The 57671-nt window shown below is 63.2% G+C and carries 48 protein-coding genes, 5 tRNA genes and 1 pseudogene (1 of these 54 only partly in view); 19 read left to right on the forward strand and 35 right to left on the reverse strand.

Features of this window, described 5'->3' with window-relative positions; all coding sequences use genetic code 11:
* A protein-coding gene (locus ASG25_RS00305) for a methyl-accepting chemotaxis protein (RefSeq protein WP_062471762.1) crosses the window boundary here: on the forward strand, positions 1-1174 show its 3' portion. It extends 647 nt beyond the left edge of the window; only the last 1174 of its 1821 coding nucleotides appear in the window; its start codon lies beyond the left edge, outside the window; its stop codon occupies positions 1172-1174.
* Positions 1175-1203: 29 nt separating this feature from the next.
* On the opposite strand, the gene ASG25_RS00310 is transcribed toward ASG25_RS00305, so the two are convergent.
* Positions 1204-2067, reverse strand: a complete 864-nt coding sequence (locus ASG25_RS00310) for a DMT family transporter (protein ID WP_062468015.1) — start codon at positions 2065-2067, stop codon at positions 1204-1206.
* A gap of 115 nt (positions 2068-2182) precedes the next feature.
* On the opposite strand from ASG25_RS00310, the pseudogene ASG25_RS00315 reads away from it, so the two are divergent.
* Positions 2183-3594 (forward strand): annotated as a pseudogene (locus ASG25_RS00315) (PLP-dependent aminotransferase family protein).
* Between the two features lie 27 nt (positions 3595-3621).
* On the opposite strand, the gene ASG25_RS00320 reads toward ASG25_RS00315, so the two are convergent.
* Entirely contained in the window at positions 3622-4716 is a 1095-nt protein-coding gene (locus ASG25_RS00320) for a hypothetical protein (RefSeq protein WP_062468017.1), read from the reverse strand.
* Between the two features lie 710 nt (positions 4717-5426).
* Between ASG25_RS00320 and ASG25_RS00325 the strand changes: the two genes are divergently transcribed.
* Positions 5427-5807 carry a hypothetical protein gene (locus ASG25_RS00325; protein WP_062468019.1) on the forward strand — a complete coding sequence of 127 codons (381 nt, stop codon included), beginning with the start codon at positions 5427-5429 and terminating at the stop codon, positions 5805-5807.
* 479 nt (positions 5808-6286) lie between these two features.
* Here ASG25_RS00325 and ASG25_RS00330 read toward each other — a convergent pair.
* Positions 6287-6363, reverse strand: a tRNA-Pro gene (locus tag ASG25_RS00330).
* A 198-nt stretch (positions 6364-6561) separates the two neighbouring features.
* Between ASG25_RS00330 and ASG25_RS00335 the strand changes: the two genes are divergently transcribed.
* On the forward strand, positions 6562-6867 hold the full coding sequence (locus tag ASG25_RS00335; RefSeq protein ID WP_062468020.1) for an ETC complex I subunit: 306 nt from the start codon (positions 6562-6564) through the stop codon (positions 6865-6867).
* Between the two features lie 48 nt (positions 6868-6915).
* A tRNA-Arg gene (locus ASG25_RS00340) sits at positions 6916-6992 on the forward strand.
* A gap of 88 nt (positions 6993-7080) precedes the next feature.
* On the opposite strand, the gene ASG25_RS00345 is transcribed toward ASG25_RS00340, so the two are convergent.
* Together ASG25_RS00345 and ASG25_RS00350 are read right to left on the reverse strand one after the other, a co-directional pair.
* Entirely contained in the window at positions 7081-7569 is a 489-nt protein-coding gene (locus ASG25_RS00345; protein ID WP_062468023.1) for a DUF192 domain-containing protein, read from the reverse strand.
* Between the two features lie 10 nt (positions 7570-7579).
* Positions 7580-8158 (reverse strand): cold-shock protein, encoded by a 579-nt coding sequence (locus tag ASG25_RS00350; protein WP_062468024.1) that lies wholly within the window; start codon positions 8156-8158, stop codon positions 7580-7582.
* Between the two features lie 196 nt (positions 8159-8354).
* Here ASG25_RS00350 and ASG25_RS00355 point away from each other — a divergent pair, with 196 nt between their 5' ends.
* From ASG25_RS00355 to ASG25_RS00370, 4 genes are all read left to right on the forward strand, one after another.
* A complete protein-coding gene (locus tag ASG25_RS00355; RefSeq protein ID WP_062468026.1) occupies positions 8355-8795 on the forward strand; it encodes a VOC family protein in 441 nt (146 codons plus the stop codon).
* Positions 8796-8985: 190 nt separating this feature from the next.
* Positions 8986-10182 (forward strand): D-Ala-D-Ala carboxypeptidase family metallohydrolase, encoded by a 1197-nt coding sequence (locus ASG25_RS00360; RefSeq protein ID WP_244479286.1) that lies wholly within the window; start codon positions 8986-8988, stop codon positions 10180-10182.
* A gap of 134 nt (positions 10183-10316) precedes the next feature.
* A tRNA-Glu gene (locus tag ASG25_RS00365) sits at positions 10317-10391 on the forward strand.
* Between the two features lie 177 nt (positions 10392-10568).
* Positions 10569-10643 (forward strand) — tRNA-Glu (locus ASG25_RS00370).
* Positions 10644-10770: 127 nt separating this feature from the next.
* Here ASG25_RS00370 and recJ read toward each other — a convergent pair.
* From recJ to ASG25_RS00390, 4 genes are all read right to left on the reverse strand, one after another.
* The gene (gene recJ, locus ASG25_RS00375; protein WP_062468030.1) at positions 10771-12573 is read right to left on the reverse strand and encodes a single-stranded-DNA-specific exonuclease RecJ; all 1803 of its coding nucleotides are present in this window, start codon (positions 12571-12573) and stop codon (positions 10771-10773) included.
* A 63-nt stretch (positions 12574-12636) separates the two neighbouring features.
* Positions 12637-13962 (reverse strand): homoserine dehydrogenase, encoded by a 1326-nt coding sequence (locus ASG25_RS00380; RefSeq protein ID WP_062468032.1) that lies wholly within the window; start codon positions 13960-13962, stop codon positions 12637-12639.
* An 85-nt stretch (positions 13963-14047) separates the two neighbouring features.
* Positions 14048-15265 carry an LL-diaminopimelate aminotransferase gene (locus tag ASG25_RS00385; protein ID WP_062471765.1) on the reverse strand — a complete coding sequence of 406 codons (1218 nt, stop codon included), beginning with the start codon at positions 15263-15265 and terminating at the stop codon, positions 14048-14050.
* 309 nt (positions 15266-15574) lie between these two features.
* Positions 15575-15925: an SHOCT domain-containing protein gene (locus ASG25_RS00390; protein WP_062468034.1), complete on the reverse strand. Its 351-nt coding sequence runs from the start codon at positions 15923-15925 to the stop codon at positions 15575-15577.
* Between the two features lie 144 nt (positions 15926-16069).
* Between ASG25_RS00390 and phaC the strand changes: the two genes are divergently transcribed.
* The 4 genes from phaC (at position 16070) to sthA (ending at position 21461) form a co-directional block, all read left to right on the forward strand.
* A complete protein-coding gene (phaC, locus tag ASG25_RS00395; RefSeq protein WP_244479287.1) occupies positions 16070-17920 on the forward strand; it encodes a class I poly(R)-hydroxyalkanoic acid synthase in 1851 nt (616 codons plus the stop codon).
* A gap of 215 nt (positions 17921-18135) precedes the next feature.
* Positions 18136-18966, forward strand: coding sequence for a type I methionyl aminopeptidase (gene map, locus ASG25_RS00400; protein ID WP_062468036.1), 831 nt, complete (start codon positions 18136-18138; stop codon positions 18964-18966).
* Positions 18966-19784: a DNA repair protein RadC gene (radC, locus tag ASG25_RS00405; RefSeq protein WP_062468038.1), complete on the forward strand. Its 819-nt coding sequence runs from the start codon at positions 18966-18968 to the stop codon at positions 19782-19784. Before map ends, radC begins: the two co-directional genes overlap by 1 nt.
* Before the next feature lie 267 nt (positions 19785-20051).
* Positions 20052-21461 carry a Si-specific NAD(P)(+) transhydrogenase gene (gene sthA / locus ASG25_RS00410; protein WP_062468040.1) on the forward strand — a complete coding sequence of 470 codons (1410 nt, stop codon included), beginning with the start codon at positions 20052-20054 and terminating at the stop codon, positions 21459-21461.
* Between the two features lie 117 nt (positions 21462-21578).
* Here sthA and tig read toward each other — a convergent pair whose 3' ends face one another.
* Both tig and ASG25_RS00420 read right to left on the reverse strand, forming a co-directional pair.
* Entirely contained in the window at positions 21579-23066 is a 1488-nt protein-coding gene (gene tig, locus ASG25_RS00415; RefSeq protein WP_062468042.1) for a trigger factor, read from the reverse strand.
* Between the two features lie 150 nt (positions 23067-23216).
* Positions 23217-23301 (reverse strand) — tRNA-Leu (locus ASG25_RS00420).
* Positions 23302-23625: 324 nt separating this feature from the next.
* Between ASG25_RS00420 and ASG25_RS21955 the strand changes: the two genes are divergently transcribed.
* The 3 genes from ASG25_RS21955 (at position 23626) to trmFO (ending at position 25770) form a co-directional block, all read left to right on the forward strand.
* The gene (locus ASG25_RS21955; protein ID WP_082475883.1) at positions 23626-23769 is read left to right on the forward strand and encodes a DUF1127 domain-containing protein; all 144 of its coding nucleotides are present in this window, start codon (positions 23626-23628) and stop codon (positions 23767-23769) included.
* Positions 23770-24054: 285 nt separating this feature from the next.
* Positions 24055-24198: a DUF1127 domain-containing protein gene (locus tag ASG25_RS21960; RefSeq protein WP_082475898.1), complete on the forward strand. Its 144-nt coding sequence runs from the start codon at positions 24055-24057 to the stop codon at positions 24196-24198.
* A gap of 135 nt (positions 24199-24333) precedes the next feature.
* Positions 24334-25770 (forward strand): methylenetetrahydrofolate--tRNA-(uracil(54)-C(5))-methyltransferase (FADH(2)-oxidizing) TrmFO, encoded by a 1437-nt coding sequence (trmFO, locus tag ASG25_RS00425; protein WP_062468043.1) that lies wholly within the window; start codon positions 24334-24336, stop codon positions 25768-25770.
* Between the two features lie 40 nt (positions 25771-25810).
* Here trmFO and ASG25_RS00430 read toward each other — a convergent pair whose 3' ends face one another.
* The 5 genes from ASG25_RS00430 to yajC all read right to left on the reverse strand — a co-directional run bounded on the left by ASG25_RS00430 (position 25811) and on the right by yajC (position 30640).
* Positions 25811-26224: a hypothetical protein gene (locus ASG25_RS00430; protein ID WP_062468045.1), complete on the reverse strand. Its 414-nt coding sequence runs from the start codon at positions 26222-26224 to the stop codon at positions 25811-25813.
* Between the two features lie 213 nt (positions 26225-26437).
* Positions 26438-27316, reverse strand: coding sequence for a phytoene/squalene synthase family protein (locus ASG25_RS00435; RefSeq protein ID WP_244479288.1), 879 nt, complete (start codon positions 27314-27316; stop codon positions 26438-26440).
* 13 nt (positions 27317-27329) lie between these two features.
* Entirely contained in the window at positions 27330-27716 is a 387-nt protein-coding gene (locus ASG25_RS00440; RefSeq protein ID WP_062468047.1) for an Mth938-like domain-containing protein, read from the reverse strand.
* Positions 27716-30244, reverse strand: a complete 2529-nt coding sequence (secD, locus tag ASG25_RS00445; RefSeq protein WP_062468049.1) for a protein translocase subunit SecD — start codon at positions 30242-30244, stop codon at positions 27716-27718. Before secD ends, ASG25_RS00440 begins: the two co-directional genes overlap by 1 nt.
* 60 nt (positions 30245-30304) lie before the next feature.
* Entirely contained in the window at positions 30305-30640 is a 336-nt protein-coding gene (gene yajC, locus ASG25_RS00450) for a preprotein translocase subunit YajC (RefSeq protein ID WP_062468050.1), read from the reverse strand.
* Between the two features lie 244 nt (positions 30641-30884).
* On the opposite strand from yajC, the gene ASG25_RS00455 reads away from it, so the two are divergent.
* Complete coding sequence (locus tag ASG25_RS00455) at positions 30885-31778, forward strand: ATP-binding protein (RefSeq protein ID WP_062468052.1); 894 nt, start codon at positions 30885-30887, stop codon at positions 31776-31778.
* Positions 31779-31874: 96 nt separating this feature from the next.
* On the opposite strand, the gene ASG25_RS00460 is transcribed toward ASG25_RS00455, so the two are convergent.
* The 13 genes from ASG25_RS00460 to ASG25_RS00520 all read right to left on the reverse strand — a co-directional run bounded on the left by ASG25_RS00460 (position 31875) and on the right by ASG25_RS00520 (position 47231).
* Positions 31875-33437 (reverse strand): peptidoglycan DD-metalloendopeptidase family protein, encoded by a 1563-nt coding sequence (locus tag ASG25_RS00460; protein ID WP_062468054.1) that lies wholly within the window; start codon positions 33435-33437, stop codon positions 31875-31877.
* Between the two features lie 139 nt (positions 33438-33576).
* Positions 33577-34227: a hypothetical protein gene (locus ASG25_RS00465; protein WP_062471775.1), complete on the reverse strand. Its 651-nt coding sequence runs from the start codon at positions 34225-34227 to the stop codon at positions 33577-33579.
* A 191-nt stretch (positions 34228-34418) separates the two neighbouring features.
* Positions 34419-35072, reverse strand: coding sequence for a protein-L-isoaspartate(D-aspartate) O-methyltransferase (locus tag ASG25_RS00470; RefSeq protein ID WP_062468056.1), 654 nt, complete (start codon positions 35070-35072; stop codon positions 34419-34421).
* An 86-nt stretch (positions 35073-35158) separates the two neighbouring features.
* A complete protein-coding gene (gene serS / locus ASG25_RS00475; RefSeq protein ID WP_062468058.1) occupies positions 35159-36442 on the reverse strand; it encodes a serine--tRNA ligase in 1284 nt (427 codons plus the stop codon).
* Between the two features lie 103 nt (positions 36443-36545).
* The gene (gene tatC, locus ASG25_RS00480) at positions 36546-37364 is read right to left on the reverse strand and encodes a twin-arginine translocase subunit TatC (protein WP_062468061.1); all 819 of its coding nucleotides are present in this window, start codon (positions 37362-37364) and stop codon (positions 36546-36548) included.
* The gene (gene tatB / locus ASG25_RS21965; RefSeq protein ID WP_082479785.1) at positions 37361-38236 is read right to left on the reverse strand and encodes a Sec-independent protein translocase protein TatB; all 876 of its coding nucleotides are present in this window, start codon (positions 38234-38236) and stop codon (positions 37361-37363) included. Before tatB ends, tatC begins: the two co-directional genes overlap by 4 nt.
* Positions 38237-38298: 62 nt before the next feature.
* Positions 38299-38556, reverse strand: coding sequence for a twin-arginine translocase TatA/TatE family subunit (locus ASG25_RS00490; protein WP_062468063.1), 258 nt, complete (start codon positions 38554-38556; stop codon positions 38299-38301).
* Between the two features lie 254 nt (positions 38557-38810).
* On the reverse strand, positions 38811-39515 hold the full coding sequence (scpB, locus tag ASG25_RS00495) for an SMC-Scp complex subunit ScpB (protein WP_062468065.1): 705 nt from the start codon (positions 39513-39515) through the stop codon (positions 38811-38813).
* Positions 39508-40365 carry a ScpA family protein gene (locus tag ASG25_RS00500; RefSeq protein WP_062468067.1) on the reverse strand — a complete coding sequence of 286 codons (858 nt, stop codon included), beginning with the start codon at positions 40363-40365 and terminating at the stop codon, positions 39508-39510. Before ASG25_RS00500 ends, scpB begins: the two co-directional genes overlap by 8 nt.
* Positions 40366-40404: 39 nt before the next feature.
* Positions 40405-41421, reverse strand: coding sequence for a beta-N-acetylhexosaminidase (nagZ, locus tag ASG25_RS00505; protein WP_062468069.1), 1017 nt, complete (start codon positions 41419-41421; stop codon positions 40405-40407).
* A 153-nt stretch (positions 41422-41574) separates the two neighbouring features.
* A complete protein-coding gene (locus tag ASG25_RS00510; RefSeq protein ID WP_062468070.1) occupies positions 41575-44088 on the reverse strand; it encodes an SPOR domain-containing protein in 2514 nt (837 codons plus the stop codon).
* A 61-nt stretch (positions 44089-44149) separates the two neighbouring features.
* Positions 44150-45910 (reverse strand): arginine--tRNA ligase, encoded by a 1761-nt coding sequence (gene argS / locus ASG25_RS00515; protein WP_062471777.1) that lies wholly within the window; start codon positions 45908-45910, stop codon positions 44150-44152.
* 103 nt (positions 45911-46013) lie between these two features.
* Positions 46014-47231 carry a deoxyguanosinetriphosphate triphosphohydrolase gene (locus ASG25_RS00520; RefSeq protein ID WP_062471780.1) on the reverse strand — a complete coding sequence of 406 codons (1218 nt, stop codon included), beginning with the start codon at positions 47229-47231 and terminating at the stop codon, positions 46014-46016.
* Positions 47232-47429: 198 nt separating this feature from the next.
* On the opposite strand from ASG25_RS00520, the gene erpA reads away from it, so the two are divergent.
* Positions 47430-47762 (forward strand): iron-sulfur cluster insertion protein ErpA, encoded by a 333-nt coding sequence (erpA, locus tag ASG25_RS00525; RefSeq protein ID WP_062468072.1) that lies wholly within the window; start codon positions 47430-47432, stop codon positions 47760-47762.
* Positions 47763-47851: 89 nt separating this feature from the next.
* Here erpA and ASG25_RS00530 read toward each other — a convergent pair whose 3' ends face one another.
* Positions 47852-49315 (reverse strand): phospholipase D-like domain-containing protein, encoded by a 1464-nt coding sequence (locus ASG25_RS00530; protein WP_062468074.1) that lies wholly within the window; start codon positions 49313-49315, stop codon positions 47852-47854.
* A 269-nt stretch (positions 49316-49584) separates the two neighbouring features.
* Here ASG25_RS00530 and xth point away from each other — a divergent pair, with 269 nt between their 5' ends.
* Complete coding sequence (xth, locus tag ASG25_RS00535) at positions 49585-50391, forward strand: exodeoxyribonuclease III (protein ID WP_062468076.1); 807 nt, start codon at positions 49585-49587, stop codon at positions 50389-50391.
* 94 nt (positions 50392-50485) lie between these two features.
* Here xth and exoR read toward each other — a convergent pair whose 3' ends face one another.
* The 5 genes from exoR to ASG25_RS00555 all read right to left on the reverse strand — a co-directional run bounded on the left by exoR (position 50486) and on the right by ASG25_RS00555 (position 57664).
* Entirely contained in the window at positions 50486-51283 is a 798-nt protein-coding gene (gene exoR, locus ASG25_RS00540) for an exopolysaccharide production regulator ExoR (protein WP_062468078.1), read from the reverse strand.
* Positions 51284-51890: 607 nt separating this feature from the next.
* Positions 51891-53147: an OmpP1/FadL family transporter gene (locus ASG25_RS00545; protein WP_062468080.1), complete on the reverse strand. Its 1257-nt coding sequence runs from the start codon at positions 53145-53147 to the stop codon at positions 51891-51893.
* The gene (locus ASG25_RS22465; protein WP_156379904.1) at positions 53144-53572 is read right to left on the reverse strand and encodes a hypothetical protein; all 429 of its coding nucleotides are present in this window, start codon (positions 53570-53572) and stop codon (positions 53144-53146) included. Before ASG25_RS22465 ends, ASG25_RS00545 begins: the two co-directional genes overlap by 4 nt.
* Positions 53573-53621: 49 nt before the next feature.
* Positions 53622-56465, reverse strand: coding sequence for a valine--tRNA ligase (locus ASG25_RS00550; RefSeq protein WP_062471783.1), 2844 nt, complete (start codon positions 56463-56465; stop codon positions 53622-53624).
* 242 nt (positions 56466-56707) lie between these two features.
* Positions 56708-57664 (reverse strand): DUF2497 domain-containing protein, encoded by a 957-nt coding sequence (locus tag ASG25_RS00555; protein WP_062468082.1) that lies wholly within the window; start codon positions 57662-57664, stop codon positions 56708-56710.
* Positions 57665-57671: the final 7 nt, after the last annotated feature.

Consider the following 57671-nt stretch of genomic DNA (forward strand, 5'->3'; position numbering starts at 1 on the left):
CAGCGCGATGAACGTGCTCTCCGGCGGCAATTATGCGGCTGAAATACCGTTCGCCACGCGCACCGACGAGATCGGTGCGATGTCCCGCGCGCTCGCAGTGTTCCAAGCCGGCGCGCGCGAGCGCCAACGCATGCGCGAGACGGCGGATCGCGACCGCTCGCAGTCGGACGCGGAGCGGCTGGATCAGCAGCGCAACCGCGAACGGGAGGCCGAAGAATTGCGTCACGTCGTGGAGACGCTCGGCGCCGGGCTCGGGCGACTGGCGGAGTGCAATATCCGCAACCACCTCGATCACCCGTTCGCAAACCGTTTCGAGCCGCTTCGCCTCGACTTCAATCAGTCTCTCGCCACCTTCCAGCTGACATTGGAGCAAGTTCTCGACAAGACGTCCGAACTTTCGGGCAATGCGCGCGAAATGCATCAGGCCGCGGACGAGCTTTCCAAGCGCACGGAGCAGCAAGCCGCTGCGCTCGAACAGACATCGGCGGCGCTGGACGAAGTGACCGCCACTGTCCGGTCGTCAGCCGACCGTGCCGCGGAAACGCGCAGCCTCGTCGGTGCCGCCAATCGCAGCGCGACATCATCCGGCCAGGTGGTCCGCGATGCGGTCGACGCCATGCGACGGATCGACACGTCCTCGCAGCAGATCGGCCAGATCATCCATGTGATCGACGAGATCGCCTTCCAAACCAATCTGCTGGCGCTCAATGCCGGGGTCGAGGCCGCACGCGCCGGAGAGGCCGGACGAGGCTTTGCCGTCGTGGCGCAGGAGGTCCGGGAACTCGCGCAACGCTCCTCCGCCGCCGCCAAGGACATCAATGCGCTGGTGCGCACATCCTCGAGCGATGTCTCGAACGGCGTCCAGCTCGTGGATCAGGCGGGGCGCGCGCTGGCAGAGATTGCGCGTTATGTGACCGAGATCGATGCCAAGGTCGACGCGATCACGACGGCATCGAAGGAGCAGTCCGTCGGCTTGCTCGAGATCAGTACGGCGGTCAACGCGATCGACCAGATGACCCAGAAGAACGCGGCCATGGTCGAGGAGACGACCGCCATCAGCGGCAGCCTCGCCTCCGATGCCAGCCTGCTGTCCGCCATCGTTGGCCGCTTCCAGCTCAATCCCGGTCGATCCGACGGCGCAGCGGCGCGACCGGTTCGGCATCGGGCCGCCTAGCATGGCAGCCGCGGGCCGGCTTGCTCTCTCTAGCGCCCGAACCGGCGGGCGCCGATGACGCAGAGAATGACGCAGACCGTCATGCCGAGCATGCCCGGCGTGACCGGCTCGTGCAGAAGTGTTGCCGCGAGCGCCAATGCGAGGAAGGGCTGCAGCAATTGCAGCTGTCCGACAGCGGCGATGCCACCCTGCGCAAGGCCGCGATACCAGAAGATGAAGCCGATGAGCATGCTGAAGACCGAGACGTAGGCGAGCCCGAGAAACGCGGGAAGCGCAATCCCGGCGAAGCTGGCCGGCATGGTGAAGAGGGCGATGCAAAGCATGGGCGGCAGCGAGAGAACCAGAGCCCACGAAATGACCTGCCAACCGCCAAGGGTCCGCGAGAGCTTCCCGCCTTCGGCGTATCCGAGACCACAGACGATGATTGCAAGGAGCATCAAGAGATCGCCGAAGGAGGATGCGCGGACGCCCTGCGCAAAGGCGTAGCTGACCACCGCCGTGCTTCCGAGCAGGGAGAAGATCCAGAAGACCGGTTTCGGACGATCGCCCTCGCGAAGGACTCCGAAGACGGCCGTCGCGAGCGGCAGCAGGCCGATGAAAACGATCGAATGCGCCGAGGTGACATGCTGGAGGGCGAGCGCGGTCAGGAGGGGAAAGCCGACGACAACGCCGAGCGCAACGATCGAGAGCGACGCGATCTCACGCGGCGTCGGCCATCTCTGGCGCGAGAGCACCAGGAGGACAAGCGCGAGGAGACCCGCGATCGCCGCCCGCGCGACCGTGAGGAACACCGGATCGAACTGCATGACGGCAACACGCGTCGCAGGAAGCGATCCGCTGAAGATCACCACGCCAACCATTCCGTTCAGCCATCCGGCCGTTGCCCGCTCCATCCTGCACCCCTTCTCGATATTCCCGTTTATTGACCCGCTCTCACGGAAGTGCCAGAAACGGTTGCCGACAGTTTGTCCAAACTGTTGTGGACATCAACCAATACGGATCGAGACGATGGGGCGCGTGCCGATGGCAACCACGATGGTGATGGAGACGGTCCGCCAGCGGATCGCGGGCCGTGCGCTCCTGCCGGGCGGAAAGCTGCCATCGATCCGCAAGCTCGCGGCAGTGCTCAAGGTTTCGACGTCGACGGTGGTGGAAGCCTACGACCGACTGGTCGGCGAAGGCCTTCTTTGCGCGCGCCCCGGCTCCGGCTTCTACGTCACGCAGCAGGCCGGTGCCGCCATGGCGTTTTCGGTCGCCGATGCCGGACCGAAACGCGACCGTGCGGTCGATCCCTTCTGGGTCTCGCGCCAGTCGCTGGAGGCGGCGCCTGGCGACGCGAAACCGGGATGCGGCTGGTTGCCACCCGACTGGCTGCCCGAGGACAGCGTGCGGAGGGCTCTGCGAACCCTGTCACGCGCACAAAACCCGATCCTCTCCGAATATGGTTCGCCACTCGGCCTCACGCCGCTTCGCAACCTGATCGGCCACCGCATGGCCGAGCGCGGCATTGCTGCGTCTCCGGACCAGATCCTGCTGATGGAGTCCGGAACCCAGGCGATCGACATGCTCTGTCGCCTGCTGCTGCAGCCCGGCGACACCGTGCTGGTGGACGATCCCTGCTACTTCAACTTTCATGCCCTGTTGCGCGCGCACCGCGCCCGCATCGTCGGTGTCCCCTACACCCCGTCCGGACCCGATACGGATGCCTTTGCGCGCGTGGTGGAAGAGCATCGACCGCGGCTCTACATCACCAATTCGGCGATCCACAATCCGACAGGCGCGATCCTGTCGCCGGTCGCGGCGCATCGTGTTCTCAAACTCGCCGAAGCGAACGACGTCATCATCATCGAGGACGACATCTTCGCCGATCTGGAGAACAGCCCTGCCCCGCGGCTGGCGGCTTTCGACGGGCTCGACCGGGTCATTCACATCGGCAGCTTCTCGAAAACCCTCTCCGCCTCCGGCCGATGCGGCTTCATCGCTGCAAAGCCGGAATGGATCGACAGCCTGACCGACTGAAGATCGCGACGACATTCGGCGGAGGCCGGCTGACGGCGGAACTCGTCTATGCCGTCCTTAGCGACGGATCCTATCGCAAGCACCTGGAAACGCTGCGCCAACGGCTGGCAAAAGCCATGCACAGCAGTGCCGTACGCCTGAAGAGCCTCGGCATCACGCCCTGGATCGATCCGCAGGCAGGCATGTTTCTCTGGTGCAGGCTTCCCGACGAGATGGACGCGACCGACGTGGCGCGGGCGGCGCTCGGCCGCGGTCTGGTGCTTGCGCCGGGCAACGCCTTCAGCCTCTCCCAAACGGCGAGAAGCTTCATGCGCTTCAATGTCGCGCAGATGCAGGCGCCTGCCGTGTTCGACATCCTGCGCGATGTCCTGGCCGCGCAACGCGGCCGGGACATCGCTTGATGGAACGAGAGCACAACGCGCGTCGGGTCACTTCCAGCTGGTGTAATCGCTGGCCGTACAGCCAAAGGGCGCCCGTTGGTCGCCGAAGCGCTTCTGCAACTGGTCGCATCCCCACCGGTTCACGGGACCCGGCATCATGTTGTTGATGTCCATGCCCGGCGACTGGAACTGCGTGCCGGACGCCAGCACATACCAGAACCAGAAGCCGATGACCCCGACGACGATCAGCAGCGGCACGCCAAGGGCGACCTGCAGCCGCCACCAGATCGACCGGGTCTTGCGTGGCGCGTCCACCAGCACCGTGCGGCCGCCGTGCGCCTCCTCCGTTTGCCGGAACGGCAGAAGCGCCTGTGCGCGCTCCGCATCCGTGAGCTCGATCCGCATCAGGCGGTCATCGAGCAAGACCGGCAGTGCCGTCTTCCCATGCCGGACAGCCAGGGCGACCGGCTTGTCTCCTCTGGTCCCCACGATCAAGGGCTCTTCGCCGTCGTGCATGCGGGTATAGGCGGAGCGCTTGGTCCGGTCGTCGGCAATCGTGTCGACGTAGGTGATGGAAAGGGTCTTGCGCTTGCGATCGAACGCCTGGATTTCGACCGGCACCGGTACCAGCATGGCGGGACGGCGGAGCGCGCGGCGGACGCGTAAGATCCGAAGAAGGAGGAAGATCATGCCGACACCGAGGCCACCCAGAATGAGGGTGAGGAGCGCAAGCGTGATGATCCGGTTCCAGAGCTTGTCGAGCCCCAGGGTCATGGTCGCAAGCTCTGGATGATCACCCGAAATGACAAGGCCGGTCTCGTAGTCGCCGACATGAAAATCGACGAACATGATCTCCACATCCGTCGCGTAGTCCCGGCCGTCATAGCGATAGACAAGACGGGCTTCGCAGTCGGTGAAGACCGCCTTGCGCGTCGTGCAGCGGCCGTTCTGGACGTCGCCGTCCTCGACGACGACAGGATTCTGGCTGATGGTGAAATCGCGCAGCACGCCCGGCCCTTCCCACACGAGAAGGAAAACGGCGAGCACCAGGATGATGGGTGTCGACCAGTAATAGGCGCGCGGCGCGGATACGGCATCGGGCGCCAGCTTCAGCGCGCGTTGGGGAAGCAGAAGTTCAGACAAGTCCAGGACCTTTCAGATCAACGCGTGCAGCCTGCCGTCTCCACGACAGAAAACCGGACGACGAGGGCGCCATAAGGCTCGGCATGGGCACAGCAAAGGGCGGGCACAGCGAAGGTCGGGCACGGCGAAGACCGAACCCGGTGTGTGCGCACCTGCTTATGGCGTGATTCGGCTGATGGGGTCTCGCATGATAGGCGAAAGATGCAACGAGGGGCTGCGTGCAGGGTGCGTTTCGAGGCGCCGCAGAGCCCTGCCAGATGCAAGGCAGCGTCGGACCGGTCTCTACCCCCACGACGCCACCTGCCGCGTCATGGCTCGTGGCTAAGCCCGGCAGGCTCTCACAAAACGCCCACAGGCTGAGATGCCACGCGCGAGCGCAACCCGGATCCGCAAGACTTTGAGTGGGAAAATTGGTCGGAGTGGAGAGATTCGCGTTCCAGTAGATAGCCGTTTTGATGTTCATCGGATGGAGCCGTAAGAACGAGATGAGCGTCGATGTCCCAGGTTTATGGTCGATATGCCGGAGGGTATCGTCAGAGTATCGACGCCATCACGACCTGCAAGCGGGAAATGGCAAGGGTTGGCCATAGATGTGCGTCACGTATCCAGTCATAAAACTGCGGTTGTTGTGGATAAACAGCCTAACCCCAGCTTGTAGAGGAAATACCTTTCGACTATCCGGAAGGCGCAGGAGAATTGGGGAAACAACAATGCGTAAACTCTACATTGCACTGGCTGCGGTCGCTCCGCTTGCTGGCTGCGCAACCACGCCAGCAACACCGATGGAAGCACGTCTGAACCGGTATGCCGGGGCGCAAGTCGTTGCAATGAACTGTGCTGCGGCCGGAGGTTATAGCTCGGTTGCTACGATGCGGGCCGATGCTGATAAGAACTTAGCTGAAGCACGCCGTCTTGGCGCTACTGACGCCGATGTTGCGAAAGCCACCCAACGCGTGAATGGCAACTTTGCAGGTGCCGTCTTCATGGTCGGTGACTATCAGGCATGCAACTCGTTTATGAGCACTCTTGCATGGGCGGGAACCTCGACGCCCGTCGTCAAGCCGAAGGTGCAGCCCAAGAAAAAGCCTTGAGTAACAGCGGCCCGCCGATCATGTCGGCGGGCGTTTAACAAACAACGCTGGGGCACAGCTCATCTATCGTCAGACTGCTGCAAGTTGTCCGCACTCTGTCGCCCACACGCCAAGCATCTCTTCCCCCCTACGATTCGAATGATGGTAGAGCGAAGATCTTGTTTGCCAACCGGTACGAGCTGGCGGGCCGACGGTTCGGACATCCTCTGCACCGCCTCAAAGAGCGACCGAGACGTAAAGGGCAGTCTGCCCATCGAGATTGATGTCGGAATAAGTAGGTCAAAAGCCGACGAAATCAGCGAAGTCAGGAAATAGCGGCTACGGAATCACGAGGCGGGCAAAACAGCGGCCATCGCGACTGAGAAAGCCTTGAAGCTCTCTACGCACCTATATCATCCGCGAAGGAACAAGCTTCGTGACAAATGGTCGGAGCGAAAGCCCTATTTTCCGAACAGTTCAGCATTCTCAGGGAAGACGATTGGTCGGAGTGGAGAGATTCGAACTCCCGACCCTCTGGTCCCAAACCAGATGCGCTACCAGGCTGCGCTACACTCCGTGCCAATAAGCGGGCAATACACGCTGGACGGCGGGGCCGCAAGGGCGAAAGCCGCGTGACGGCCTTTATTCTCCGGCGCCGCGGCCGATGGAAAATTCGGTCGCGCCTGCATCAAGGTCATTCCGTTTCCGGCGGTTCTGCGCTATGTCACGGGAAAGCCGGTCGAGCCGGTTCCTTTCCATGCTTGGAGTCTGAGGAATGTCCGCCAAGATTTATCGTCCCGCCAAGACCGCGATGCAGTCCGGAAAGGCCAAGACCAATCTTTGGGTGCTCGAATTCGACCAGGAAACGCCCCGGACGATCGATCCGATGATGGGCTATACGAGTTCGGCCGATACGCGCCAGCAGGTCAAGCTGACCTTCGAAAGCGCGGAAGCGGCCGTCGCCTATGCCGAGCGCAACGGAATCGAATATCGCGTGATCGCGCCGAAGGATCCGACCCGGAAGAATGTGTCCTACAGCGACAACTTCCGCTACAGCCGCATGCAGCCCTGGACGCACTGAGGCCGTTCATCGCCTGCCACGTTCGCGCTGCGTATCCGCAGCGCCGCCGGCCCCTTAGCTCAGCTGGATAGAGCACCTGCCTTCTAAGCAGGTTGTCGCAGGTTCGAGCCCTGCAGGGGTCGCCAAATTTTTCGACTTGATCCCGCACCGCGCCGTAACGGCTTTTTCACTTTCGACGGAGCGTGAGGGCGACGGGACGCGCCGGGTGGCGGGTCAGTCCGGTTTCGCGACGGGAAGGTTGGCGGGGATGTCCACGCGCGCACCCGGCGTGATCGCCAAGCGCTTTGCCGTGCCGGCGTTGAGTTCGATCACATAGGCGATGGGCACCCGGGAGTCGATGATCGCCTCGGATTGGGGAACGGCGTTCTCATGAACCGTTTCGACATTGCCGTCTTTCGACACGAACAGCATGTCGAGCGGCAGGAACGTGTTCTTCATCCACATCATCACCTGACGCGTCTGCGCGAAATCGAACAGCATGCCGTGATCGGCCGGCATCTCCCGGCGAAACATCAGGCCTTGGGCACGCTGGTCGCTGGTGAGCGCCAGCTCGACGGTAAAGCCGTGCGTCTTGCCATCGCGTGTCTTGATGGCCAGGGGTGCCTTGTCGAAGGCGACGTCAGCCGCTTGGACAGGGCCGCCAGCAGTGGCGATGGCAACAACCACGAGCGCGCCGCGCAGGGCTTGCCGCAGGCTCAGCATCCCTTGCCCATCAATGCGCCCGGCCCGTGGGTGCCGGCACGTCGGGGTGAATCTCTGCGGCCATCAGCCCCTTGTCGCCATCCCCAAACCGCACGAGCACCGTCTGCCCGGGGCGAAGCTCGGTCAGACCGAAGCGCCGAAGGGTTTCCATATGGATGAAGATATCCTCGGTCCCGTCACCGCGCGTCAGGAAGCCGAAGCCCTTGGTGCGGTTAAACCATTTGACGAGCACGCGCTCGAGACCGCTGGTCGGCGTGACCTGTACATGCGTCTTGACGGGGGGCAGCTGCGAGGGATGAATGGCGGTCGACTGGTCCATCGACAGGATTCGGAACGCCTGGTATCCGCGATCACGCTTCTGGATCAGCGCCACGATGCGGGCACCTTCCAGAACCGTCTGGTAGCCGTCGCGCCGCAGGCAGGTCACGTGGAGCAGGACGTCCTGCATGCCGTTGTCGGGAACGATGAAGCCGAAGCCCTTAGCGACATCGAACCACTTGATGACGCCGGTGATCTCGATCAGATCCAGAGCGTCTCCGCCAAAGTCCTCATCTGGTGCGACATCTTTCGCCGAAATCCTGTCCACCATAATCTGCCAGCCCCTCGAATACGCATCACGATTGCTGCGGTTAACTGATTCTTGAGCATCAAGATAACATTGACCCGCCGCTTTTGGGCAAGCCCTCGGGAGGAAATTTGCCGCTATCGGTAAGCTATGGCTCTAGCCTTGTGTCTGGCTGGCGCAGCGCTAGATAGGAGGTTCAACAACAGGCAAGAGGGTTATCATGCGCTATCTGCACACCATGGTTCGGGTCAAGGACCTCGATCAGGCACTGCATTTTTATGGGACACTGTTCGGGCTGCAGGAAGTGCGGCGGACGGAGAACGAAAAAGGGCGCTTTACGCTCGTTTTCCTGGCGGCGCCAGGCGACATCGATCATGCGCAGTCCCGCCTCTCGCCATGCCTCGAGCTGACCTACAACTGGGATACGGAAGACTATACGGGCGGGCGCAATTTCGGCCATCTCGCTTATGAAGTCGACGATATCTACGCGATCTGCCAGAAGCTGATGGATGCGGGCGTCACGATCAACCGCCCGCCCCGCGACGGCAACATGGCATTCGTGCGCTCGCCAGACGGCATTTCCATCGAAATCCTGCAGAAAGGCGCGGCGCTTGCCCCGCAGGAGCCCTGGTCGTCGATGGAGAATACCGGCGCCTGGTAAACCAGACCGTCCACAGGAAGGAACACGACCTCGCGGCGCGCTTTTGCCCGCGCCGCGGGGTTACGACGCAAGCTCCACGCAACGGGGCCAGCGCATAGATCTCCCCACAGATCGGCCGGGACAGAGCGGCGCCGGGAAGCGGCCATGAAGGCGCGGACCCCCGCCTCGCCGGCGATCGGGAGATGCAGCCTTGCGACACGGCCCCTCGTTCAAACCACATTTCGGCAATATGGCTCTTGCTGTTCTGGCGGCAGGGCTGCTGACGGGGTGCGTCACCGGCAAACCCGTGGCCGACCAGCTGGTCGAAGGCGTCGCCGCCCCAGAAATCGGGGAGACCGACGTGCCCGTTGTCGCCTCCGGACCCACCTCAGCAACGCCGGCGGTCGCCCAGGCGACAGCAGCGACCGCGGCAGCACCGCAAGCCCCCCAGCTTCCCGCCGAGCCCGGACCCATCGTGATGCAGGGAACGGGATTGCAGGCGACCTCCAGCAGCATCTTCTCGACCGGCAGCGCAGGTGCGCAGGGCACGTCGCCGATTTCGGGCGGCGGATCATCGCCGGCAAGCCTTTTCCGCACCGCGCCCCAGCGTCAGGACGCACAGTCGCCCTACGCTCGTCAGACGCTGCCTCTCCAATCCTCGGATGCGGGCTATCCAGCCGGAGCGGGCGGCGTGCCCTTGGCTGCAAATGGCATGCCGGCCGAAGCGGCGCTCGCGAACCTCGCGCCCTCATCGCCACCGCCAGCCGCGCGCACGCCGGAGACGGCGGCATCGCTGATCGGGCTCTTCGGCCCCGCCCGCGCAGCCGCTGCCGCGGCGCCCGGCGCAGGGACGCGCGGAAAGGCGGGCAACACGCCGCCTGTTGCCCATGGAGCCGGAATGGCCCCGCAGCAGGCGGCCGCGCTCAGCTATACCGCCCTTCCCGGCATCCGGGCGCGTTCGATGTTTGCGACGGTGGATGACACCGCCGAGAATCACGATGATGCAAGCCCGAAGGTACAGATGGCGTCACTGTCGGGCCTTGCCCGTCTGGCGCCGAGCGGCCTGCTTCTCCAGACGGATACGGTTGAAACCGGCTGCTTCAAGCCGCAGCTGCTGAACATCCTGAAATCGGTGGAACAGCATTTCGGCAAGAAAGTGCTCGTCACGTCGGGACGGCGCAGCCTGAGTCACAATATCCGGGTCGGTGGACGGCCGCAGTCGCGGCACCTGACCTGCGAAGCTGCCGATATCCAGGTGGCGGGCGTCAGCAAATGGGACGTTGCGACCTTCCTGCGCGGCACGCAAGGTCGTGGCGGCGTCGGCACCTATTGCCACACACAGTCCGTCCATATCGATATCGGACCGCAGCGGGACTGGAACTGGTCCTGCGGACCAAGGGATGCATAAACACCTGATTTGACGAAGCATTCCGGCACAGGCGCAACTGCCTTCCACAGGTTTGAACTTTTTACGACAAAATGGCATTTGCGGCTTGCGATCCTGAAAACCGCTGACTATAAGACGGCCACCGCAAAGCGACTGCGCCCTTCGTCTATCGGTTAGGACACCAGATTTTCATTCTGGGAAGAGGGGTTCGACTCCCCTAGGGCGTACCACTTTGCGGTCAAAACCCCTCCCTTCGTTATTTCGTGGCTGGCTTTAACGGCTTCGCGCATCGCGTTGATCCAGCTTCCAAAAAGCGGAACCGCGGCGACGTTTTTTTTTCACAGGTTCCGCCATTTTTGCGCTTGCCTCCGGTCAATCCGCAGCCTATAAGCCGGCCACCAGCGAATGCGCCCTTCGTCTATCGGTTAGGACACCAGATTTTCATTCTGGGAAGAGGGGTTCGACTCCCCTAGGGCGTACCACCTGGCTCCCCCACTATTGGCTACCCTCGCAAGACACGCACTTTCCGCCTGCCGCTTCGCGGCACGGTTCTTGTTCTTGACCTCGGCAGCCTTGCGGACGATTCCCCGCCTTCCGCGTGAGTGACCGTTACAAGGCGCGGGCGGCGTCGATGATGCGGAGCTGGACACGCCGCGTGCCCTGCCAATGGTCGGCCGAGAGGCTGCCGGCGAGATGGATGGTCAAGCCGCGCGCGGCGAGGAGAAAGTCGCCGAGAGGCGTCTGGAAGGCTCGGAAGGCAATTGCGTCCAGCCGCGCGCCGTCCTGACCTTCAACCGTCACCTTCACATGGTCCGTACCGATCTGGCGGACGTCGCGGACCCGATGGGCCGGAATGGCGAAAATCGGCTGCGGGTGGCCAGACCCATAGGGCCCCGCCTGCTCCAGACGGTCGATCAGCTCGATGGTCGCGCCGGAGGCGGCGAGGGCCCCGTCGATCTTGACGGTCTCGGCAGCCACGAGATCGTGCACGGCGCGGTCGGCGCGCTCCTCGAGAAAGTGGCGCAGGCGCCCGAGTTGGGCACGCTCGATCGTAAGCCCGGCCGCCATCGCATGACCGCCGCCCTTGACGAGTATCCCCTCCTCGACGGCCGCACGAACGACCTTGCCGATATCGAAGCCCGCGATGGAGCGGCCGGAGCCGGTGCCCCGACCATTGAGATCGAAGGAGATGGCAAAGGCCGGGCGGCGAAAGCTCTCTTTCAGACGGGCTGCCAACAGTCCCACGATCCCCGGGTGCCAGTTCTCGCGCGCCGTGACGATCACGGACGCGCCATCGCCATTGCCGTATTCGGCCAAGGCTTCGGCCTGCGCCTCCATCAGCATCACCTGCTCGATCGCCTGGCGCTCGCGGTTGAGCTCATCCAGCCGGGCGGCCACGACGTCGGCCTCGTGGGTATCCTCGAGCGTCAGCAGACGACTGCCGAGCGCGGCATCGCCGATGCGGCCACCCGCGTTGATGCGCGGTCCGACGAGAAATCCGAAGTGATAGGGCGTGACAGGTCCGCTGAGACCCGCCTTGCGGAAGAGTGCCGCGAGGCCCGGGTTCTTCATGTGGCGGGCCGCGATCAGGCCCTTGACCACAAAGGCGCGGTTAAGCCCCTTCAAGGGAACGACGTCGCAGACGGTGGCTAGGGCGACGATGTCGAGATGGGAGAGGAGATCGAAGCTGCCGGCCCGCAGATCGCCCCGCTCGCGCAGGACACGCAGCAGGTTGACGAGCACCAGCATGACGACCCCTGCAGCACAGAGATGACCCTGCCCCGACAGATCATCCTCGCGGTTGGGATTGACGAGGGCAACGGCCGGCGGCAGCGCGCCGGAGACCTGATGGTGATCGATGACGACCACATCCACGCCGCGCGCGCGGGCCCGCTCCAGCGACTCATGGCTGGTGGAGCCGCAATCGACCATGACGATCAGCCCAGCCCCGTTGTCGATCAGCTTGTCGATGGCAGAGGGGTTGGGGCCGTAGCCTTCGAAGATCCGGTCGGGAATGTAGATCTCGGCCGTCACACCGAAATGCGTGAGCAGGCGATAGAGGATGGCGGAGGACGCGGCGCCATCGACGTCATAGTCGCCGAAAATGGCGACTCGCTCCCGATGTGCGATCGCATCGGCGATCCGGATCGCGGCCGCTCGGCAGTCCGTCAGGCGATCCGGGTCCGGCATCAGGTTGCGGATGGTCGGATCGAGGAATGCGACGGCATCTTCCTGCTGGACCCCGCGGCCGGCAAGAACGCGCGCAATGAGATCGGGGAGGCCGTGGACCTGGCTGATCGCCAAAGCCCTGTTCTGGCCTGCCTGATCGAGCCGCGACACCCATCTCTGGCCGGTGACCGATGTTTCGACGCCGAGAAACGCGCGCGGAACCGGATCCGGAAGCTCGTTCATGACGGCCTACTTCCACAAGACGCTGGCCGGCTGGCCGACAGTGCGGGCGAAACGGCGCCGATGTCAGTAATCCTTCGGACGCTCGATGCGGATGACCTGCGGTTCGCCGACGAGATAGCCTTCGCCCTTGATGGTGGCGACCGCATCGCGCACCGCGTGTTCGGCTGTCGCATGCGTCACGAGAATGATCGTCTGCGGCTTGCCGGTTTCCTGGGTATGCTTGGAATGCTGCATGATCGACTCGAGCGAGATGCCGTTTTCCGCCATGCGGGTCGCAACGCTCGCAAAGACGCCGGCGCGGTCGATCACCTTCAACCGGATGAAGTAGCCACCCTCGTGGCTCTGGATCTGCGCGCGGGTGTAGGGGATCAGCGCGTCGACGGGCCGACCGAAAGCCGGCACATGTTGCGCACCGGGGCGGCTCTTGGCGATATCGGCGATATCGCCGAGAACGGCAGATGCCGTCGCATTGCCCCCGGCACCCGGACCGACCATCAGAAGCTCGCCCAGAATGTCGGACTCGATCGCCACCGCATTGGTAACGCCATCGACCTGGGCGATGACGGAATCGAACGGCACCATGGTCGGATGCACGCGCTGCTCGATGCCGCCGCTGGTGGTGCGCTGGGCAACGCCGAGAAGCTTGATGCGGTAACCGAGATCGGCCGCCGCCTGGATATCTTCGATCGAGATATTGGTGATGCCTTCGAGATAGATGTCATCAGCCGCGATGGCCGTACCGAACGCCAGGCTGGTCAGAATCGACAGCTTGTGGGCCGTGTCGTTGCCCTCGATGTCGAAGGCCGGGTCCGCCTCGGCATACCCGAGCCGCTGGGCCTCCTTCAGGCAGGCCTCGAAGCTCAGGCCTTCCTTCTCCATCTTCGTCAGGATGTAATTGCAGGTGCCGTTCATGATGCCGTAGACGCGGGCGATCGTGTTGCCCGTCATCGACTCGCGCAGCGCCTTGATCACCGGAATCCCGCCGGCAACGGCCGCCTCGTAGTTCAAGAGAGCGCCATGCTTTTCGGCAAGGCCGGCCAGTTCGATACCGTGCGCCGCGAGCAGTGCCTTGTTGGCGGTGACCACGTGGATGCCGCGCGACAACGCGGCCTTGACCGCGGCATATGCCGGATCACCCGCCCCGCCCATCAGCTCGACGAACACGTCCATATCCGCTTCGGCCGCCAGGCGTCTGGCATCCGCGAACCAGATGTCGTCCGCAAGTGCGATCCCGCGATCCTTGGCGCGGTCGCGCGCGGTGACGGCAACGACCTCGATCGGCCGGCCGCAGGTCGTCGCAAGCGATTCGCGCCGCTCGGTGAGGATGCGGACCAGAGAGGCGCCGACGGTGCCCAAGCCCGCAATGCCGATTCTCAGCGCGTCTGCCATACTCATTGTCCTCACTGTCTCAAAACTGTCCCGCCGACGCTGCGGCGGGAGAATGGTGTCTCAGGTGTCCCGTTCGACGTCGGGCCTAGCGGTGGGCGTTGAGCGAAATCACGTTGTGGAGCGTGTCGTCCGCAGTGGACAGGAACTTCTTCAGGTTCCGTGCCGCCTGACGGATGCGATGCTCGTTTTCAACAAGCGCGATGCGGACATAGTCGTCGCCCTGCTCGCCAAAGCCGATGCCGGGTGCGACCGCGATGTCTGCCTTCTCGACCAGCAGCTTGGAAAATTCGAGCGAGCCGAGGTGCCGAAACTTCTCGGGAATCTTGGCCCAGGCAAACATCGTCGCTTCCGGCGGAGGCACGTCGAAGCCTGCCTTGCCGAAGCTTTCGACCAGCACGTCGCGACGACGCTTGTAGACCGCGCGAACTTCGGCGATGTCCGAGCCGTCACCGTTGAGCGCATGCGTGGCCGCCACCTGGATCGGCGTGAAGGCACCATAATCGAGATAGGATTTCACGCGTGTCAGCGCGGAGATGAGACGCTCGTTGCCCACGGCAAATCCGATGCGCCAGCCGGGCATCGAGAAGGTCTTGGACATGGAGGTAAATTCGACGGTGCAGTCCATCGCGCCGGGAACTTCGAGCACCGACGGCGGCGGCGTGTCGCCGAAGTAGATCTCGGAATAGGCGAGATCCGACAGGATGACGATGTCGTGCCGTTTGGCGAAGGCGACGACCTCCTTGTAGAAATCGAGCGTCGCCACGTGCGCCGTCGGGTTCGACGGATAGTTGATGATGAGCGCGATGGGCTTGGGGATCGAGTGCTTGATCGCCCGCTCCAGTGGCGGGAAGAACGTGTCGTCCGGCTCCACCGAGATGGACCGAATGACGCCACCGGTCATCAGGAAGCCGAAGGCGTGGATCGGATAGGTGGGATTGGGGCAGAGCACGACATCCCCGGGCGCGGTGATGGCCTGCGCCATATTGGCAAAGCCCTCCTTGGAGCCGAGCGTGGCCACAACCTGCGTGTCGGGATTGAGCTTCACCCCGAAGCGGCGTGCATAATAGGCAGCCTGCGCCCTGCGAAGACCGGGAATGCCCTTCGACGAGGAGTAGCGATGGGTCCGCGGATCGCGTACGACCTCGCAGAGCTTGTCGACGATGGCCTGGGGTGTCGGAAGATCGGGATTGCCCATGCCGAGGTCGATAATGTCGGCGCCACCCGCTCGCGCGCTTGCCTTCAGGCGATTGACCTGTTCGAAGACGTAGGGTGGCAGACGCCGGACTTTATGAAACTCTTCCATCTCTCTGACCTTGTCCAGAACGCCTGCATCCGGCCGGATGCGCGTGAGGGCGTCCTTTTGATGTAATTCGAACGGCGCATCGGCAAAATGATGGCGCGTCCGTCTGCAACATGCCCGCCGCACCCTTTCCGAAGCTGGTCTGCGCGCGGGCAAACCGGAAATGGCGCGACATTGAGAGATCTGCTGGCATTCGGACGCGTTCTACGGCCTGCAACGCTGCAGCGCGACCGGAAAACCCTATGGTAAAGGCTTGATCCACCCCTCGGTCGACGGTCTGGCTTTGCGTCCAATCGTCACGAAAGGCAAGTCTTAATTGCGAATCTCATTGAGCGTGTCGGCGCCGTGATGTTCGGCAAGGGCATTGAGTTCGGCAAGCCGGCGACGATATTCGGCCTCCGAGATGGCGCCTGACGCACGGCGTGCCGAAAGGGCGCTCAGCTTCGACGACAGGCTTGCCGCCTCCTCGTTCGTCATCTGCGGCGCCGCGGCAGGCAGCTTGCCCTCGATGCGCGGATACACATCCGTCGGCACCGGGCGCGCCATCGTGGACGTATAGCTCGGCGTGTTGTCGGCCCGGGGCGTGGTGCAGCCGACGGCGGCGGCGCAAAGCGCGCCCATCGCTGCAAGGCGCAGCTTCGAATGTCCCGACAGCAAATTCATATCATCCCTCTAAGCCCAGATCGTCCGCCGGTTACCGATTTGCGTGGCGCATCCCCGCCCCGCATGGCAACATGCGTCGGCACTTGTAGTGACATTCCGGCGAAATGTAAAAAGCCAAAAGCAAGAGATATTGCGGAGGATCTGGTGGGAGACGACAAGACGACCGGCGACGGCGCGCGCCCCTTTCCTGGCTTCGACCCGAAATCCATCGAAGCGTATATCATCAAGGATCCCGAAGCTCTCACCGTCAACCTCGCCCGCTCGCTGGAGCAGGTCGGAAAGGCGGCGTCCGCCTGGCTCGCCCCGCGTGAAAGCGGCGAGAAGGTCGACAGGATCGCCGACCCCATGACGGATCTGGTGAAAACGCTTTCCAAGGTCACCGAATACTGGATGGCCGATCCGCGGCGGTCGTTCGAGGCGCAGACCCATCTGATGACCAGCATGATGGGAATGTGGTCGCGCAGTCTCGAGAAGGTGAGCGGTCTGGAGGCGTCCGCGGGTCCGCCACCCGCCGCCGAGCCGCCACGCGACAAGCGCTTCGCGGATCCCGACTGGGTGGCCAACCCGTTCTTCGACATGCTGCGCCAGGCCTACCTCGTCCTTTCCGACTGGGCTGAAAAGATGGTGACGCGAACGGACGGGCTGGATGAGCACACCCGCCACAAGGCCGCCTTCTACGTCCGTCAGATCACGGACGCTCTCTCGCCGTCCAACTTCATCGCCACCAACCCGCAACTCTACCGAGAGACGGTCGCGGCGAACGGCGCCAATCTGGTCAATGGCATGCGGATGCTGGCGGAGGACATCCTGTCCGGCAATGGTGAGCTCCGCCTTCGACAAAGCGATACGAGCAAGTTCGCGATCGGCGAAAACATCGCCCTGACGCCCGGCAAGGTTTTGGCGCAAAGTGATATCTGTCAGGTCATCCAGTACGATGCGACGACGGAGACCGTGCTGAAGCGCCCTCTCCTCATCTGCCCGCCCTGGATCAACAAGTTCTACGTTCTCGACCTCAATCCGCAAAAATCCTTCATCAAGTGGGCCGTGGATCAGGGGCATACGGTCTTCGTCATCTCCTGGGTCAATCCCGACGAACGCCACGCCGCCAAGGACTGGGAGTCCTATGCGCGCGAGGGTATCGGCTTTGCCCTCGACACGATCGGCCAGGCGACGGGCGAGACCGACGTCAATGCCGTCGGCTACTGCGTCGGCGGTACGCTGTTGGCGGCGACGCTGGCGCTGCACGCCCAGGAGGGCGACACGCGGATCCGGTCAGCAACACTCTTTACGACGCAGGTCGACTTTACGCATGCGGGCGATCTCAAGGTGTTCGTCGACGAAGACCAGATCGCGCAGATCGAAACGCGGATGCGGGAAAAAGGCTACCTCGAAGGGTCAAGCATGGCGCTTGCCTTCAACATGCTGCGCGCTTCCGACCTGATCTGGCCGTATTTTGTCAACAACTACCTCAAGGGCGTCGAGCCCTCGGCCTTCGATCTTCTCTACTGGAACGCGGATTCGACACGGATGCCGTCGGCCAACCACTCTTTCTACCTGCGCAACTGCTATCTCGAAAACAAGCTCAGCCGCGGTGAGATGCAACTGGCGGGGAAGACGCTGTCGCTGAAAGACGTGACGATCCCGATCTACAATCTGGCGACCCGGGAAGATCATATCGCACCGGCCAAGTCCGTCTTTCTTGGCAGCAGCGCCTTTGGCGGAGACGTGACCTTCGTGCTCTCAGGTTCCGGCCATATCGCGGGCGTCGTCAATCCACCGGACAAGCGGAAATACCAGTTCTGGACCGGCGGGCCGCCGACCGGCGCATTGGACGACTGGATTGCGGCAGCGCAGGAAACACCGGGTTCCTGGTGGTCGAATTGGCATGACTGGGTGGCGTCCCTCGATGGCGAGCGGGTCAAGGCACGGCGGACGGGCGGTGCGATGAACTCGATCGAAGAGGCTCCGGGCTCCTATGTCCGGGTTCGCGCCTGAGCGACCCGCCGAAACCGTGCCCATGCCCGGATCCGTCCGAATTCTTACGAGGCCACCTGATTTTTCCGCATCGGTTCATTGCCGACCTCCCGGCTTGCCACTAGCATGAGCGGCGCCGCCCCCGTGGACCGGCACATCGTCCCCGGGGCAACCGCCCCATCGGGATCTTCAGAACAGCAGACGACGCACGACAGGCAAGCAGGAAAGGTCCGGCCATGGTCAACTATATCGAAGCGGCGGCCGCGCCCCAACGGAACACGGGCGTCATCCGGCTGCACACCGCGCAGGATTTCGAAGCCATGCGTCGCGCCTGTCTCGTCACGGCCCGCTGCCTCGATGCGCTGGTCGATATCGTCAAGCCCGGCGTCACCACCGACGCGATCGACCGGTTCGTGTTCGACTTCGGCATGGAAAACGGCGTCCTGCCTGCGACGCTGAACTATCGCGGCTATACCAAGTCTTCCTGCACGTCGATCAATCATGTCGTTTGCCATGGCATTCCGAACGACAAGCCACTGCGCGAAGGCGACATCGTCAATATCGACGTGACCTATGTCGTGGACGGCTGGCACGGCGATTCGAGCCGGATGTATCCGGTGGGCGAGATCAAGCGGGCCGCGCAGCGACTGCTCGAGGTGACGCATGAGTGCCTCATGCGCGGAATCGCGGCGGTGAAGCCCGGCGCCCGGATCGGTGCGATCGGCGAGGCGATCCAGACCTTTGCCGAGGCCGAGCGTTGCTCCGTGGTGCGGGACTTCTGCGGACACGGCGTCGGCAGACTGTTCCACGATGCGCCCAATATCCTGCATTACGGTCGCGCGAGCGACGGGCCGGAGATGCGCGAGGGCATGATCTTCACCATCGAGCCAATGATCAATCTCGGGCGGCCGCATGTTAAAGTGCTGGCGGACGGCTGGACGGCCGTCACGCGCGACCGGTCGCTGTCCGCCCAGTATGAACATGCGGTCGGGGTGACGGCCGATGGCTGCGAGGTCTTCACCCTCTCGCCTGCCGGCCTTGACCGGCCCGGTCTACCGGCGGCGTGATGGGAGCAAAACCACCCTTCGATACCGACGGCGATCCGCTGGAACCTCCGGACGAACGCGGCTTCTTCGCGGATCAGCCGGCCCGTTCCGCACCGTCGTCGCGACAGGGTCGGTTCGCACCGAAGCCGGAGACAAGGGACGACGACGCAGCGCACTACCTCGGACATCGAGACCGGCTGCGGCGCCGCTACCGAGACAATGGCGATACGGCGCTTGCCGACTACGAACTGCTGGAACTTCTCCTGTTCCGTCTCATTCCGCGCCGGGACACCAAGCCGATTGCCAAGGCGCTTCTCGACCGATTCGGCACGCTCTCTGGCGTCCTCGGCGCGCCGCCCTCCCTGCTGCAGGAGATCAAGGGCATCGGCGACACCGTGGCACTCGACCTGAAACTCATTTCGACCATCGCGCACAGGATGCTGAAAAGCGAGTTGCGCAGCAAGACGCTGCTGTCGTCTTGGTCGCAGGTGATCGAGTACTGCCATGCCGCCATGGCCAACGAGATGCGCGAACAGTTCCGGATCCTTTTTCTCGACAAGCGCAATGCGCTGATCGCCGACGAGGTCCAGCAGACGGGAACGATCGACCATACGCCCGTCTATCCGCGCGAAGTGATCAAGCGGGCTCTGGAACTGTCGGCAACCGCGATCATTCTCGTCCACAATCACCCGTCCGGCGACCCGACGCCGTCGCGGGCCGATATCGACATGACCAAGACGATCATCGACACCGCCAAGCCGCTGGGGGTCACGGTTCACGACCACATCATCATCGGTCGCGATGGTCATGCGAGCCTTCGCGGGCTGCGCCTCATCTAAAGCGCGTTGCGTAAAAACAGATTCACGCAACGCGCTTCACGTTCCTGTTTTGATGCATGCCGTTTCCCGAAACCGCTGCACACGTTCGGGCGACATGGATTAGGGCAAAGCCTGCGATTTCCGGCCAAGCTCGCGCAGGGCTTGCCGCCCTGTCGGTTTCCCGCCATTTCGCCCCCTTCACACCGTCTCCATGATTGACCTTTACGCGTTTGAGGCGCGACATTCGCCGCAACGCACAATGATTCATCGTTCTATCGGAAACACTCCATGATGCAGTATGACCTCATCGTCGTCGGCAGCGGCCCTGCTGGCCGCCGTGCCGCCATCCAGGCTGCCAAGCTTGGCAAGAAGGTGGTGGTGATCGAACAGGGCAAGCGCGTCGGCGGCGTCTCCGTTCACACCGGCACGATCCCCTCCAAGACCATGCGCGAAACCGCCCTCAATCTCTCCGGCTGGCGCGAACGCGGATTTTACGGGCGCGCCTACCGCGTCAAGGAGCAGATCAGCGCCGACGACCTGCGCCGTCGCCTGCTGATCACGCTCGACCACGAGGTGGAGGTGCTGGAGCACCAGTTTGCGCGCAACCGCGTGCAGCACCTGCGGGGACGCGCGAGTTTCGTGGATGCCACGACAATGCAGATCGCCAAGGAAGACGGCGAGGTCATGCAGATCACGGGCACGAGCATCCTGCTTGCCGTCGGCACAAAACCGTTCCGGCCCGACTACATCCCCTTCGACGGCAAGACCGTTCTCGACAGCGACGAATTGCTTGATATAGCGGAACTGCCGCGCTCGATGGCCGTCATTGGCGCGGGCGTCATCGGCATCGAATATGCGACGATCTTCAGCGCCCTCGATACGGCCGTGACGATCATCGATCCGAAATCGACTATGCTCGACTTCATCGACAAGGAGATCGTCGAGGATTTCACCTACCAGCTGCGGGATCGCAACATGAAGCTGCATCTCGGCCAGAAGGCCGACAAGGTGGAGCGCATGCCGGACGGACGGTGCCAGATCACGCTGGACAGCGGCCGCGTCATCATCTGCGAAATGGTCCTGTTTGCCGCAGGTCGCATGGGGGCGACAGAAACGCTCAATCTTGCGGCTGCCGGACTACAGGCCGACACCCGGGGGCGGCTCAGCGTCAATCCCGAGACGTTCCAGACGTCCGTGCCCAACATCTATGCAGCCGGCGACGTGATCGGCTTTCCAAGTCTCGCTTCGACCTCGATGGAACAGGGGCGGATCGCCGCCCGGGTCGCGGTCGGCGCCATCGCCAAGGAGCCACCGAAGTTCTTTCCGTACGGCATCTACGCCGTCCCCGAGATCTCGACCTGCGGCCTGACCGAGGAAGAGGTCAAGACCCGCGGCATCCCGTACGAGTGCGGCATCGCACGTTTCCGGGAAACGTCGCGTGGCCACATCATGGGACTGGATTCGGGACTTCTGAAACTCATCTTCTCTCTGAAGACGCGCCGCCTGCTCGGCATTCACATCGTTGGCGAAGGCGCGACCGAACTGGTGCATATCGGCCAGGCCGTCCTCAACCTGAAGGGAACGGTCGAGTATTTCGTCGAGAACACGTTCAACTACCCGACCCTTGCCGAAGCCTACAAGATCGCCGGCCTCGATGCCTGGAACCGCATGGGCGACCTGCAGGGCAGCGGACACTGACCGCGGAAAACATATCCGGCCGTCGGCCGGAGCCGTCCCGACGGTCTTGAAGACATCGCAAAGAAAAACCCCGCCGGCACGACCGGCGGGGTTTTTGTTTATCAGACGTCGCTGCGCTTATTCGGCAGCGGTGTCGTCGGCAGCCTTCTTCTTGGAAGCCGACTTCTTCTTAGGTGCGGGGGCTTCGGCGGATTCTTCGCCTTCAGCCGCTTCGGCCTTCGCAGCCGTCTTCTTCTTGGCAGACTTCTTGGCGGGCTTCTCGGCGCCGTCCTCGTCTTCCGCCATCAGCTCTTCCTTGCTGACCGTCTTGTCGGTCACGCTGACTTCGGACAGCAGATGGTCGACGACCTTTTCTTCAAACAGCGGTGCGCGCAGGGAAGCGGCCGCACCAGGCGTCTTCTGGAAATAGTCGATGATCTGCTTTTCCTGGCCGGGGAACTGGCGAAGCTGATCGAACAGCGAGCGCTGCATTTCTTCGTCCGTCACGGTCACACCGGCCTTCTCGCCGATTTCCGAGAGAACGAGACCGAGGCGCACGCGGCGTTCGGCCAGCTTGCGATACTCGACGCGTGCGTCTTCTTCGGTCGTGTCTTCGTCGGCGAAGGTCTTGCCGGCCTGTTCGAGGTCGGTGTTGATCTGGCGCCAGATGTTGTCGAACTCGGCATCCACGAGGCGCTGGGGCGTGTCGAACTGATACATCTCGTCCAGCTGGTCGAGCATCTGACGCTTGATCTTCTGGCGGGTCATCGAGCCGTACTGGCTCTCGATCTGCCCGCGAACGATCTCCTTCAGCTTGTCGGCCGATTCGACGCCGAGCTTGGTGGCGAGTTCGTCGTTGATCTCAACGGCACCGGGCGCGGCGACCGACTTGACCTTGATGTCGAAGGTGGCTTCCTTGCCGGCAAGGTTTGCAGCCGGATACTCGGCCGGGAACGTCACCGTGATGGTCTTCTCGTCGCCCGCAGACGCGCCGACCAGCTGCTCTTCGAAGCCGGGGATGAAGCGGTTGGAACCGAGAACGAGCTCGGCATCTTCGTCCTTGCCACCGTCGAAGGCTTCGCCCTCGACCTTGCCGAGGTAGTCGATCGTGACGCGGTCGCCGTTTTCAGCAGCACCGGTCTTGTCTTCGAACGTCCGCGCGCTTTCAGCGATACGCATGATCTGTTCGGTGACTTCGTCGTCGGCGATATCGACCACTTCGCGCGTGATCTTGATGCCGCTGACATCCTTCAGCTCGATTGCCGGGATGACTTCATAGGCCAGCGTGAATTCGAAATCGGCTTCGGCGCTGAGGATCTTCTCGGCTTCCGCCTCGTCCTCGGTCATTGCCACTTCCGGCTGGGTCGCAGACTTTTCGCCACGCTCGGAGAGGATCTCGGTGGGCTTGTCGCGCACCAGCTCGTTGACGAGTTCGGCCATGATCGACTTGCCGTACATCTTCTTCAGATGCGCGACGGGGACCTTGCCCGGACGGAAGCCATTGATCTTGACCTTGTCCTTTGCATCGGCCAGGCGCTCGTTCATGCGTGCCTGCATGTCCTTTGCCGGGATGACGACCTTGAGTTCGCGCTTCAGCCCGTCCGCGAGCGTTTCGATAACCTGCATGTTCCAACCTTCATTTCACGTTGACAGGGCTCTGCCATTGAATGCTTCAGGCGAGCCGATCCGGGTGCCGGGAATGGCTTTACGCAAATCGAACGCTGCTTTGCAAGCAAAACAGCGTTGCCGCAGGGTCGAAACGACCCCTCGTCACTCTGGTGCGGGTAGAGAGACTTGAACTCCCACGCCTTGCGGCACCAGAACCTAAATCTGGCGTGTCTACCAATTTCACCATACCCGCGTTCAGAAGCGGCTGCCTGGTCGCAACGGTCGAGCGGAATCGCGAGATTCCTGCTGCAACCGGGTCCAGGCCTTCCCGAGCGCGGCGTCTCTATAACACCCGTTCCCCGGGGATCAAAGGGAAAATGCGGTTTTCCCGGCCCGCGCACGGGTGGAACGTCGGGGGCGCCGGTCATGCCGCCTGATCCTGCCCGCGCCGAGACTTGCATCCGCCGCATGGGTGCGATGCAACAGACCCCCTGCCTCTAATCGATTTGATTGGCTATATCAGCGTCATGACAACGCGCCGGTGAGACATGCCGGCACTTCCAAAAAGGAAACCGACATGAACCTGACCCGCTCTTTCTCCACGTGGCGCAAGTATCGCCAGACCGTCTCCGAGCTCGGCCGCATGAGCGATCGCGAACTGAATGATCTCGGCATCGGCCGTAGCGAAATCCTGAGCGTCGCCCGCAAGGCTGTTCGCTAAGTTAAAAGCTGCCGAAAGCTTTTGAATCTCAACACCCTCCGGCCCTGCCGGAGGGTGTTTTCGTTTGCGCGCTCACACGTCGTCACCTTGCCTGTCGAGGCGCAATGGCGAGCCGCCACAAAATTGGTCAGACCCCTGGAATGCGCGCGAAATGAGCATGCATCTGCACAAATGCATGGCAGCTGCATAGTCTTTGCACTCCACCTGGCTGAGGCTTGAGCGTATAAGCAGCGTCAACGAGATCGCTGATCAATGCGTCTCACCCAGATACCGAAGGATAAGTCCATGAACCCCATTCGCATCGCAAAGAGCTGGATCAATTACCGCCGTACCGTTTCGGAACTCGGCAACCTTTCGAACCATGCCCTGTCGGACATCGGCATCACCCGCTTCGACATCCGCAACATTGCATCGCGCTCCTACCGTTAATCGTCGGATCGCCTGAACTGTATGCCAACGGCGCTCTTCGGAGCGCCGTTTTCGTTTGTTTGCCAGGCCGGCGCACACCAAACTGCGAGAGCGCCTGCCCTTCCGGGCGGCGATGTTTTGCTTTATGAACGCGCCATGACGAAGAACAGCTCCCACTCCCCCATCCATGTCGTCGGCGGCGGCCTCGCCGGCAGCGAGGCTGCCTGGCAGATTGCGCAATCCGGCATCCCGGTCATCCTGCACGAGATGCGCGGCGTCCGGGAAACCGAGGCGCACAAGACCGATCATCTCGCGGAACTGGTCTGCTCCAATTCGTTTCGCTCCGACGACGCGACCAGCAATGCCGTCGGCGTCCTCCATGCCGAAATGCGCCTCGCGGGCTCGCTGATCATGGCCTGTGCCGACCGGAACCAGGTGCCGGCGGGTGGGGCACTTGCCGTCGACCGCGAAGGGTTCTCGGCCTCCGTGACAAAGGCGATCAGCGGGCATCCCCTGATCACGCTCACACGCGAAGAGGTGTCCGCGCTTCCGCCCGAGGATTGGGATCTCGCCATCATCGCGACCGGTCCGCTCACCGCGCCGGCGCTGGCCGAAGCCATTCAGGCGCAAACCGGCGCCGACGCGCTCGCCTTCTTCGATGCGATCGCGCCGATCATTCATACCGAAACGATCGAAATGGACGTCTGCTGGTTCCAGTCGCGCTATGACAAGGTCGGCCCCGGCGGAACGGGCAAGGACTACATCAACTGCCCGATGGACGAAGCCCAGTACAATGCCTTCGTGGACGCCCTGGTGGCGGGTGACCGGATCGGCTTCAAGGAATGGGAGGGGACGCCTTACTTCGATGGCTGCCTGCCGATCGAGGTCATGGCGGAGCGTGGTCGCGAGACGCTTCGTCACGGCCCGATGAAGCCGATGGGCCTGACGAATGCGCACAATCCGACCGTCAAGCCCTACGCCGTCGTACAGCTGCGCCAGGACAATGCGCTGGGAACGCTCTACAATATGGTGGGCTTCCAGACGAAGCTGAAATACGGCGCGCAGGCGGATATCATCCGCATGATCCCGGGCCTCGAGAAAGCGGAGTTCGCGCGTCTGGGCGGTCTGCATCGCAACACCTATCTCAATTCGCCGATTCTGCTCGACCACTCGCTGACCTTGAAATCCCGCCCCGGCCTTCGTTTTGCCGGCCAGATCACCGGATGCGAGGGCTATGTGGAAAGCGCCAGCATCGGGCTCCTGGCAGGACGATTCGCCGCGGCCGAGCGACTGGGGCACCCGTTGAGCATGCCGCCGGCAACGACGGCCTTCGGCGCGCTGCTCGGGCATATCACCGGCGGCCACATCGTTTCCGTCGAAGAGCCGGGAAAGCGGTCCTTCCAGCCCATGAATGTCAATTTCGGCCTGTTTCCGCCGCTGGATCCCGGTGCGATCGTCAAGCCCGAGGGTGTCAAGCGCTTCCGCGGCAAGGACAAGGCCATCGTCAAGAAGAACCTGGTCGCAAGCCGCGCGCTTGCCGACTGCGCGACATGGCTCGGACAGGATGGCGAGGCGCTTCTGCGGTCGGCCTGAGGGACCAACCGCCCCTGCCCTCGACGCGCGGCCTTCCGGTTCAGGCGCTGAAACTGCCGAGGATCCAGAGCGAGACCTCGGCCGCAGTCTCCCCGGTCGCGAATTCGTAGGTTCCGTCGAAGATCGCCGTATCGCTGAACGACAGGCCAAGCCCGCGGCCGCTCGCGGCGTGGGTGATCCGCACCTTCCCGGGCACGATGAGGTGGCAGAGATAATGCCGTCCCTGCCCGAGAACGATGCCGGCCTTGCCGTCGTGAAGCCGCACGAAGAAGGCGTTTCCATCGGCGGTCGGATGGATGGCGCGGATCGCTTCATCGGGAAACGCTCGTCCGAAATCGAGAATCGCCTGCCCTTCGTCCGGCGTCGACAGATCGTCTGCCTGCTGGCGCTTCATGCGCTGGTAAATGTAGGCCGCGGCCAACAACGATGCGGCAATGGCGAACCAGGAAATCATCGCATTATCCATTTCAGGCGGCACCTTGGCTCGCAACGCATCGGGCACACCAGTACGGGGTATCCTGCTTATCCGTCGCTGACAGCCTGGCGCTGCCCGCTCGAGCACAAAGCACGCAGCGCGCCACGATGTGCAGACTGTCTCTGTTCTCACGGCTCGAGCTTTCCAAGTAACCCGCGAGGCTTGCGCGAAGTGTCCCCTAGACGTGGCCCGTCACCAGCGGCCGCTTCTGGCCGCGCGCCACATCCACCACTGGCGCCGCCATTGCGGTGGAACGATCGACGCGTCAAACACATCCGCGCCCAGCGTTTCCGCCCGCTTGAAAACCGTGTCCGCGAGCGCGACGGTCGCAAAGGCGGCCCGGTTCGTTCGAGAAATGGCCTTGGAGGCGCCCCGCGCCTTTTCGAGATGCTCGCGGCCCAAGCCGGCCAGAGCGGCGACCGCGCGCGAGGTCGCTGCCCGATCCTCCCCGTTCAGGAACGATGTTCGGTCGAGCCCGGTCGCAGCAAGAAGATCCGCCGGAAAATAGACCTGGCCACGGCGCCGGTGAACAGGGGCAAGCATCAGCAGGCCGGCGATCGTCTGGGCCACGCCGGCATGACCGGCGGCTTCGGCCGAACGTGGTGCCGTATCCGGGTCGAGGATGAGGCAGGCAAGTTGAATAAGCGCCGAGGCCGTTTCACCCGCATAGCCTTCGAGGGCACTCCGGCTCTCCATGGGATCGTCGTAGAGATCAAAGACGCGCGCGTCGATCATGTCGAGGAGCACGCCGATCGGCAGGCGCGCCTCCCGCACCGTGCGCAGCAGCGCTTCGGCCAGAGGATTCCCGTCGGCCTTCGCGCCCGTGACATCCTCCAGCGCATCACGCCACCATTGCAGGCGGATCTCGCCGGGAAGCGGCTCCCGGACGACATCGCGCACACGGGCAATCTCGGCATGAAACGCGTAAAGCGCTGCGAGCGGACCCTGCTTGTCCGGCGGTGCCAGCAGACAGGCCAGATAGCGGTCGCGGTCGCTCTCGCGAAGCGCGGCAAGACTGGGCGAAAAGTCCGGCTGGCCGGACATCGTGGCAGACGTGGTGGTATCGGACATCGGAGCGGTCACGTCACACGGCAATGAGCGCGGCGGCGACGTTGCGCTCTTCCGCCAACATGATGTTGTAGGTGCGCACGGCCGCGCCGGTGCTCATCGGGTCGGAAGAGATCGCATTGTTGCGCAGAGCCGTCTTCACGTCCGCAGCGAGCGGCCGGATATTCGCCCCGGTCCCCACGAGAATGACTTCGATGTCACCAGCCTCCGCGAGGACGCGCTCGAAATCCGCGGCCGTCAACGCTTCGCCCTCCTCCTTCTCCCAGCCATAGATGCCGGAAGGAAGCAGAAGCAGCGATCCACGATGCGACATGCCGGCAAAGCGGAAACCGCCGTTGCCATACGCGTCGATGGGGGCGCGGCCGGGGAAATGGGCATTGCGGACTTCGATCGGACGACGCATCAGGCTGCTCCATGAAGGTCGCGTGCCCGGGCGCGGGCGCGCTTCAGCCGGAACAGGATGAGCACCGGCCCAGCGACATAGATGGAGGAGAACGTGGCCACGGCCACCCCGAACATCAAGACGACGGCAAATGGTCGTATGGTGTCGCTGCCGAAGATGCTCAGGGCCGCCAGAGCCAGAAGCGTCGTCGCACCGGTCAGCACGGTCCGCGACAGGGTCTGATTGATGGCAGTGTCGATCAGGATCGGCAGAGGCATGCGCGGAAACCGGTTGAGGTTCTCGCGGATGCGGTCATACACGATGACCGTGTCGTTCAGCGAATAGCCGACGATGGTCAGCAAAGCCGCCACGCTCGTCAGGTTGAACTCCATGCCCGTCACGACGAACAGCCCGATCGTCAGGATGACGTCGTGCAGCGTCGCGACGATCGCACCGGCCGCGAACTGCCACTCGTAACGCGCCCAGATGTAGAGAAGGATGCCCAGCAGCGAGATGGCAACGCCGATGGACGCCGAACGGGTCAGCGTCTCGGAGACCGTGGGACCGACCACTTCGACGCGTCGGAGATCATAGGCGCTGTCCAGTTCGTCGCGGATGAGAATGACCGCCGTCTGCTCGGCATTCTCACCCCCATCCCGCGACTGGACGCGAATGACCGCGTCGCGCGGCGAGCCATATCGCTCGACGGAAATGTCACCGAGGTTGAGCTGGTCGAGGCGCGCGCGAATATCGCCGATATTGGCGTTCCCCTCCCGCGCCTGCACCTCGATGACGGAACCTCCCGAGAAGTCAATGCCGAGATTGATGCCGAACAGACCAAAGAGCACGACGGTGAGGATCGACAGGACCGCCGTGATGGAAAACACGAAACGGCGTGCCGCCATGAACCGAAACGACAGGCGGTCGAACATCGCCGTCTTGATGCCGCGCGGCAGGCGCTTGCGCGGCCGCCGCCGCTGCCAGGCCTCCAGCATCACGCGGGTCAGCGTGAACGCCGTGAACAGCGTGGTGACAATGCCGATGGCCAGCGTGACCGCGAAGCCGCGAATGGCGCCGCTGCCGAGATAGAGAAGGATGATCGCGGCGATGAGCGTCGTGATGTTCGCATCCACGATTGCGCCGAAAGCGCGGGCAAAGCCAAGCTGGATCGCCTGGCGGAAATCCCGCCCCGCGGCAGCCTCTTCGCGAAAGCGCTCGAAGATGAGCACGTTGGAATCGACGGCTACCCCGATCGTCAGCACGATGCCGGCGAGTCCTGGAAGCGTCAGCGGCAAACCCGTGGCTGTGAGAACCGCAACGATCATGATGACATTGAGGACGACCGCAATGCTGGCGACGACGCCGAACCGCCCGTAGAAGCCGACCATGAAGGCGATGATGACGATCGTGCCGACGGCGCCGGCGACGAGCATGGACTCGATGCTGTCGGAACCGCGCCCAACGCCGATGGTGCGCTCTTCGGCAACCGTGATGGCGGCCGGCAGAGCGCCGGCACGCAGCACGAGCGCCAGATCCTGCGCACCTTCCGGCGTCATCTCCGGCGCAAGTCGTATGCGCCCGTCCGTAACGGCCTGACGGATCAGCGGGGTCGAGATCACCGAACCGTCGAGAACGACCGCCATGGTCGTGCCGGCCGCCGTCCTGCTCGCTTCGGCAAAGCGACGTGCGCCGTCTTCGGTAAAGACGAGATCGACGACCGGAGCGCCATCCGGCCCGTCGGTCGTGGCCGTGGCATCGGCGACATCGGCCGTCGTGACCACCGGCTGGCGCTTGACCAGCGTGGCGACCGGCGGATCTTCCGCGGAATAGAGAACTTCGGAGCCGGCAGGCGGCGCATTGCTCACAGCAGTCTCGACGGTGGTGGACATATCCACCAGGCGGAACGAAAATTCACCGCCTTGCGCGAGCACGGTCTTCAGCTGCTCGGAGTCGTAGAGGCCGGGAACCTGCACCACGATCCGATCGGCCCCCTGCCGACCGAGACGCGGCGCGACGACGCCCAGTTCCACAAGCCGCCGCTCGAGGACCGCGATGCTGTCGGCCACAGCATCGCCGAGACGCGCATCGATGCCTTCCGGCGTCAGACTGAGCTGCGACTGGCCGTCCTGCGTGCCGACGAACCGCAACTCGCTGACGGCCTTGCCGCCACGACCGCGATCGACCGTGCCCACCAGCGGCGCCAGCACCTGCGGCAAGGTCGAGGCCTTGGCCGCGTCCTGGAGCGAAAAGGTGATATCCTCGCCGACGCCCGAAAGATCGGTGAAGGCGAGATTGGCGTTGCGCAACTGGGCCGCAACGGCCTGCGTCGCAGCCTGCAGCCGGGTGCGCGCCACATCATCCCGCTCGACCTTGAGCACGATGCGCGAACCGCCGGACAGATCCAGCCCGAGCGCCACCTGACGGGCGGACACCCACGCCGGAAGGCTGTCGAGAAGCGAACGTGGCAGCACGTTCGGCAGGGCCACGACGAAGCTCGCGAGAACGACGAGCCAGACGAGAACAGTTCCCCAGCGTGAGGTTTGCGGCATGACGCTCCCGGCGCTTCGCAGTGGATCAATCGGATCGTCGTCGTTGCCGCCAGCGGCCCGTTATTCCTTGACGGGTTCGCCCTTGACGCGGACTTCGGTCACACCACTGCGTACCACACGAATCTTGATGCCGTCAGCAATTTCCACTTCGAGTTCACCGTCGTCGATGACCTTCGTGACCTTGCCCACGATGCCGCCGCCCGTGACGACCTGATCGCCGCGACGGATGTTCTTCAACAATTCCTCGCGACGCTTCAGCGCAGCGCGCTGCGGACGGATGATCAGGAAGTACATCACGACGAAGATCAGCAGGAACGGCAGAATGGACATGAGAATGTCCGCGCCGCCAGCGCCGGTTGCACCAGGCGTCTGCGCAAAAGCTTCCGTAATGAACATCGATCACTCCTCAAATAACAACGACTGCGGCCGGATAGGCGGAACGCCATCTCGCGGAATGGCCGCACTATAAGAATGGCCGCTACGATTGCAACGCGCCGAACCATGCCTCTCGCATAGTTTATCCCGGCGCAGAAGGGCTTTTCAGCCGCCGGATGACCTTTCCCCAGACAAGGACGCGTGTTAGCGCAGCCCGGACGCCGGAGAAGGCACCCGAAGCGATAGCGGGCGAGAGGAGACCGATATGAGCGAAGCGACACTCGAACGGCTGATGGAAGAGGTTCGCAGGCTGTCTGCGGCCGTGGAGCGCATCGCGGGGCCCGCACCCGCGGTCAATACGATTGACGCTGCGGAGTGCTTCGTCTGGGCACCATTGCGGGCATATCTGCAGCCCGTCGCGCGACCGAACCGGATCGACCTCTCCCTGATCCAGAGCGTCGATCATGTTCGCGACATCCTGCTCGACAACACGTTGCGCTTTGCCGGAGGATATCCGGCAAACAATGTCCTTCTCTGGGGCGCGCGGGGCATGGGCAAGTCCTCGCTCGTCAAATCCGTCCACGCTGCCGTGATCCAGCGCACCGGCGTGCCGCTCAAGCTCGTGGAGGTGCATCGCGAGGACATCGCGACCTTGCCGCAGCTCATGGACATTCTGAAAGCGGCCCCCGTGCCGTTCATCGTCTTTTGCGACGACCTCTCGTTCGACCATGACGATACGTCGTACAAATCCCTGAAGGCGGTCCTCGACGGGGGGATCGAGGGACGACCGGACAATGTCCTGCTCTACGCCACCTCCAATCGCCGCCACCTCTTGCCGCGCGACATGATGGAGAACGAGCGCTCGACGGCGATCAACCCTTCCGAGGCCGTCGAGGAAAAGGTCTCGCTGTCGGATCGTTTCGGCTTGTGGCTCGGATTCTACAAATGCAGCCAGGACGACTATCTCGGGATGATCGATGCCTATGCCGAGCATTTTGCGATTCCGGTCTCCAAGGAGACCCTTCACGCACAAGCGCTGGAATGGAGCACCACGCGCGGCGGACGTTCGGGGCGGGTGGCCTGGCAGTTCATCCAGGATCTGGCGGGCCGCACGCGGACGCGGATTGCAGACGCGGGCGAACGCGGCGCGGACGCGTGAGACGGCTGAGACACCTGTCCTCAATCACAGCAACACCCCATATGCAAAATCCCCGGACATGCCGGGGATATCGCTGCATCTGGACGTCGTGAGGTTCTATTCGAGATAGCTCGCGGGATTGACCGCCGTCGCGTTCTTGCGGACTTCGAAATGAACCTGCGGCTGTGTCGCCGTTCCGCTCATGCCGGAGGCTGCAAGCGTCTGACCGCGCTGGATCTTCTGGCCGCGCTGGACCTTCAGTTCCGAAGCATTGCCGTAGACCGTGACGGTACCATCGTCGTGGCGAACCAGGACGGCGTTTCCGAGCTCCTTCAGGCTGCTGCCGGAATAGATGACCACGCCGTTCTCGGCCGCCTTGATCGGGGTGCCCTCGGGAACGGAGATGTTGATGCCGTCGTTTCGGTTGCCTTCCACATTGGCGCCATAGCCTGCGACAACCGCGCCCCGCACCGGCCAGCGATACTTGCTGATCCCGGTGGCCTTCGGTGCGTCGGAACCGTCATCCTTGGCCGCGACCTCGTTGACCGACTGCTTGGCGACGGCCGGCGTATATTCCGTCGGCTTGGACGCATCGGCCTTCGCCTGCTCGACCTTAGCGGGCTTCTCGACCTTCGGCGCGGCAGCCTTCGGGGCGACGGAAGCGGTGGTGACCGCGTCCGTTCCGGGCTGCGCCGTGTTGCGGGCAACCGACGACGTCTTCGGCAGCTTCAGAGCCTGGCCGACGCGGATCGCGCCGCTCGTCAGGCCGTTCTCGGCGCGCAGCTGATCGACGGAAACGCCATTGGCCTTCGCGATACGGTTCAGCGAGTCGCCAGCCTTCACCGTATAGGTTCCGGCCGCGTCGCCTTCGCCGGTCATCGGCTGCTTGGTAGCCGTCGCGCCGTTGGCGAGAGACCCCTTTTCGCGGCTCTGCGTCTGTGTCGGCAGAATAGCGACGTCGCGATTCTCCGGGAGAACCGGCTTGTTCTTCTGCTTGTCAATGTCGAGGGCCGTGGCGGCCTGCGAGGCCGATGCCTTCGCGGCACTCCCCGCTGCCCCATAGGTGGGGATCAGGATACGCTGACCCGGCTCCGCGTCGGAACCGCGCTTCAGGCCGTTCGCCTTCAGGATTTCCTTCTCCGGCACGCCGAAGCGGGTGGCAAGCGAGGCTGTCGTATCGCCCTGCCGCATCAGGACGGCAGGTGCGTTGACGGTGGACCAGCCGCTCGACGGGCGAACGGTCGCCGTCGTGACCGGATCGGGCGCAGCAAGCGCCGGAACCCGGCCCTGCGAGGATGAGGCCGTCGACGGGAAAGGCTGTGCGCTCGGCCGACGCGTCGGCTCGACGGTCGGATCGGCCAGGCTCGTGCGCTGAACATTCATGGGCGTCGATGCAACCCGTGTGCGGGACACCGGCGTGGCGCTGACCGGATCCGGGTACGCCTGGCTGACAGCCGCCTGACGCGCATTGGACACGGGCGGCATGTTGCCGCTGCCGTCAATATCCCCACCTGGCACCGGAGCGCTCGGAATGGAATTGGTCGTCAGGTCGGAGCGTGAGAACAGCCCTCCGAACCGGGACGAATCCGAACTGCAGCCACTCGCCGCGCTCGCCAGGAGAACGGCCACCCCCAGACGGACGACCGATTTATGAACAGATGACGATACACTTAAACGCATGACGCTTACCTACTTGGAACGTAGCCCCGATGTAGGTTTATTAAAACGTATTAGAGTTACCGACGGGTTAAGAGCCGCTCACACTTTCTGGTTTTCGGCGAGCGTAAGTCGATTGTAACGAGGAAAATGCACAAGCAGATCAAAAGCTTTCGCGATAGAAGCGCTCGATCTCGGAATGCTCCGCACGGCTCTCGGTGACGTCCTCGTAGGACACGGATCCGGTATCCCAGCCGAACTTGTCGCCCGTGATCATCACGGCTGGAGCCTCCGTTCCCTGCTCGGAGAAAGACGGTTTCTCGCCGTCCAGAAGCACGTCGACCAGCGTCTGGAAACCCCCTGGGGCTTCGAGACCCGACTCGTCCTCGTATTCCGCAGAGCGCAGGCCTGCGACAGCGGCATCGCGCGTCCCGAAATAGCGAAGGCTGTCCTGATCGTCCGGACGCAGGTTGTCGTAATAGTCGATGAAGCCGCGATAGTAGGCCTTGTAGTCGCCGGTCTCGCCATATTTGCCAAAAGCCTGATATTCGCGTGCGGCAAGCTGCGGCGAGAGCTTGTTGTTCCACTCCTCGCGCGTCAAAGGCGGGTATTTTTCCTGGGCGCGCTTGGTGCGCGAAAGAAAGAGAAGGGTTTCCGCGGACAACGAGACACGCGACGAGGGATCGTAGCTGCCACCGATCGAAACGACGGGGGTCGTGGGCTCGCGATTTTCGACGTCGGGACGAACGGGCGAACGCGGCGCCCGCTGGCCGGCGTCGTTGGTCGCGATGATCGTCTTGCCTGCGATCTGCATGAACATGCTCCTTGCGCCTTCACGCCTCGGGAGCCTGCACCTCTGCGAAGCTCTTGAGGTCCACCATGAGGTAGATCGCGAGGCTTGCGCGAAGCTGGAGAATATTAACGCTCTGTTAATGCTTAGAGAATGGACACGGCTGACGCCTCGTCGAGAGCGCCTTACCGATTACCGGCTGAAGGGGATGAGTCTTACAGGAACGCCGCCATTTTCGGGACGATCGGAAGATACGGCGCTTCGAAGAGATCCTCACGGTCGAAGCGGCTTCCGGTCCGGGTCAGACGGACCATGCGGCACTCGGTCTCGCTCACCATGATCGGCACGAGAAGCACGCCGCCGGACACGAGGTGATCCGAAAACACACGTGGCAGGCTGTCGAAGGCGGTGGTCACGAGAATGCGGTCGAAAGTTCCCTCGCCGACCAAGCCTGCACTGCCATCGGCCTGCCGCACGATGACATTGCGAATCCCGAGCTTTTCGAGGCTTGCCTGCGCGTTCGTCACGAGCGTCTTGTAGCGCTCGTAGCTGAGAACCCGCTCAGCGATCCGTCCCATCACGGCGGCCGTGAAACCGCTGCCCGTGCCGATCTCGAGGATGCGCTGTCCGGGCTTCACGCCAAGCGCGTGCAGCGTTCGCACCGCGAAATCATACCCTTCCATGAACGAGCCGCAGTCCAGCGGCACGATACGGGGAGACAGAGCTTCCTTCTGGTAGGGCGCCGGGGCGAACTGTGTCCGCGGCGTCTCCTCGACGGCGTTGAGCAAGCCCTTGTTGGTGATGCCTTCCGCCCGCAGACGCAGGACAAGCGCGGCAAACCCTTCCTGCTCTAGAAACCGCGTTGCCATAAGCCTGCATCCCTCCCCACGTTACGCTGCCCCCTGCCCCCTGCCCGTTGCCCGTTGCCCGCCACCACACGGCGCGGGCGCTCGTGTCAGCGCGCCGCTTCGATACGCGTCAGGCCGCCCATATACGGCCGAAGTGCATCCGGCACGGTAACGGAGCCGTCCTCGTTCAGGTAGTTTTCCATGACCGCGATCATGGCACGGCCGACCGCGGTGCCCGAACCGTTCAGCGTGTGAACGAACTTCAACGCCTTGTCGTCCTTCGAGCGGTAGCGCGCGTTCATGCGCCGCCCCTGAAAATCCCCACAGACGGAGCATGAAGACACCTCGCGGAAGGTATTCTGGCCCGGAAGCCAGACTTCGAGGTCGTAGGTCTTGCGCGCACCGAACCCCATATCGCCGGTGCAGAGCGTCATGACCCGGTAATGAAGTCCGAGGCGCTTCAGCACCTCTTCGGCACAGGCCGTCATCCGCTCATGCTCGTCGATCGACGTCTCGGCATCGGTGATGGACACGAGCTCGCATTTCCAGAACTGGTGCTGGCGCAGCATGCCGCGGGTATCGCGCCCCGCCGAACCGGCTTCGGAGCGGAAGGATGGTGTCAGCGCCGTGAACCGCAGGGGCAGTTTTTCGGCCTCGATGATCTCTTCCCGTACGAGATTGGTCAGGGTCACCTCGGCGGTCGGGATGAGCCAGCGGCCGTCGGTCGTGCGGAACAGGTCTTCGGCAAATTTGGGCAGCTGGCCGGTGCCGAACATCGCGTCATCGCGCACCATCAGCGGCGAGGACACCTCGGTATAGCCATGCTCGCCCGTATGAAGGTCGATCATGAACTGGCCGAGGGCGCGCTCCAGGCGGGCGAGAGGCCCCGTCAGCACGGTGAAGCGGGAGCCCGACAATTTTGCGGCGCGCTCGAAATCCATGTAGCCCAGCGCTTCGCCGATTTCGTAATGCTCAAGCGCTCTGTGATTCCAGCCAGGACGCTCGCCGACCGTGCGGGAAACAACGTTCGCATGCTCATCGGCGCCGACCGGGACATCCTCAAGCGGTATATTCGGGAGACGGGAGAGCACGTCGTGCAGTTCGGCATCCACCGTGCGCGTCTGGTCCTCGAGCGCCGGCATCGCGGTCTTCAGTTCGGCGACCTCGGCTTTCAGACGATCAGCCAGCTCCGCGTTCTTCTGGGCCATCGCTGCCCCGATTTCCTTGGAGGCAGCATTGCGACGGGACTGCATGTCCTGAAGCGCCTGCACGAGGCCACGGCGCTTCTCGTCAAGCGCGACCAGGCTGGACGCCTGTGCGGGAGCGCCACGCTTTGCCAGTGCGGCGTCAAGCGCTTCGGGATTGTCCCGCACCCATTTGATATCGAGCATCGATCAGTCTCCGAATGTGAGAGACCCGACACCCTGCAGAAAACGCGGACGACATCGCCGACCTGCCGGCCGCGTCATTGCCGTCTCTCTTCCCGGAGGAAGGTCAATCGGTCTGGTCGTCGGCTTCCGCAAGCTCTCGCGACGCCGCATCCCTGGCGCGCTGGCGCTCGATGAGTCGGGCCGTATAGATGGAAATCTCGTAGAGAAGGATGGCCGGGATCGCAAGGCCGATCTGGGAGACGGGATCTGGCGGGGTGAGGATGGCCGCCGCGATGAACGAGATCACGATGGCATATTTCCGCTTCGCCGCCAGGGTCGCCGCCGTGACGAAGCCGACGCGCGCGAGAAGCGTCGTGATCACGGGAAGCTGGAACACCAGACCGAAGGCGAAGATCAACGACATGATCAGGCTCAGATATTCCGAGACCTTCGGCAGAAGCTGGATCGAGACTTCGCCCTGCCCGCCCTCCTGCTGCATGTTGAGGAAGAACCACATCACCATCGGTGTGAAGAAGAAATAGACCAGCGCCGCACCGAGCAGGAACAGCAGCGGCGACGCGATGAGAAAGGGCAGGAAAGCGGCGCGCTCATTCTTGTAGAGACCCGGCGCCACGAATTTGTACAGCTGCGTCGCGATCATCGGAAAGGCGATCACCAAAGCGCCGAACATGGCGACCTTGATTTGCGTGAAGAAGAATTCCTGCGGCGCGGTGTAGATCAGACCTGCCGCGCGATGATCGAGACCGGCCCAGGACACGGCCCACTTGTAGGGCTGCACGAGCACATTGAAGATCTGCTTGGCGAAGAAGAAGCAGACAAGGAATGCCACAAAGAACGCGCCGACGGCCCAGATCAGACGGGTTCGCAGCTCGATGAGGTGATCGAGAAGCGGCTGGGGCTTGTCTTCGAGATCGGCGCTCATGCCTCGTCTCCGCTCTTCGGCATGATCGGTGTTTCAGGAGCCGCATCCGCCGCGACCGCCTTTTTCCGTCGGCTGATCTTTGCGCCGATCTCGGCCACCTCGGCTTCGCCTGCGAGCGCTTGCGCGCGTTTGCGAGGCTTGGCCGGCGATCCATCGATCGCGGCCTTGGCGACCGCCTTGCGGATCGGCGCAACAGGCTTCTCCTGATTTGCCGCGCTTTCCGCACCGCCCGCGTTTTCCGCCTTGGTGACGCGCTTGCGCGGTTTCGGGCTGACGCGCGCGCCGTCGGCAAGCGGCACGGCAGCAGCGCTCGTGGCCGGCATCGTCACGTCGGCTGACGGCAAAGAGGGTGCAGGCGACGTGACAGGGATCACGGGGGCAGCCGCGACCGGCACAGGATTGCCAGGGAACGGGACGACCGGTTCCGACGCCGCGGGATGGGCAGAGGCTGCGAGGGGCGCGACGTCCGCACCCGGCGCCGACGGTTGCTCCGGCGGTGTCGCGACCGAGGCCGCAATCTCCGGCGCCGGCGGGATCTCCGACATCACAGGCGCAGCCTTCTCATCCGGCCGGGTCGCTTTCTGAAGATCCGCCTTGATGTCGTTGCCCATCTGCCGAAGCGGGTTCATCGCCTCCCGCAGGCTGTTTGCCGGATTGAGCTTCTGCGCCTCGCTCAGCGTCTTGCGCACGTCGTCGAGGTCCGCTTCACGCAGCGCCTCGTCGAACTGGTGGCGGAAGTCGGCTGCCACGCCACGCATCTTCGACATCATCTTGCCGAAGGTCCGGAGCATCGGCGGAAGGTCTTTCGGGCCAACGACGATAATCAGGACGATGGCAATGACAACAAGCTCGGTCCAGCCGACGTCAAGCATTCTCAGGAACTCCGCACATCACAAGGGGCCGCGCCGGTTTGCCGGGCACCCGAACTGCCTGATCAGCGTACTTCGTCGGATTTATGTTCGACGGTGCGCGGATCGATCGGAGCGGTCTTGTCGTAGGGGCTCTTCTCGTAGCCCGGCTTGTCGTAACCGGTCTTGTCGGCAACATCCGTCTCGTCGTCGGTCATGCCCTTCTTGAAGCTCTTGATGCCCTTGGCGACATCACCCATCAGTTCCGGGATCTTGCCGCGACCGAAGAGCAGCAGGACGACGACCAGCACGATGAGCCAGTGCCAGATGCTGAATGAACCCATACTCGTAAACTCCCTGCAAATCCGACAAACCCATCCCGGATGGCCTGCCTGCCCTGTTCCACTTGTCTCCGGGATATGGCCGGCGTTGCCGCTTGCCCAGCCCTTGGTCTTTGTCCGCCGATGCGATTCTCTTGCAGAAACGCAGTCCTGCTTTTCGAACAAAGATCTAAAGGAAACGGCGATGGCGCGCAATGCTCGCGCTGTTCAATCCGGCGCGAGCCGAGCTGCAGCACGCCCCGCTGAATGGCGGTCGATCAGGCGGGCTCGTCGCCGCTCGGCGGGAGAAGGCCGAGCTCTTCAAGGTCGAGGGCGGTGATCGGATCCTCGTCGTCGGACGGTTCGTCATCCCCCGGCGGAAGCGGTATCTGGAAGTCGGGCGGGATGCGCCCGGCAAGCAGGCCCGCACCCTTCAATTCCTCCAGTCCCGGCAGATCCCGCAGGTTCTCGAGACCGAAATGATCGAGAAAATCGCGTGTCGTCGCAAAGGTGACCGGACGCCCGGGGGTCCGGCGGCGACCGCGAAACCGAACCCAACCGGCTTCCATCAGCACGTCCAGCGTCCCCTTGGACGTCTGGACGCCGCGGATATCCTCGATTTCGGCGCGCGTCACCGGCTGGTGATAGGCAATGACGGAGAGGATCTCGAGCGCTGCCCGCGACAATTTGCGCACCTCCTGCGCGTCCGACGACAAAGCGAAAGAGAGATCCGCCGCCGTTCGGAACGCCCAATGGTCATCTACCTGAACAAGGTTGACCCCGCGGGTCGCGTAGACAGCCTTCAGACGCAGCATGATGCCGCGGACATCCGTGCCTTCCGGAAGGCGTTGCGCAAGGTAGACTTCGGAAACCGGCTGAGCGGCGGCAAAGACCAGCGCCTCGGCGATGCGTTCGAGTTCGTGGGTTCGATGAACGCCGTGGTCGTCCCGGACGAGGACGTCGTCCTCCTCGATCTCAGCCATTGCGCGCTTCCAGTTCTGCGATGTCGGCTTCGGTCATCGGATTTTCGCCCAGCCGGACATAGAGGGGCGCAAAGGCCTCTTCCTGGCGGATCTGCAGCCTGCCCTCGCGGACCATCTCGAGCGACGCCGCAAAAGCGCTGGCGATGGCGCTCACGCGCTGCCCGGGGTCTCCGACATAGCGCAGCAGGAAGTGGTCGAGCACCGTCCAGTCGGACAGGCCGCCCATCAGGCGCGCAAGAATCAGACGCGCATCCGCAAGCGACCAGACCTGACGCCGCTCGATGGTCACCTGCATGACCGCCTCGCGCTGGCGCAAGCTCGCATAGGCCTGAAGAAGATCATACAGGGACGCCTCGTAAGCGGAGGTGCGCTCGACCGGTATATGTTCGGGTGCACCGCGGGCAAAGACGTCCCGCCCGAGCCTGTTGCGATTGACCAGCCGGGTGGCGGCGTCGCGCATCGCCTCGAGCCGCTTGAGCCGAAAGGCAAGCGCAGACGCCATTTCTTCGCCGGAAGGTCCGTCATCCTTGTGCGGCTGGGGAATGAGAAGGCGGGATTTCAGGAAGGCGAGCCACGCCGCCATGACAAGATAATCGGCCGCGAGTTCCAACCGAATCGAGCGCGCGCTTTCAATGAAGGCGATATACTGTTCCGCCAGAGCGAGGACGGAGATCCGCGAGAGATCCACTTTCTGATTTCGCGCCAGATGCAGCAGGAGATCCAGCGGACCTTCGAAGCCGGCGATATCGACCACCAGCTCCGCCTCGTGAAGCGCACGCTCGTCGGCCTCCCATCGCGCCTCATCCGGGATACGACCGCGCACGCCATCGCGACCATCGCCCACGATCATTGCGGAGGCTTTCGATATCGCTTTCCGGTTCGCGAAACCTCAGACACTCGGGAACATCTCCGCGAACTCGGCGCGCAGGGCCACCTCGTCGGAAGCATCGGGCGCGCGGAAACTCGACGCCGCGATATCGGCGCGCCGGAGCGACGGACCCGACAGTTCCGGAACGACGCGAGAGACGGCCTGCATCTCCTCCATGATACCGTGGCAGTGAAGAACCAGATCGAGGCCCGCCTCGATGATGCCCCTCGCCCGCGTCTCCATGTCGCCCGCGAGCGCGTTCATCGACACGTCATCGGACATCAGCAGCCCGTCAAACCCGATATGCCCCCTGATGACCTCATCGACCACCTTTCGCGACGTCGTTGCGGGCCGATCGGGATGGATGGCCGTGAAGACGATATGCGCCGACATGGCCATGACCTCGGATTTCAGCGCGACGAACGGCACGAAATCGCTGATGGCCAGTTCCTCGAAGCTCCGATCCACCACGGGAAGTTTGTGATGCGAATCGACGAGCGCGCGACCGTGGCCCGGCATGTGCTTCATGACAGGCAACATTCCGCCAGCCTTCAGCCCTTCCGCAGCGGCCGCTCCGAGCGCGGCAACGGCCTGCGGATCGCGCGAATAGGCCCGATTGCCGATCGCCTCGCTCATACCGTCGGCCGCCACGTCGAGCACCGGCAGGCAGTCCACGTTGATCCCGTAGCGCATGAGATCGAAGGCATGCAGCCGGGACATCAGCCAGGCAGCCCGCAGCCCCTTGGCCGGATCGGTGTGAAACAGAGCGCCGATGGCCGCCGCATTCGGATAGGCTCCGGCGAGCGGCGGGCGGATACGCTGGACGCGGCCGCCTTCCTGGTCGATCAGCACGAACGCTTGGGGATTGTCGATGCTGTCGCGCAGACTCGCGACGAGATCGGAAATCTGCGCGGCTTCGCCGATATTGCGCCCGAAGAGGATGAAGCCCCACGGGCGTTCATCCGCGAAAAACGATTTCTCATCAGCCGTCAGCGCGAGGCCCTTGCAGCCCGAGATGAATGCTTTCGATCCGCTCATGGCGTTTCCTCATGCTTTTCTGTTCGACATCCACGGATGGTTTAAGGACGGATCGGGCCTCAGAGCAAGGAGATTGCGAGACCAGCCGCACACTCCCTCCAAACGACAAAGGGCGCAGCCTCGGCCGCGCCCTTCAAACGTGTCTGTCTTCGCCTATCGTGTGACCAGGCAGCTTCCGCCGGCGCTCTTCAGGCGGGAGCAAAGCGCGTTTGCCTCGTCCCGGCTGCCGGCGGGGATGCGGACGCGATAGTACGTTCCCTTTCCGGCGATGTCGGCTTTCTTGATATCGACACCGCGGCCTGCGATCACGCTTCCGAACTTGCCGGACAGGCTCTTGTAGGACTTCTGCGCTTCGGCTTCCGACGGGAGGGAGGCGACCTGAACGACATAGCTGCCAGGTGCGATCGACGCGGTCTGAACCGGCGACGTGTCGGCCGGTGCGCTCGCCGCACCGCTGGCTGCTGCGCTCGCCGGCGTCGTCGACGTCGCGAACGTATCGACAGGCTTGCGTGTTGCCTTGGCAGTCTCGACCGGCTTCGTCACAGGACGGGCTTCGGGAAGCGGCTGCGCCTTGGCGGTCTGGGCCGAAACGTTCGACACCGTCGCGTCGGCTGCGGCAGCGAGCGCGCCGACTTCGTCCTGCGCGGGCGTCGCCAGGGCTGCCGTGTTCGCCGTGGGCGTGCCGGCTTTCACGGTCTTGCCCGTGGGGGCAGCCGCCGCAACGACGGGTGCTTCTTCCGGTGCGGTTTCTTCGCGGGCGACAAGCGTTCCATCGGGGCGCACGATCATCGTGCGGACCTTGCGCGGCGCAACGGCGGGCACAGCATCCTCGGCTGCTGCCGTGGCCTGGGCGTCGCCATCTTCCGGCATCAGACGATCCGCGCCTTCGTCGTCGGCGGGCATGCCGTCCAGGCCGTTTGCGCCTTCGAGCGGCAGGCTCTCCGGGGTCAACGTCCGCTGGACAACGTCGATGGGTTCTTCGGTCGAGGAGACCAGGGTCCCCTGCTGGGGCGCCTCTTCCTGCGCACCGGCAACCCGGTCGTAGACGGCCTTGTCCTGATTGGGCACGGTCTTGCCGCCCTTCTCAAGAGGAACCATCTTGGTCGGAGCCTTGTCGGCAAGGATGATCTGGGGCTCGGAGCTCGCAAAGGTCGCACCGACACTGCCCATCATCGTATAGGCGCCGACGCCACCGGCGATCAGCACGATGGCGGCAGCACCGGCGAGGAGGAAGAGCTTGCTGCGCGGACGCACGTCGTTGTCGTTCCCGTGGGCCGGCTCGTACGAACGATCGCCCTGCCCGATGACCTCCTGGCGCTGGCTGATCGAACGCCGGAAGTCTTCTTCCATCGCCCGTTCGAAATCGGCAAATTCTTCGTGCGAGGACCGTGCCGGGGCGGCAGCGCCCGCGACGCCTGCCGCAACGGCCGTTGCGACGTCGCTGTTTCCGCGTTCCGATTCCTGGCGACCGGCGCTGAAGATCTGTGCCATTTCGGCATCGATATCCAGATCGTAGTCACCGGCATCGAGCTGGAGATTCTGCTCTTCGATCACGGGGAGCTGGGGCACGTCGATGTCGCCGGTTGCCGTCACGCCGTAATCGGCTTCGGCAATCATCGAGGGATCGAAGGGCAGTTCGGCTTCGGTGAACGCTTCGACCGGCTCCTCGATCGGAGCAACCTCGTCCGCCGCCATATCCAGCTCAATGTCGATATCGGATAAATCGATCTCGAAATCATCGAAGTTGAAATCCGGCTCGGGCTCTGCAGCAACGGCGGGCGCAGGCTGGACAAAGGGTGCCGCGATCGGAGCGGCAACGACGGCGGCAGCGGCTACGGGAGCCTGCGCCTGCATGACGGGCTCGACCTTGGACGGCGCAACAGCCATCGTGGGAGCCGCAGCCGGCAGGACCGGAGCGGCGGGAGCCACGACAGGGGCCGGCGGCAGGGGTGTCGCAAAGGTGCGATTGGCCCCGCTGCTGAGAGCCACCGGCGTCGCGCGGCTGAAGTTCGGCGTGAAGGGGAAGTTGTTTTTCCGTGCCGCCTCGGCAGCGACAGCAGGACGAGCCGGCGCATGCGGAACGGCGAACTGCTCGACGGTCTGCAGCAGGGCATCCACGTGGGGGCGGACGGGTTGGCGAACCGGCTCGACCGGCATTGGGGGTGCAACGACCGGCTGCGGCGAAGAACCCAGCGACATTTCGAGTTCATCGCCCAGGTCGATCGCGGGCTCGGAACGGCGCACCGCGGAATATCCCGGTTCGGAATTATGATGCGCAACCGGCTCGGGCTGCATCTCGAAGGTGGGCTCGACAGGGCGCGGCTGCGGCTGCACCGGCTGCGGCGCGCGAACCGGCGGCTGAACGGCGACGGGCTCCACGACAGGGGGCATCTGCACGACGGGCGGCATGTGCACGACGGGCTCTGGCGTCGCGACATCGGGCACGACGGGCGTATCGTACGCCTCGAACTCCCGCATCAGCTCTTCTTCGAGATCAACGATCGGGTCGTAGCGAACCGCTTCCCGATGACGCTCCAGCTCCTGAAGCTGCTGCAGGGCGGGACGATTGTCGTAGCCGACAATGCGGGCCAGCTCGCTCAACGGATCTTCATCCGGAAACGAGTTCGGGTCCACATCCGCGCTTCGTGCCAACTGTTTGTCTGCCATTCGCTCCACTCACAAATACTGGGCCGGTCGTGCCAGTCCAATATGGGGAAATGGTGACATGCTATCGCATCTCGTTCGGGGCATCCGTGCCTGTAATATCAAGGCCGGACCTCAGAACGGAGGCAACCGCATGCACCAGTCCTAGTCTGGCAAGGCTCAATTCTCTACTTTTATCGTTAATAAAGCGTAAGCCCGGAAAATCTTTGCCCTTGTTCCAATGCCCATGGAACGCGCTGGCCAGATCATAAAGATAAAATGCGATGCGGTGCGGCTCCTGCGCCAGTGCCGCCGATTCGACGATACGGGGATACTCTGCCAGTTTTGCGATCAACTGCAACTCGCTGGGATCCGCTATGTGGGTGCCCAGCGCCTCGGCAAAATCGACGGCCGCAAGGTCGAGATCCGGAAAGGCCTCGGCAGCCTGGCGGAAGATCGAACGGCAGCGCGCATGCGCATACTGCACGTAGAAGACCGGATTGTCCTTCGACTGCTCGGTGACCTTGGCGAAGTCGAAATCCAGAGGCTCCGAGTTCTTCCGGTAGATCATCATGAACCGCACGGAGTCGCGGCCGACTTCATCCACGACGTCGCGCAGGGTGACGAAATCGCCGGACCGCTTCGACATCTTCACAGGCTCGCCGTTGCGGTAGAGCTTGACGAGCTGGCAGAGAAGCACGGTCAGCTTGACCGAGCCGCCCGACACCGCCCGTGCCAGGGCTTCCAACCGCTTCACATAGCCGCCATGGTCGGCGCCCAGCACATAGATCATCTCGTCGAAGGAGCGATCGAACTTGTCCTTGAAGTAGGCGACGTCGGCGGCGAAATAGGTGTAGGAGCCGTCCGACTTGATCAGCGGACGGTCGATGTCATCTCCGACATCCGTCGAGCGGAACAGCGTCTGCTCGCGATCTTCCCAGTCTTCCGGCACCTGCCCTTTTGGCGGCGGCAAGCTTCCCTTGTAGACGTGGCCCTTGAAGGTGAGATCGTTGATCGCCGAGCGGATCCGCTGCGCACCGTCGGCGTGAAGCGTCCGTTCCGAAAAGAAGATGTCGTGGTGCACGTTGAGTGCGGCCAGATCCTCGCGGATCATCGCCATCATCGCAGCGATGGTCCGTTCCTTCACAAGCGGCATCCAGCGGTCTTCGGGCATGCCGAGAAGGCTCTCGCCGAATTCCTGCGCCAGTGCCTGCCCGACCGGAACGAGGTAGTCGCCAGGGTAAAGACCAGCGGGGATCTCGCCGATCGCTTCACCGAGCGCTTCGCGATAGCGCAGCATGGCAGACTTCGCCAACACATCGATCTGCGAACCCGCGTCGTTGATGTAGTATTCCTTCGTCACGGTCCAGCCGGCAAAGGCGAGCAGGTTCGCCAAGGTGTCGCCAACCACGGCGCCACGGCAGTGCCCGACATGCATCGGACCTGTGGGGTTCGCCGAGACATACTCTACATTGACCTTTCGCCCGGCACCGACCGTGCTGCGGCCATAGTCGTTCCCCGCCTTGACGATCGCGGCCAGGAGACGCTGCCAGTAGCCGACGGAGAGGCGCAGATTGATGAAGCCAGGCCCGGCAACCGAAACCTCGGCAATATCGGCGTCCTGCCGCAGCGCGGCAGCAATCGCGTCGGCCAGCCCGCGCGGGTTCGTGCCGAGCGGCTTGGCCAGCACCATGGCCGCATTGGTCGCAACATCGCCATGGCTCGGATCCCGCGGCGTTTCCACCGCCACGCGCGAGACATCAACCTTCGAACCATTTTCCTTAACGACATCAATCGTTTCAAGGACTTTTTTCACTCTGGCTTCAAGGTCGGCGTAAATGTTCATGATATCCATCGTCAGAGAGGGCGCGCCTCTTCAGGCCGCGGTCCGCATCAGGGGCCCGGCTCTCGGCGTACCGGGATGCGCGATCGGGCGGGTGGGTCGCGCTCTAGCGCAAATCCGGAGTGTGGTCAAACAAGCGCCGATGCGTCGAAATCGCGTAGGTATCGGTCATTCCGGCTATGTAATCCGCCACGTGGCGCGCCTTGGCAGGCTCTGCGAGACCGGCAATCTGATCTGTCCAGTGGTGCTTCTGCATCTCGCGCGGTTCGGCCATGAAGGCGTGATAAAGATCGACCACGATCCGGGCCGCGTTCTCCCGGACCCGCATGACATCGGCATGCCGGTAGATCCGGGTCATGAGCATGCGCTTGATCTGCCGGTCGGTCTCTCCCATCGCGGGCGAGAACGTCGCGACGACGCGCCCTGCCATGCGGATATCGGTCGCGCTCTCCGGGCGAAGCTCACGCAGGTTTGTCTGCGCCACACCGATCACGTCCTCGACCATGGCCGTGATCTGGCGGCGCATGATTTCGTGCGTGAACCGTGCAGCCTCGAGGTTTGGGTACTTCTCCCGCACCTCCCGCATGAGGCCTGCAAGAAACGGGATTTCCTCCAGCATGTCGAAGGTGAGATAGCCCGAGCGCAGGCCATCATCGATGTCGTGCGTGTTGTAGGCGATATCGTCGGCGATCGCCGCGACCTGCGCCTCAAGGCTTGCAAACGTTCCCAGTTCCAGATCATGCAGGGCACAATAGTCGAGGATGGGCTGGGGAACGACGGGGTGCCGCGGATCGGCGGACGGGCCGGTCAGGGGTCCGTTGTGCTTGACCAGGCCCTCGAGGCTTTCCCATGTCAGATTGAGCCCATCGAACTCGGCATAGCGACGCTCGAGCTTGGTGACGATGCGAAGCGACTGCGCATTGTGGTCGAAACCACCATAGGCCGCGAGCACTTCCTGGAGCGCGTCTTCGCCCGTGTGGCCGAATGGCGTATGGCCAAAGTCATGCACAAGCGCCACGCCCTCCGCCAGGTCCTCGTCGAGGCGCATGGCGCGGGCGAGCGCGCGGGCGATCTGGGCTACCTCGATCGTGTGCGTCAGCCGGGTGCGGTAATGGTCGCCATCGGCTGCGATGAAGACCTGCGTCTTGTGCTTCAGGCGCCGAAAGGCCGTGGTGTGGACGATGCGGTCGCGGTCGCGCTGAAAGTCCGAACGGGTGGTGCTCGTCCCTTCGGGGTAAAGCCGTCCCCGGCTGGTCCATGGATCGGACGCAAAAACGGCCCGCTGGCCCGTGCCGAAACCCAGTGCATCCTTATCCAAAGCCATTTGCATGCAGCATCCCATTGACGCGGTTTTAAAGCCTTCATACCTATAGTCTTGCCCGCATGAAAGCGCGGACTGCCGCCTTCCGCCATGATCCGTTGTGAATCATGCGTTTGGTAGCTGCAGCGCAGACCATGGATACGGATTCCTTCGTAAGTTACGACAAACTCTCCGGATCTTGACCCCGGCAGGAGACACGACATGACCGACGCCACCGTAACGCTGTCCGATTCTGCAGCAAAGCGCATCGCTACGATCCTCAAGGCGGACAGTGACAAGCACGCCATGCGCGTCTCCGTCGAAGGCGGCGGCTGCTCTGGATTTTCCTACAAGTTCGACCTGGTCGACGACGGCTCGGACGACGACCTGGTTCTCGAAAAAGGAGATGCCAAGGTGCTGATCGACAGCCTGTCGCTCGTCTATATGGAAGGCTCCGAGATCGACTTCGTTGACAATCTCCTCGGACAATCCTTCCAGATCCGCAATCCGAACGCCGTTGCCAGTTGCGGCTGCGGGACCAGCTTCTCGATCTGACGTCCGCTGTGCCCGGATCTGAGAATCTGGGTACGAAACCACTCTGAAGTCAATGATTTGTAACGATCAGGCAGCTGAAAGATGGTGACCTAGAGATAGGGTGACCCCAGCCAGAGGACCCGGTCGAGCAATCGCGTCACCAACGGTCGTGCCCGAAGCCCCGTCAGGGTCACCTCATTCGACGCGCTGCGGATGTCTTCGAAACGCCGCTCGAGATCGGCTGCGAAACTGGCGTCAAGCACTTCGAGGTCGATCTCGAAGTTCAGCCGAAGCGATCGGGGATCGATGTTCGAGGATCCGATATAGGACCATCGTCCGTCGATGGTCAGCAGCTTGGAATGGTTGAACGCGCCTTGTGCCCGCCACACGCGGCAGCCGCCTTTCAGCACCTGGTCGAACTGCGCGGTCATGGCGCGATCGACAAGCGTGAGGTTGTTGACGGCGGGCACCACGATATCGACGCGGACGCCCCGCAGCGCGGCCGTCACCAGCGCGCTCACCAGTTCGCGGTCCGGCAGGAAATAGGGCGACATGATCCGGATGCTTCGGCGGGCAACCGAAATCGCGCCCATGATCATCTTGTGGTTGGCTTCGTTCGCGCGGTCCGGGCCCGTGGGTATGACCCGCATGATCATCGGGGCCTTGCGCTCGCTGTCGGGCGGCGGGGTGATGCCCCAGGCTTCGCCCTCCAGGATCTCGGCATTGGCAAACTGCCAGTCCTCGCAGGCGACATGCAGGAGATCGGCGACGACCGGACCGCGAACCTCGAAATGCGTATCGTGGGCCTCCTCGCCTTTTGCAAATTCGGCGGTGAAGCCCGCACGGATGTTCATGCCGCCGGTAAAGACCACGCTGCCATCGACCACGAGGATCTTGCGGTGCGTTCGCAGATTGGCATAGGGAAGCCGCAGGCCCATGACGATATTGCCGTTGAAGGTGCGCGTGGTGACGCCGCCCTTTCTGAGGTAGCCGACGATGCTGGGGACGGAATAGCGCGCGCCAACCGCGTCGATCAGCACACGTACCGCGATGCCGCGCTGCACCGCGGCGATCAGAGCATCGGCGAAGCGCAGGCCGACCGGATCCCGGTCGAAAATGTACGTCTCCAGCAGGATGGACCGCTGCGCGCCGGCAATGGCGTCCAGCATACGCGCATAGGCGCTGTCGCCCCCTTCCAGCATGACGATCCGATTGCCGGCCGACATGTGGTGGCGGCTGACCTTGTCGCCAAGAATCTTGAGCGAGCAGAAGCGCTGGCCGAAACGCTCGGCGACCAGGGTGTCGGTGACATCGAAGCGCTGGAGCGCATCGGCCGTCCTGTCCTTCAGGAGCGAACGCTGAAGGCCGATGGAACTGCGCCGGATCCGATTGATTCCCGCGACGGCGTAAATGATGGCACCAAGGACGGGGGACAGGACAATGACACCCACCCAGCCGAGCGCTGCGCGCACCTCGTCCTTCGTCATGGTCGCGTGGATCGCAGCGGGAACCCCGAGGAGAACAGAGAGCACGGCGAAAATGTGCGGCCAGTATGTGGCGAGCGTCTGGATCATGCTCCGGACTCACTCCTTCTCTTCGACGATCGGTGACGTGACGTGCTGACTTAGCGCAACCGGAAGCAAAGGTGTATCGCCGTTGGCGGATTCCCGCTGGCGCCACCTCGAGCTCAGCAAGCTTGCCTGTCTGATCGCATTGGGGCGCCTGCGCCTGCGCCGTGCCTCGCGCCTGCAAGCATCGCGGCGGCCAATGGTCTCACGCTGCGTTTGTCAACGCGCCCGGCGCGCATTAAGACAGCGTTGCAGCTACGCAGGAGAGAGAGACCATGAAGATCGCGACCTGGAACATCAACGGCGTCAGGGCCCGGATCGATGCGCTCCTTGCCTGGCTGCAGGAATCCCGACCCGACATTGCCTGCCTGCAGGAGATCAAGACCGTGGACGAAGGGTTTCCCAGGGCAGAGATCGAGGCGCTTGGCTACCACGTCTTCACCCATGGCCAGAAAGGCTTCAACGGGGTCGCCCTGTTGTCCCGCATCAAGCCGGACGAGGTCACGAACGGGCTTGCGGGCGACGACGAGGATCTGCAGTCCCGCTTCATCGAGGGCGTCTTTTCGGTGACCGGGGGCGTGATCCGGGTCTGCTCGCTCTATCTCCCGAACGGCAATCCGCCGGAGACCGAAAAATACACCTACAAGCTGGCCTGGATGGAGCGGCTCCAGGCCTTCGCCGCAGCGCGGCTGATGCTGGAAGAACCGCTGATTCTGGCCGGCGACTTCAATGTGATCCCCGAACCGCACGACTGCTGGGATCCGGGCATGTGGCAGAACGACGCGCTCTTTCTGCCGCGGACGCGGGCTGCCTTTCGGCGTCTGGAGCAGCTAGGCCTCACCGATGCGGTGCGGGCAACGACCGACGCGGCGTCACTCTACTCTTTCTGGGACTATCAGGCCGGCGCCTGGCCGAAGAACCACGGCATTCGTATCGATCACCTGATGCTGTCGCCCGAAGCAACCGATCTCCTGATATCGACCGACATCGAGAAGCACGTGCGCGCCTGGGAGAAACCTTCGGACCATGTGCCGGTGATCGCGCATTTCGACGTCAAGCCGATCGAGGTCGCCGCCGCGTAGGGCGCCATTCGGCCACCAGCCCGCACAGGAAGCCGTCTCGGCGCAACAGTAGGGAGAGAAGAGGCAAGCCGCACGGCTCGCGTTGGAGCGGCCGCTAGTCCGCTTCGCCGGTCCGAATGGTGTGGGACATGTTGATCGCAACCCGGCGGTCGGATTCGGTGGCCAGCGAGAAGGCCTGCTCCTGCATCGGCTGCAGCCACTGGCGATCCTTGGGCGAACACTGATCGAGAGCCGCCGTCATGTAGGCGAGGCCACGCACCGTCTGACCTTCCTGGAAGATGACATTTCCGAAGACGCCCATGGCCCCGGCATGCCCTTTCTTGCGGGCGCGGTTCAACCACTTCTTGGCCTGCTGGACGTTCACACTACCGCCGTCGCCCGAGAGCAGCATCTTTGCCAGCTGGAACTGCGCTTCCGCGACGCCGAAGGTCGAGGCGGCCTGAAAATAGAGCTGGCGTGCCTGGGCAAGATCGGCGGCAACGGGCGTGTCCGGAATTCCACGGCGGTAATAGCCGGCAAGCGAGATCAGCGCGTTGGCAAAATATCCGGTATCCTGCGAACCCGGCTCGACGCCGTTTTCGGCGATCTCGCTGTAGATCTTGAAGGCTTCGAGGTCATTTTCCGTGACACCGTCACCATCGGCATACATGTTGGCCAAGGCCCAGCGGGAGGCCGTATGCCCCTTCTCGGCGGCGTAGCGATAGGCCTCGACGGCCTCGTCCTTGCGACCGTTCTTGTAGGCGGAGAAACCAAACTTGAACAGGGCGAAAGGACCGGACTCCTTGGTCACGCCAGCATTGGGGTCAAAGGCGCGAACCGCACCGCAAGACGCTCCAAGCGCTGCCGCCAAACTCAATACCACCAACGTCAACGACCTGCATTCGCGTAGCATATTCGTCAAAATCTTCCGTTCAACCCGGCTCGCCTTATGTTCGATCCGGCGCTTCCCCACTCGCTGCATGCCTTGTCGGGATGTCGCGGCGACCCCTCGCCCGCCATCCCCCGTCGCAGCCGTTAAGGCCGCTGTCATCTTGCTTACCGGAGCCAAGCTAGCGTCGATTTTCGGCGACACTGCGGCCCTTCTTTGTTCCCTGCCGGATCCCCGGTTCCCGCACCGGTTCCAACCGTCCGTCATCTCGAAGTTCGTCATGTAACACTATGAAACATCACTACTTCGTTTCCACCGCTGAAAAAACGTTCCCCATGTCGCAGACGTGAGCGTCGGGTCGCGGCGTCCGGTCGCAGGGAGATCGATGCTCCCCGTTTGTGGCGGGAAATAGACTGAAACAGGGGCCTGCCGCCGCCGTCAGACCATTCACTTGGCGTGTTGCGGAATCGTCACAAATCGCCGGGTCGGATCGTGTTTTGCGCGCCCGGCTTGCTCGCGGCTCAGCCGCCGGCCGTTGACCGACCGAACCAGCGAAGGTGCCCGGCATCCCACCGAACGCAAAACGCCCGACTGTGAAGCCGGGCGTTCTTGGAGGCGATGGCACCAGAGATCAGAAGCGGACTTTGAGCGACGTCGAAACGGCGGTTACGACATCGTTGCCGTAATCGTAGCGCACGTTGTTGCCGAAGGGGACGCCGTCGATCGTGGTCGAACGGGACGACCCGCTGGTCAGGATGCCGACGGCACCGGCCAGACGGAATTCGACGTTCTCGACCGGCTTGTAGGCAACGCCGGTTCCCAGCGTCCAGGTATCGCTCTGCGTATTGATCACCGTGCTGGTGCCGCGATCCCAGGTCAGGCTGACGGCGCCGCTCCACTGATCGTTGAACTTGTGTCCCACGCCTGCGGTCACCGTCAGGCCGTCGCGGTACAGAAGATCAAGACTGGTGCAGGGCGTAAGGGGGCTGAGGGTCGCCGGGCAGAACTTGACCGACTGCAGAACGCTCCAATCGGTCCACTTGACCGAGCCGAAGGCCAGCCAGTCGGGCGCGATGCCGGTCTGGATCTTGTATTCCAGCGATTGCGGGACGGAGGCCTCGCCGGTGACTGCATACTTGCCGAAGGTTATCGGGCTTGCCGGTCCACCCGGTCCGGGAACCGTGACCTGGCTGAGGTCGATCGTCCCCTCGATATCATCGTACTTGACCTCGCTGTTATAGACCAGGCTCGTCAGGAACGCGTATTCCGGGATTTCGTAGGCCAGGCCGACGCGTCCGCCCCAGCCGTTGTCTTCCAGGTCAAGGCGCCCGATGCCGTTGCCCGTGCCGTAGAAGTTCGGCGCAACCAGACGCTCCTTGTAGCCTTCCACTTCCTGATAGAAGCCGCCGGCGATGACGCGAACCTTGCCCGGACCCATGGCCCATTTGTAGGAGCAGGTGACGGCATAGTTGTCGGTCTTGATCTTGGTTTTCGTGTTGTCGTTGGCGCCGATCCAGTTGCGACCCGGATTGATGTCAGCGCCGAAAGGCTGCGAGTAGTCGGCCATGCAGTCGATGCCGCTATCGCCCAGCGCGGCTTTCACGCCGACGCGGGGAACCCAGTAGCTTTCCGTGTCGCGCACCGATGTCGAGCCGCCCCCAAGCCCGTTGGCGCCGAGGCCGTTGGCAGCATTGGTGTCCTGACCGTTCTTGAGATCGCGCTGCGGGTTGACGTAGGTCGTCGTGGCTTCAAGAGCATAGGCAGAGGGGTCAAACAGGAGATCGATGTTGTAACCGCCGCGCTCCAGGCCACCCGCCTGAGCGGACGTCGCCGTCATCGCGGCGAGCACTGCCGTGGCGATGACCGACCGTGTAAAAATGAAACTCATGTAACCTCCCACTCTCGCGACGACACGCCCTCGGATGCCGCCTTATTGAACATGAGGATATGCGAATACAAACCGAATGCAATTCCCAGAAATTGATGGTCACATCTGGTTGCGTGCAAAAATTGACGTAAGAATTTCGTCTGCACGTCAGAAAACGGACGATTTGGAATTTTTTTTCTACGAAATGCCCTGATCGCGACAATCGGGGCAGGAATTTGCTTTCGGGCCCGATGTGTCACCGCCTTGCCACAACCTGCCCTTTTTCGGACATGTTCCTCTCTCGCATTGCAACAACGCGCCGTCGCCGCGCGTTTCATCGAGTTTTCTCGAGCGATGGATACCCGTTCCAAACCGTTCGAATCGCCCGCGTGATCGGATCGCATTTTCCTGGCGCGGTCTTCCGATGAAAAAAGGGCTGCAGCCATGCTGCAACCCCTGTCATCGTCTGGAACTGACCGGCAGACCGGCCAAGGCCTAGCCTGCGTCGGCGATACGGCCGAGAGCGACGTCGAGTGCGGTCTTCTGGCCATCGAGTTCCGCGAGACGTTCCCGCTCGGCCTCAACGACCTCCGGCCGCGCATTCGCGACGAACTTCTCGTTCGAGAGTTTCCCGAGGATACGCTGCCGCTCGATCTCGACCTTGTCGATCGCCTTGGCGAGACGTGCTCTCTCGGCCACGAGGTCGATCAGGGCGCCGAGCGGCAGGCAGAACGTCGCTTCGCCGACCACGATCTGCGCACTGCCCTTGGGCGCCGTCGTCGCGATCTCGATCGCATCGACGCGCGCCAGCCGACGGATCGCCGCGGCATGTCGCTCAAGTCGTTCGCGCGTGGAGATGCCGGCATCGACCACGACCAGCGGCGCGATTGCGGAAGGCGGCACGTTCATCTCGGAGCGAACCGAGCGGATGCCCGAGACGAGATCGATCAGCCAGTTGATTTCCGCAGCGGCATGCTCGTTGGCAAAGCCGGCCGACGGCCAGGCCGCATGGCAAAGCAGACCGTCCCGGGTGGCGCCCTCGCCCGCTGTCTGCGTCCAGAGCTCCTCCGTCATGAAGGGCATGAACGGGTGCAGCAGCCTGTAGGCCGCTTCGAGCACATGGGCGACACAGGCCTGCGATTCGGCCTTGGCCGCCTCGTCATCCCCCGCAAACACCGGCTTGAGAAGTTCCAGGTACCAATCGCACACCTGGTTCCAGACGAAACGATACAGCCCGCCGGCCGCCTCGTTGAAGCGATAGGTCTCGATGGCCGTCGTCACCTCGCGAACGGTGCGCGAGAGTTCCGTGAGGATCCACTGGTTGACGGGTAGCACGCAGGCTTCCGGCAGGAAGGATGGATCGGCCTTGACGCCGTTCATCTCGGCAAAGCGCGTTGCATTCCAGAGCTTGGTTCCGAAATTGCGATAGCCCGCGATGCGCGCCGGATCGAGCTTCACGTCGCGTCCCTGCGCCGCCATGATGGCCAGCGTAAAGCGCAGCGCATCGGCGCCGTATTCGTCGATCAGGTCGAGCGGATCAATGACGTTGCCTTTCGACTTCGACATCTTCTGACCGTTCTTGTCGCGAACGAGCGCATGCACATAGATGGTATGAAACGGCTCGACCGAATTGCCGCTCTCGTCCTTCATGAAATGCAGGCCCATCATCATCATCCGAGCCACCCAGAAGAAGATGATGTCGAAACCGGTCACCAGCACGTCCGTCTGGTAATACTTGGCCAGCTCCCGTGTCTGATCCGGCCAGCCCAGCGTCGAGAACGGCCACAGGGCCGAGGAGAACCAGGTATCGAGGACATCTTCGTCCCGCGTCAGGATCTCGCCAACGGCAAAGTTCTCGATCCGATCCTGAACGAAGGCCTTCATGGGGCCTTCATGGGAAAGGTAGTGCTGGATCGCCGCGTGCAGCGCTTCTTCTTCCGACTTCTCGACGAAGACCTGTCCATCGGGTCCGTACCAGGCGGGGATCTGGTGTCCCCACCAGAGCTGGCGGGAAACGCACCACGGCTGGATGTTCTCCATCCACTCGTAATAGGTCTTCTCCCACGATTTCGGGACGAAATTGGTGCGCCCTTCGCGAACGGATGCGATGGCGGGCTTGGCCAGCGTCGCGGCATCGACATACCATTGCTCGGTCAGGCGCGGCTCGATCGGAACGCCGCCGCGGTCGCCATGGGGAACCATGTGCTTGTGCGGTTCGATCTTGTCCAGCAGGCCGCGCTCTTCAAACAGCGAGACGATAATCTTGCGAGCGGCAAAACGCTCGACGTTTTCGAGGATCTCGATCAAGGCATCGAGTTCGCCCGTCGCCGGCAGCCCCTCCAGGAAGTCTTCGTTTTCCTTGAGCGTGATGTGGCCGTCGACCGTCAGGATATTGATCTTGCGCAGGTCATGACGCCGGGCGACCTCGAAGTCGTTGAAATCATGCGCGGGCGTCATCTTGACGGCGCCGGTACCCGCCGTCGGGTCGGCATAGTCGTCGGCGACGATCGGGATGCGGCGCCCGACGAGCGGCAGCACGACGTGCCGGCCGACGATGGCGCGATACCGATCGTCTTCAGGATTGACCGCGATGCCGGTGTCGCCGAGCATGGTCTCCGGCCGCGTCGTCGCGACGACCAGGTAGTCGCGCGTCTCGAACGCGGTCGGTTCGCCCTCCTCGTTGAAGGCGACGGGATGCTGATAGGTAACGCCGGGCTCCAGCGGGTAGCGCAGGTGCCAGAGATTGCCGGCTACCTCGATCTGCTCGACCTCGAGATCCGAGATGGCGGTCAGGAGTTTGGGATCCCAATTGACGAGCCGGTTGTCCTTGTAGATCAGGCCCTGCTTGTAAAGCGTGACGAACACTTCCAGAACAGCCTTGGAAAGACCCTCATCCATGGTGAACCGCTCGCGCGACCAGTCGCAGGAGGCGCCAAGGCGTTTCAGCTGATTGAAGATCAAGCCGCCCGATTCGCCCTTCCATTCCCAGATGCGATCGACGAACGCTTCGCGGCCCATGGCGCGACGGTCTGGAAGTTGCCGCTCCATCAACTGCCGCTCGACAACCATTTGCGTCGCGATGCCGGCATGGTCCATGCCGGGCTGCCACAGCACGTCCTTGCCGCGCATCCGCTCGAAGCGAATCATGATGTCCTGAAGCGTATTGTTCAGCGCATGCCCCATGTGGAGCGAGCCGGTCACATTCGGCGGCGGGATGACGACGCAAAAGGGGTCGGCGCCGGGTTTGGCGCCCGCGCCGGCGCGAAACGCGTCGGCATCGTCCCAAAGCTTGGCAATACGCGGTTCAACCGCAGCGGAATCATAGGTTTTGTCAAGCATTTCGGAGCCAAACATGCTGGTTGATGTGGGAGGCTTGTAGACCGGAACGGCGCAGAGGCGCAACATTCCACCCCGTCAATATGGGTGACGCAACCCGCGAGTGCCACCCGCAAGTGCCACGCCCGACCGCGCCAGCGCGGCCGACGCGACCTGCCGGAAACCTGACAGGGCGCCGGGTTCGCTCTTCATACGGAGCCGCGCGAAAGGCGGCAGGTTCGCGTATCGCCGCTCCGAGCGGCGGACTAGCGCCGTGGACCGCGCGCGACGCGCTCGATTTCCTCGCGGACGAGGCGCTCGACCAGAGTCGGGAGATTGTCGTCGAGCCACTCCTGCAGCATCGGCCGCAGCATGTCCTCGGCAATCTCATCGAACGAGCGGCGGGGGCTGCTGTCGATCGCCAGTGCGAGTTCGCCAAACGACCGGGAGACCTGCTCGCTGACAGCGTCGGAGATGATCGCGGAAGCGTCCTTTGCCCGCACGTCGGGCGACATCTGCGGGACGGCCTGCGATGCCACGGCTATATCCGGCTGCGCGACAACGGGGGATTCGGCAACGACCACGTCGCTGGACACCGGTTCCTCCACCGACAGATGCGGCGCGACAACGTCGCGTGCCATCGCGCGGATCGACGCCTCTACCTCTGCCGCATGCGCGCGATCGCCGTGGGTCGACGCCTCGACGGGCGCGGGTTCGCGATAGCCGACGCTGCTTGACGTGTCAGGACGTGCGGCCGTGACATCGACCTGCGGCACGGGCTGCGCGCGTTCCTGGCGTGGCGCCGGCTGAGGCGCTCTCGCATCGCTTTCACGGGCGGCGCCAACGCTTTCGCGCGGCATCGACTGGCGTTCCGAAGCGGCACGAACGCGGGCTGCAACGTCCGCGAGAGAAAGCGGGGCCGAGGCTGCGGCGCGGGACATTTCCGGATCCGGATAGCTCTGCGGCAATGTCGGCTGCTGCACGGAGGCGCCGTCCGCCACGTCGAAGTCCGGAAACACGGTATCGTCGATCGTAAGCTGGATATCCTCGGGCTGCTCCTCGTCGAGATAGGCGCGGTCGCTGGAATAATAGCTGTCGGACATCGGCCCATGGTCGTTGGCGGGAAGGCCCGGACCGGTCGCCTCGTTGCTTTCGATGATCTTGCGGATCGAAGCGAGAATTTCGTCCATGGACGGTTCGCGCGCCAGGTTCGATTGTGCCATTGCAGAT

The sequence above is a fragment of the Rhizobium sp. Leaf384 genome (assembly GCF_001424065.1).
In the GTDB taxonomy this organism is placed as follows: domain Bacteria; phylum Pseudomonadota; class Alphaproteobacteria; order Rhizobiales; family Rhizobiaceae; genus Ferranicluibacter.

Coding starts and splice junctions, on each gene's coding strand:
- trmFO (WP_062468043.1), top strand. CDS start 24,334: ATGACGAAGAACAGCTCCCACTCCCCCATCCATGTCGTCGGCGGCGGC.
- ASG25_RS00500 (WP_062468067.1), bottom strand. CDS start 40,365: ATGATCGTGGGCGATGGTCGCGATGGCGTGCGCGGTCGTATCCCGGAT.
- ASG25_RS21960 (WP_082475898.1), top strand. CDS start 24,055: ATGAACCCCATTCGCATCGCAAAGAGCTGGATCAATTACCGCCGTACC.
- ASG25_RS00490 (WP_062468063.1), bottom strand. CDS start 38,556: ATGGGTTCATTCAGCATCTGGCACTGGCTCATCGTGCTGGTCGTCGTC.
- ASG25_RS00430 (WP_062468045.1), bottom strand. CDS start 26,224: ATGATTTCCTGGTTCGCCATTGCCGCATCGTTGTTGGCCGCGGCCTAC.
- recJ (WP_062468030.1), bottom strand. CDS start 12,573: ATGAACGAGCTTCCGGATCCGGTTCCGCGCGCGTTTCTCGGCGTCGAA.
- exoR (WP_062468078.1), bottom strand. CDS start 51,283: ATGCTACGCGAATGCAGGTCGTTGACGTTGGTGGTATTGAGTTTGGCG.
- ASG25_RS00465 (WP_062471775.1), bottom strand. CDS start 34,227: ATGCAGATCGCAGGCAAGACGATCATCGCGACCAACGACGCCGGCCAG.
- ASG25_RS00460 (WP_062468054.1), bottom strand. CDS start 33,437: ATGCGTTTAAGTGTATCGTCATCTGTTCATAAATCGGTCGTCCGTCTG.
- ASG25_RS00345 (WP_062468023.1), bottom strand. CDS start 7,569: ATGCTGAGCCTGCGGCAAGCCCTGCGCGGCGCGCTCGTGGTTGTTGCC.
- secD (WP_062468049.1), bottom strand. CDS start 30,244: ATGCCGCAAACCTCACGCTGGGGAACTGTTCTCGTCTGGCTCGTCGTT.
- argS (WP_062471777.1), bottom strand. CDS start 45,910: ATGAACATTTACGCCGACCTTGAAGCCAGAGTGAAAAAAGTCCTTGAA.
- ASG25_RS00455 (WP_062468052.1), top strand. CDS start 30,885: ATGAGCGAAGCGACACTCGAACGGCTGATGGAAGAGGTTCGCAGGCTG.
- ASG25_RS00390 (WP_062468034.1), bottom strand. CDS start 15,925: ATGAATTTGCTGTCGGGACATTCGAAGCTGCGCCTTGCAGCGATGGGC.
- tatB (WP_082479785.1), bottom strand. CDS start 38,236: ATGCTTGACGTCGGCTGGACCGAGCTTGTTGTCATTGCCATCGTCCTG.
- ASG25_RS00470 (WP_062468056.1), bottom strand. CDS start 35,072: ATGGCAACGCGGTTTCTAGAGCAGGAAGGGTTTGCCGCGCTTGTCCTG.
- erpA (WP_062468072.1), top strand. CDS start 47,430: ATGACCGACGCCACCGTAACGCTGTCCGATTCTGCAGCAAAGCGCATC.
- tig (WP_062468042.1), bottom strand. CDS start 23,066: ATGCAGGTTATCGAAACGCTCGCGGACGGGCTGAAGCGCGAACTCAAG.
- map (WP_062468036.1), top strand. CDS start 18,136: ATGGTCAACTATATCGAAGCGGCGGCCGCGCCCCAACGGAACACGGGC.
- ASG25_RS00350 (WP_062468024.1), bottom strand. CDS start 8,158: ATGGTGGACAGGATTTCGGCGAAAGATGTCGCACCAGATGAGGACTTT.
- ASG25_RS00555 (WP_062468082.1), bottom strand. CDS start 57,664: ATGGCACAATCGAACCTGGCGCGCGAACCGTCCATGGACGAAATTCTC.
- ASG25_RS00530 (WP_062468074.1), bottom strand. CDS start 49,315: ATGATCCAGACGCTCGCCACATACTGGCCGCACATTTTCGCCGTGCTC.
- ASG25_RS00355 (WP_062468026.1), top strand. CDS start 8,355: ATGCGCTATCTGCACACCATGGTTCGGGTCAAGGACCTCGATCAGGCA.
- serS (WP_062468058.1), bottom strand. CDS start 36,442: ATGCTCGATATCAAATGGGTGCGGGACAATCCCGAAGCGCTTGACGCC.
- ASG25_RS00380 (WP_062468032.1), bottom strand. CDS start 13,962: ATGGCAGACGCGCTGAGAATCGGCATTGCGGGCTTGGGCACCGTCGGC.
- ASG25_RS00510 (WP_062468070.1), bottom strand. CDS start 44,088: ATGGCAGACAAACAGTTGGCACGAAGCGCGGATGTGGACCCGAACTCG.
- ASG25_RS00520 (WP_062471780.1), bottom strand. CDS start 47,231: ATGGCTTTGGATAAGGATGCACTGGGTTTCGGCACGGGCCAGCGGGCC.
- ASG25_RS21955 (WP_082475883.1), top strand. CDS start 23,626: ATGAACCTGACCCGCTCTTTCTCCACGTGGCGCAAGTATCGCCAGACC.
- ASG25_RS00550 (WP_062471783.1), bottom strand. CDS start 56,465: ATGCTTGACAAAACCTATGATTCCGCTGCGGTTGAACCGCGTATTGCC.
- tatC (WP_062468061.1), bottom strand. CDS start 37,364: ATGAGCGCCGATCTCGAAGACAAGCCCCAGCCGCTTCTCGATCACCTC.
- ASG25_RS00335 (WP_062468020.1), top strand. CDS start 6,562: ATGTCCGCCAAGATTTATCGTCCCGCCAAGACCGCGATGCAGTCCGGA.
- ASG25_RS00435 (WP_244479288.1), bottom strand. CDS start 27,316: ATGTCCGATACCACCACGTCTGCCACGATGTCCGGCCAGCCGGACTTT.
- sthA (WP_062468040.1), top strand. CDS start 20,052: ATGATGCAGTATGACCTCATCGTCGTCGGCAGCGGCCCTGCTGGCCGC.
- ASG25_RS00385 (WP_062471765.1), bottom strand. CDS start 15,265: ATGGAAGAGTTTCATAAAGTCCGGCGTCTGCCACCCTACGTCTTCGAA.
- ASG25_RS00310 (WP_062468015.1), bottom strand. CDS start 2,067: ATGGAGCGGGCAACGGCCGGATGGCTGAACGGAATGGTTGGCGTGGTG.
- ASG25_RS00545 (WP_062468080.1), bottom strand. CDS start 53,147: ATGAGTTTCATTTTTACACGGTCGGTCATCGCCACGGCAGTGCTCGCC.
- ASG25_RS00325 (WP_062468019.1), top strand. CDS start 5,427: ATGCGTAAACTCTACATTGCACTGGCTGCGGTCGCTCCGCTTGCTGGC.
- yajC (WP_062468050.1), bottom strand. CDS start 30,640: ATGTTCATTACGGAAGCTTTTGCGCAGACGCCTGGTGCAACCGGCGCT.
- ASG25_RS22465 (WP_156379904.1), bottom strand. CDS start 53,572: ATGGCTGCAGCCCTTTTTTCATCGGAAGACCGCGCCAGGAAAATGCGA.
- ASG25_RS00440 (WP_062468047.1), bottom strand. CDS start 27,716: ATGCGTCGTCCGATCGAAGTCCGCAATGCCCATTTCCCCGGCCGCGCC.
- radC (WP_062468038.1), top strand. CDS start 18,966: ATGGGAGCAAAACCACCCTTCGATACCGACGGCGATCCGCTGGAACCT.
- scpB (WP_062468065.1), bottom strand. CDS start 39,515: ATGGCTGAGATCGAGGAGGACGACGTCCTCGTCCGGGACGACCACGGC.
- nagZ (WP_062468069.1), bottom strand. CDS start 41,421: ATGAGCGGATCGAAAGCATTCATCTCGGGCTGCAAGGGCCTCGCGCTG.
- xth (WP_062468076.1), top strand. CDS start 49,585: ATGAAGATCGCGACCTGGAACATCAACGGCGTCAGGGCCCGGATCGAT.